Genomic DNA, 56,800 nt, shown 5'->3' with positions numbered 1-56,800 from the left:
CTTCATTCCGATGACTTACCCGGCGTGTTCTTCGTGATCGAATGGCTTATCTTTGGTGATGCGCACCAGGTCGATACGGTAATCGGTCGCCTCAATCACCTGGAAGTGCAGCGGCGGCAAATCAATCACTTCGCCGGGCAGCGGCAACTGGCCTTTCTGTGCAATCAACAAACCGGCTAGCGAGGCGTGATCTTCATCGGCTTTCACCAACTCGTGATGATCCAGCAGCTGTTGCAGCGAGTGTAAATCGGTCCCGCCCTTCACTAACCAACCGTCGCCATCGGCAATGATGTCTGGCGTTTCGTCTTCATCCGGGAACTCACCGGCAATCGCTTCCAGCACGTCCAGCGGCGTGATTAAGCCCTGCACCACACCAAATTCGTTGGTGACAATTACGAAGCTACCTTTAGCACGCCGCAGCACGCCCAGCAGATTGATTGGGTCTAGGGTTTCCGGAACCACTATCGCCGGCGTGTTAGCCGCAAAGGTCGCCACATCCATGCCGTGTTCCAGCGCCACCAGCAGCTCTTTGGCACGCACCACGCCGATGATTTCATCCAGCTCACCGCGACATACCGGGAACAAGCTGTGTGGCGTATCCAGGAGCTGAATACGAATTTCATCCAGCGGACGCGAAACATCCACCCACGAAATGTTACCGCGCGGCGTCATGATGCTACGGATTGAACGCTGCGATAACGTCAATACGCCGTTGATCATGTAGCGCTCTTCGTCCTTAAACGCTTCCTGCGGCATCGCTTCGGTCAATGAGGTTTCTTCAGTTGTCGTCGCTTGCTTACGCTGGCGTCCACCCATCAAACGCAGAATCGCTTCTGCGGTGCGTTCACGCATCGGGCGGTGTTCCTGATGCTTAATAAAGTTACGGCGCGCAATCTGGTTAAACAGCTCGATGATGATCGAGAAGCCGATCGCAGCGTACAGGTAACCTTTGGGAATGTGGAAACCAAAACCTTCGGCCACCAGCGACAAACCAATCATCAGCAGGAAGCTCAGACACAGCACCACCACAGTTGGGTGTTCATTCACAAAACGCGTCAGCGGTTTCGAGGCCAGCAGCATGACGCCCATGGCGATCACCACGGCGGTCATCATCACCGGCAGATGGTTCACCATACCGACCGCGGTAATCACCGCGTCGAGTGAGAACACCGCATCCAGCACCACAATCTGAATCACCACCGCCCAGAAACTGGCGTAGCTCTTATTGCCCTGATGTTCGAGCCCGCGGTTCTCGAGCCGCTCATGCAGTTCCATGGTTCCCTTGAATAACAGGAACAAACCACCGAACAACAGAATTAAATCTCGTCCGGAAAAGCTGAAATCGCCTACGCTGAATAAGGGCCGCGTCAGCGTCACGATCCAGGAGATCAGCGACAGCAAGCCAAGACGCATGACCAGAGCGAGCGACAATCCGATTAGACGGGCTTTATCGCGCTGCTTCGGCGGCAATTTGTCCGCGAGGATGGCGATAAACACCAGGTTATCAATGCCGAGAACAATTTCCAGCACGATCAGCGTGAGCAAACCCGCCCAAATTGAGGGGTCGAAGAGAAATTCCATCAATGACTCCTTACCGGACGTGAAGGCGCACGAAGTTGAGTCTGCACCAGAGGGCGAGACGAGAGATCGTTACAGGCGGTGATAACGCTGAAGAGCGTGGAAGCGGGCGCGGAAAAGCGCTGAGAACATGTTGAGCGACGTCGGTGACGGTCCATAAAGGTGAGCTGAAGCCCGGTACTCCTGAATAAAAAACAGAACGCTAATGTATCAGTTACATCAACGACGTCAAAAAAATTTATTACATTTACAAATATCTACGTTAACGCAGGAATATCGAACAAAAGTGCACATTAGCGCCGTTACGCGCGAAATAGCTGACAAACATCACATAATTTATTTTTTCGATCACTAAAATAAATCGCGACCTTATCGCTGTGCAGCGGATTGTTGCGTTTTATTTATTGATGCTTTTTCTCTATCACATCATTAACGATCCACCTGAAACACTAACGGTAATTTTCAATGATTCCCGGCAATGCCAGAGAATCTCTCACGCGAACGGAGGTAGCAAGTGACCATTGCTATTGTAATTGGTACACATGGCTGGGCGGCAGAACAGTTGCTTAAAACAGCAGAGATGCTGTTGGGTGAGCAGGAAAATGTCGGATGGATTGATTTCGTTCCCGGCGAAAATGCAGAAACGCTAATCGAAAAGTATCAGGCACGGCTGGCCGATCTCGACACGTCAAAGGGCGTGTTGTTCCTGGTCGATACCTGGGGTGGCAGTCCATTTAATGCGGCCAGCCGCATTGTGGTGGATAAGGATGACTATGATGTCATCGCTGGCGTCAACATTCCGATGCTGGTTGAAACCTTGATGGGACGTGATGACAACCCATCGCTGGAAGAACTGATTCACATCGCGGTAGAGGCCGGTCGTGAAGGCGTTAAAGCCCTCAAAACTGAAACGCCAGCGCAAGCCGCAGCTGCGCCTGCTCCGGTTGCAGCGAAAGCGCCTGCTCAGCCGCAAAAACCAATGGCTGCAGGCGATCACATGAAAATCGGCCTGGCGCGTATTGATGACCGCTTGATTCACGGGCAAGTGGCCACGCGCTGGACCAAAGAGACCAACGTTACCCGCATCATCGTGGTATCTGATGAAGTGGCGAACGACCATGTGCGCAAAACGCTGCTGACGCAGGTGGCCCCGCCAGGCGTTACCGCGCACGTGGTGGATATCGATAAGATGGTTCGCGTGTGGAACAACCCGAAATATGGCAATGACAAGGTGATGCTGCTGTTCACCAATCCCACCGATGTGGTGAGGATTGTCGAGCAAGGCGTGGACATTAAGTCGGTCAATATTGGCGGCATGGCGTTCCGTCAGGGCAAAACGCAGGTGAACAACGCGGTATCGGTGGATGAAAAAGATATCACGGCGTTCCGCAAACTTAATGAGCGCGGTATCGAACTGGAAGTACGTAAAGTGTCCAGCGATCAGCGACTGAAAATGATGGACCTGATCGCCAAGGTCAATCCGTAGTTCGCCCTTTGCCTGCATACGTGGGCGAATTTTAGAGACCTTGCAGAGGAGAAATGCAATGGAGATAACCACGCTACAAATCATTTTGATATTTATTGTGGCCTGTATTGCCGGGATGGGATCGATTCTTGATGAGTTCCAGTTCCACCGTCCGCTGGTGGCTTGTACCTTAATTGGTGCGGTCCTCGGTGATATGAAAACCGGTATCATCATCGGCGGTACGCTGGAGATGATTGCACTGGGCTGGATGAACATCGGTGCGGCCGTTGCACCGGATGCGGCGCTGGCTTCGATTATCTCAACCATTCTGGTTATTGCCGGTGGTCAAAGCGTGGGCGCCGGTATCGCGCTGGCGATTCCGCTGGCTGCGGCCGGTCAGGTTCTGACCATCATCGTGCGTACCATCACCGTGGCCTTCCAGCATGCCGCCGATAAGGCAGCCGAGAAAGGCAACCTGACGGCGATCAGCTGGATCCACGTATCCGCGCTGGTATTGCAGGCGATGCGTATTGCCATCCCAGCACTGATCGTGGCGATTTCTGTCGGTACTCACGTGGTTCAGGAACTGCTGAACTCAATTCCAGACGTGGTCACCAACGGCCTGAACATCGCCGGCGGCATGATCGTGGTGGTGGGTTACGCGATGGTCATCAACATGATGCGCGCGGGCTACCTGATGCCGTTCTTCTACCTTGGCTTCGTTACTGCAGCCTTCACCAACTTTAACCTGGTTGCGCTTGGCGTGATTGGCGTGGTGATGGCGGTGCTGTATATCCAGCTGGCACCGAAATATAACCGCGTTGCAGGTGCTGCAACCAGCGGTCCTGCAAACAATGACCTCGATAACGAACTCGACTAGGAACAGGTGAAATCATGGTTGATACAACTAACACTCCAAAGAAACTCACCCCCGGCGATGTCCGCGGTGTGTTCCTGCGTTCTAACCTGTTTCAGGGTTCGTGGAACTTTGAACGTATGCAGGCGCTGGGTTTTTGCTACTCAATGGTGCCGGTGATTCGTCGCCTCTATCCAGAAAATAACGACGAACGTAAACAGGCGATTAAACGTCACCTCGAGTTCTTCAACACCCATCCTTATGTAGCGGCGCCGGTGCTGGGCGTTACCATGGCGATGGAAGAGCAGCGTGCCAACGGTGCGCCCATTGATGATGCAGCGATTAACGGCATCAAAGTGGGTCTGATGGGTCCGCTGGCGGGTGTGGGCGACCCGATCTTCTGGGGTACCGTGCGTCCGGTGTTTGCTGCTCTGGGTGCCGGTATCGCGATGAGCGGTAGCCTGCTGGGTCCACTGCTGTTCTTCATCCTGTTTAACGCCGTGCGTCTGTTGACGCGTTATTACGGTGTGGCGTATGGCTACCGTAAAGGCGTGGATATCGTCAGCGATATGGGCGGCGGTTTCCTGCAGAAACTGACGGAGGGCGCGTCGATTCTCGGCCTCTTTGTCATGGGGGCCTTGGTTAACAAGTGGACGCATGTGAATGTGCCGCTGGTGGTGTCACGCATCACCGACCAGACCGGTAAAACCACGGTTACTACGGTGCAATCTATCCTCGATCAGCTGATGCCAGGCCTGATTCCACTGCTGCTAACCTTTGGCTGTATGTGGCTGCTGCGTCGTAAGGTGAATGCGTTGTGGATTATCGTCGGCTTCTTCGCCCTCGGTATCTTCGGTTACTGGATCGGCCTGCTCGGTCTGTAATCACCCCGCCGGGAGCCCTGCTCCCGGCTATTATTGAGCGGCATTATCTGAGCGCCCACGTTGAGATAATTTCGCTTGAGGAAGAACATCTTATGTCACTGACTGACGCCCTGATCGCCCTGCTGATTGCAGGCTTCATTCTGTTCGCCATTTATGATGAAGCGATCCTGCCGCGCCGCAATGGCCCTACAAAACTGCGCGTCGCACTGCGCCGTCGCCATAAAATCGATAGCGCCATTTTCGTGGTGCTGCTGCTGATTCTGCTGTGGAACAACATTGATAAACATGGCACACAACTCACCACCAATTTGCTGATGGTGCTGTGCTTTATGGCGATTTGGCTATTCTGGGTGCGCAGCCCGAAGCTGTTGATGAAGGAAAATGGACTGTTTTTTGGCAGCGTGTGGATCGACTACGGTCGCATTCAGAGTATGAATCTGTCAGAGGATGGCATTCTGGTGATGCAACTGGAGCAGCGCCGCCTGCTGATTGCTGTCAAACAGCTTGATGACCTTGAACGGATCTACAATACGCTGGTGGAAGCGCGTTAATCGCGCTGCCATAACGTCAGCATAAAGTCGGCGTCACAGTTAAACTCGCTGGATGCCGCCAGGTTCTGCCACACTTCTTCGCGTGCACGCCAGGCAAATGGCGTCATCTGCAATAAGCTCACCGCCTCACTTCCGCTCAACGTCATGCTGTAATGCAGATTTTGTTGATCGACCTGCCTGAAGCCGGCATACACTTTCTCTTCCGCCGCGTGCAACTGCACTTCGCGATAAATCAGCGCCTTGAATTGCTGCAAGTGATGCGGTCCCGGCGTCACCGTTAGCAGGTAGCCACCTGCTTTAATTACGCGGCTCAGCTCATCTTCATTGCAGGGCGCATAGATGCGCACCACGCCATCCAGAGAAGCATCGGCAAAAGGTAAACGCTGGCTGGACGCCACGCAGAATTTCACCGCACGATAACGTTTTGCTGCCATGCGAATCGCCGCTTTCGCTACATCCAGCCCAAAGAGTTGCGCCTGCGGTAACGCATCGGCCATCGCCGCAGTGTAATAACCTTCCCCACATCCGATATCTAACAGCTGCGCACCTTGCTCACTCAGATGCTGCGCGAGGATCCTGGCGACAGCCGCGCGCAACGGCTGATAGTGTCCGGCATCGAGGAAGGCGCGTCGTGCCTGCAGCATCTCGGCGCTATCGCCCGGTTCGCGCGAACCTTTGTGCTGCACCGGCAGTAAATTGACGTACCCTTCTTTCGCCTGATCAAACTGATGACCTGCATGACAGCGGAAGCTATTCACCTGCTGCAATAAAGGCTGATGACAAAGTGGGCAAATCAAAGACATAGATAACTCCGGGTTAGCAATTCGCGGCGCAGTTTACCCTGATCATCTGGCTACAGAAAGAATAAAAGAAAAAGCCCCGTTCAGTGAACGGGGCTTTAGGATTCGTTTCAGTGGTGCATGGCACCGAGCCTGAGGGCGAAATCAGATTGGGGTAACGTTGACCGCAGCAGGACCTTTCTGGCCATCCTGGATTTCGAACTCAACGCTTTGGCCTTCAGCCAGAGTTTTAAAACCATTGCCCTGGATTGCAGAGAAGTGTACGAACACATCTTTGCTACCATCAGCAGGAGTAATAAAACCAAAACCTTTAGACTCGTTGAACCACTTAACCTGACCTTTAATCTTTGCCATTTCGCAAATTTCCTTTCAATGATTATATTGCCCGCAGGCAGACTTACAGATAAACCAGAGACATTACTGAATGAGGCACTAATTTAAGGTTCGGCAAGGAAGCGGTATTCAACGTCAACGTCTTTACTCGTAACTTCTTTACTGAAGATGCCATACATAAACAGAACTGTACCTCGTTTGACCTACGATTTGTTATCACATATCCGTAAATTAATGGCAAGCCATTTTTAAACGGTGATCGACGTGACGCACATAATTAGTTAATTGGCGCGGCACTTCATCAATCAACATATTGACACCCAACGCGGAAGGTGCGCAAAAAAGGGTTATCAGTCAGTATAGTTAGCGCCAAATTGCCGCTTAGTCAAGCGCAGCGGTAATGTCTATATTGGTACAATTGTAGGGGTTAACAGTACGACAAAAATATTGCACTAATATGGCATCAATAAAATATTCCACTGAAAACTTCGCTCGCTACACAACAACTGCGCGCCGTTCAAATCTTGTACAAATAATTTTCTCAGGTATAAGTTATTAATTGCTTTGCACCAAAATCAGGAGAAACCAATAATATGCGCCCCATATAAACGCATTAACCTTAGGTGGCATTTATCTCAATTTTAACTATCTACCCAACAATTAAATGTTAAAAAGAACATTGAAGAGCTTGATTTAACAAAAACTCCTTAGGATAAATCTTAGTTGAAATTCTTTCTGGCAGGTATGGTTGCTATTCACACCGGGCTTAGAAGGGAAATTATTAGAAGCCATTATCCCGCCACGCACCATTTCAGTGCGCAGCGGTAGCCATAATGGCGATTATTTCACCCCTTTTAACGGCTTAACGTTCCGGGATCATCCGAATAAAATCGCGTTTTTCATCCGCGTCTTCATCCGCTGTTGGTTTTGCTGTGGATGGCTGTGCGTCAACCAGACGGCGCAGGAGCGCATTCTGTTTCTTTTGCTCTTCGATAACGGCTTCCAGCAAACGAATCTGCTCACTGGCGCGCACGCTAGCCCGGTTGACAAAGAACCAGACAATAAAGGCCACAAGAATGATGATGGCCAGAACGCCATAGTTAAACAGCGGGCTGGTGTTTGCGGCTAATTCGTTCATAACTGCCTCTATAGTCAAAAATCAAACATCTACTCCGCCGCTGATTCTACTCGCTGCCGACGCAAAAGATAATGGGTAGCGACGGAAAGCAGATTATCCCGCCTGCCCTCTCTTTCAGTTATCTCTGATCGATTAGATGGCTAAAGCGCGGCATGCTGCTACAGTAGATTCGCAGCAACGTTGGATGCGCTGCGTTGTGTATCACAAGGAGATAAGATGAAACTACTTATTCGGACGATTATGCTGGTGGCATTAATTTGGTTAGCGATGCTGCTGACCGGCTATGGCGTACTCACCGGCAGCAATAAGAATGCGGCGGGACTTGGGCTGCAATGCAGCTATCTGACCGCACGCGGTATGATTACGGCACAGTATCTGCACACAGACAGCGGTATCGTTGGCGTAACGGATTGTCCACTGCTGAAGAAAAGTGGCGAAGTGGTCGACAATTAAGCGTTGAAACGGGCTGGCAACAGCCCGTTTTTCATTTCAGAAAGGATAGTTGTGGTAGCCCATTTGTTCAGACAGATTGCGCGCCGCACGATGCAGCATCGCCACATACTCATTTTTGGCTTCTTCGGAAAAACGAATGGTGGGGAATGAGATGCTTAGCCCCGCAATCACCACGCCAAAACGGTCAAATACCGGCACCGCGATGCAACGTAAGCCCTCTTCCTGCTCTTCATTATCTTCGCCAAATCCCTGTACTTTGACCTGATCCAACACCGCCAGCAACGCTTCTGCAGTGACAATGGTTTTCGCAGTACTGCGGCGGAATTCCACTTCGCTGAGGATCTCCTGCACTTCAGCGCGATCGCGCCATGCCAGCAGCACTTTACCAATCGCGGTGGTGTGCAATGGATTGCGGCGGCCGATGCGCGAATACATACGCAGGTTATAAAGAGAATCGATTTTATGGATGTAGACGATGCTGTCTTCTTCCAGCGCGCCGAGGTGAATGGTTTCTTTAGTCAGACGCGACAGCTCACGCATCTCAATATCGGCGCTACGAATCAGATCAACGTTCTGCAACGCTTTGGCGCCGAGTTCGAACAGCTTGAGCGTCAGCGAGTATTTCTCACTTTCTCCTTCCTGCGCCACATAGCCAAGCGATTTCATGGTCTGTAAAAAGCGATAAACGGTACTTTTTGACATCATCACGCGTTGAGACAATTCGGTGATGCCGTGATCGCGCTCTTCGCCCAGCGCCTGCAGAATGCCAAACACTTTCATCACTGATGAAACCGAGTCTGGCTGTTTATCATTATCACTGCTCGCCATGGCGCGTATCCTTTTTGACAGTGTTTCAAAAAAAACGGAACAGAAGCGCCAGTATATGCGTTTCAGCCTGATGGCGGCAACGACTGACGCTAAGTGACACATCCACACGTAATTTTATGTCAATGAATGCGGTGCTTTTCGGCAGCGAATTGATTAGCATGATGATATTCACTCTCTTTACTTACTTTACTTATGCCTTCTACTGTTGCCCAGGATGGATTACCCCTTCCACAGCGCTATGGCGCGATCATCACCATTGCGCTCGGTATCATGATGGCGGTGCTGGATGGAGCTATCGCCAACGTGGCCTTACCAACCATTGCGCGTGAGTTGAATGCCAGCCCAGCCGAATCGATCTGGATTGTTAACGCCTACCAAATCGCCATCGTTATTTCGCTGCTGTCGCTGTCGTTTCTCGGCGATATGCTCGGCTACCGCCGTGTCTATCAAGTTGGACTCGCGCTGTTTATCGCTACCTCACTGTTTTGCGCCCTCTCCTCAACGTTGAATACGCTGACCGTGGCGCGTGTGCTGCAAGGCTTTGGTGGTGCCGCATTGATGAGCGTGAACACGGCGCTGATCCGCATCATCTATCCGCAGCGCTTCCTCGGGCGCGGTATGGCGATCAATTCGCTGATTGTTGCGGTCTCCAGCGCGGCCGGTCCAACCGTAGCGGCGGCGATCCTGTCTGTTGCCAGCTGGAAATGGCTGTTCCTGATCAACATTCCACTCGGCATCGTTGCGCTGTGGCTGGCGTTGCGTTTCCTGCCGGATAACACCCAGAAAGCCAAACAACAGAAATTCGACGTGCCAAGCGCCGTAATGAATGCGCTGTTCTTTGGCCTGCTCATATCTGCACTGAGCGGTTTCTCGCAGGGACAAAACGGCTGGCTGATTGTGGCCGAATTGGTGGCATTGGTGTTGGTGGGCATTGTTTTCGTTCGTCGCCAGTTAGCGATGCCGGTGCCATTGCTGCCGGTGGACTTGCTGCGCATTCCGATCTTTTCGCTGTCGATAGGCACCTCAATTTGCTCGTTCTGCGCGCAGATGCTGGCGATGGTGGCGTTGCCGTTCTTCCTGCAAAATGTGCTGGGCCGGGATGAAGTGGCAACCGGCTTGCTGCTCACGCCGTGGCCGCTGGCAACCATGGTGATGGCACCCATTGCAGGTCGCCTGATCGAGAAGTTCCATGCCGGATTATTAGGCGGATTGGGATTAGCGATGTTCGCTGCCGGGCTATTCCTGCTGGCGCTTTTACCGACGCAGCCAACTGACGTGGATATCATCTGGCGCATGATGCTGTGCGGTGCCGGTTTCGGCCTGTTCCAGTCGCCTAACAATCACACCATCATCACCGCAGCACCGCGTAACCGCAGCGGTGGTGCCAGCGGAATGCTGGGTACCGCGCGTCTGGTGGGACAAAGCAGCGGCGCGGCGCTAGTGGCGCTAATGTTTAATCTGTTCAACGACAGCGGTACACACGCCTCACTGCTGCTAGCGGGTAGCTTTGCCAGCGTCGCTGCCGTAGTGAGCCTGGCGCGCATGACGCAGTCACGGCAGGCTGCCGAATCCTAGAAACAGCAAGAGCGCCATCTGGCGCCCTTTTTTCTGTCTATCCGACTACTTCAGGTATTCACCGCTACGCAGCGCTTCGATACGTTTATCGAGCGGCGGATGCGACATGAACAGCTCGCTCAACGATTTATTTTTACCGTTGATGCAGAATGCCATCATGCTGCTTGGCTCCTGCGGCTCGTAGCTGGTTTTCAGACGCTGCAGTGCGGCAATCATCTTCTCGCGGCCAACCAGTTTGGCAGAACCCGCATCGGCGTGGAATTCACGGTGACGTGAGAACCACATGGTGATAATGCTAGCGAGGAAGCCGAACAGCAGTTCTAACACCATCGAGACCGCGAAATACACCATCGGATTTCCGTTGCTGCTCTCTTCACCGTCGCGGTTACCCGACAGGAAGCCGGAAGCGATCTGCGCCAAAATGCGCGAGATGAAGATGACAAAGGTGTTCACCACACCCTGAATCAGCGTCATGGTGATCATGTCACCATTGGCGATATGGGCGATTTCGTGCGCCAGCACCGCTTCCGCTTCATCACGGCTCATGTTTTGCAACAGGCCGGTGGAAACAGCGACCAGCGACGCGTCTCGGCGTGCGCCTGTCGCAAAGGCGTTAATGTCGGGCGCGTGATAAATCGCCACCTGCGGCATCGCAATGCCAGCCTGTTGTGCCTGGCGGCCGACGGTATCCATCAGCCAGCGTTCCGTCTCATTACGCGGTTGTTCAATGACTTCACCGCCAACGGATCGTAACGCCATCCATTTAGACATCAGCAGTGAAACAAACGCACCGCCAAAGCCAAACAGACCTGCCATAATCATCAGACCCATAACACTGCTTGACTGGATTCCTGTCAGACTCAAAATCAGTCCGAATACCAACATCACCGCCAGGTTGGTGAGCAGGAAAAGAGCAATACGCATCATAAACGTTAATCTTCCTCAGTTGTGCACGCGCATATGCGCGGATATCTATCCTATGGTCATCGCCGCGCATTTCAAGCAACCTTAATCTTTAAGTGCCTAAAAAGACATAACTTTACATTAGGTAGTGAAGTGCGAAGTTCACTGCGTTAGTAAGGCTTAACAACAATTTTAGCGTAAAAAAAAGCACCGCCGAAGCGGTGCTATTTCACAAGCCAGACGGTTACTTCGCGGTTGCGGCAGCAGGCTGAGATTTCTCCAGCTGCGCCATATCGTTAGCGATTTTCACCGTTTCATCCAGATACGGATCCGGCTCTTTATAGTCTTTCGGCAGATCTTCGATGCTCTTCAGCGGCGCTTTACCTTCCGCCTGATAGCGCGCGTTAATGCGCTCCAGACGCAGTGCATCATCTTCGCGGTTCTCTTTCTCACGCTGGGCAAGATTGAGCGACACGATATTACGCTTGTCTTTCATCGCATCGAAACGCGCAATATCTTTCATGATGTACTGGAACTCGCGATCTTTAGCGATGCGATCGGCGTGCTCTTTGGTCAGCTGCGGTACCAGCGGCGCGATATCGCCGGTTTTGGTGTAGCTTGCCGCATTCACACTGTCCCAAGGCAGCGCGTTGTCCTCGAACTTCTCGCCGGTTTCTGCCGCTTCAACGCCGGTTGGCATCAGCAGATCTGGCGTTACGCCTTTACGCTGCGTGCTGCCACCGTTAATGCGGTAGAACTTCTGAATGGTGTACTGTACAGAACCCAGCGCTGGCCACTCTGGACGCAGCATCTGATCGTAGATACGGTTCAGCGAACGATACTGTTGCACGGTGCCTTTACCGAAGGTCGGCTCACCGACAATCAGCGCACGGCCGTAATCCTGCATCGCCGCAGCGAAGATCTCAGAAGCCGAAGCACTGAAGCGATCGACCAGCACCACCAGCGGACCTTTGTAATACACTATGCCGTCGTTATCGCTGTCTTCACGCACGCGGCCATTGTTATCACGCACCTGCACCACCGGACCGCTTGGAATAAACAGGCCCGAAAGTGAAACGGCTTCGGTCAAAGCGCCACCGCCGTTGGTACGCAGATCGATCACTACGCTGTCGACGTTTTGCTTCTGCAGTTTCTGCAGCTGCACCTTCACATCGTCAGTCAGGCCAACGTAGAAGCCAGGAATGTCGAGCACGCCAACTTTCTGTTTGCCGACGTTATGCACGGTGCCTTTTACCGCGCGATCTTCCAGACGGATTTTTTCACGCGTCAGCGTCACGGTACGGGTTTTGGTGCCCTTGCCAGCAGGCAGGATTTCCAGGCGTACTTTGCTGCCTTTCGGTCCTTTGATTTTTGAAACCACATCATCCAGACGCCAGCCAATCACATCTTCCATCGGTTTGCCCGGCTGAGCGACACCGACAATGCGGTCGCCCACGCTGATCGCTTTGCTCTTCGCCGCCGGACCACCTGCGACCATCGAGTTGATCACCGTGTAATCGTCATCCATCTGCAGCACTGCGCCGATACCTTCCAGCGACAGGCTCATTTCGGTGTTGAATTGCTCGGTGTTGCGCGGCGAAAGATAGTTAGTGTGCGGGTCGATTTCATGCGCGAACGCAGTCATCGCCAGCTGGAACACATCTTCACTGTTGCTTTGCGCCAGACGACGGATGGCAAAGTTGTAACGCTTGGTCAGCGTTTCGCGGATCTCTTTCTCATCTTTACCGGCCAGTTTCAGGCTCAGTTCGTCATATTTAACTTTGGCATCCCACAGCGCGTTGAGCTCATCAACGCTCTTTGGCCATGGCGATTTTGCCCGGTCAATGTCAATGGTGTCATTGCCGGTGAAATTCATTGGGCGATTCAGCACGCTCAGCGCATATTGATAGCGCTCAAAGCGGCGTTTCTGCGCCAGATTGTAGAGATCGTAAAACACATCCAGCTTACCGCTGCGGAACTCATCACCCACGGTGGTTTTCTTATCGGCGAATTGCGCGATATCCGATGCCAGCAGCACGTTATGGCTGTAGTCGAGCAGATTCAGGTAGCGATCAAAAATTTTCGCGGAAAAGTCCTGATTCAAATCGAACTGACGATAGTGAGAGCGCGTGAAACGCGAGGTAACGCGTTCGCTGACGGTGGGATGCTGTGGCTCTTCGTGTAGCTGGGGAATCTGGTCGGCGCGGGTAATATTATCTGCACCAAAGGTGGGGCCTGCTAAAAGCAGGCCCGCGATCATACCGATCTTTAAAATGTTGTTCATGCCAGGGTCAGCCTCCGTTTCAGAACTGCAAATGTTCTGCGCGCACAATCATAGCCATGCCGGAAGCGAGCTGAACCCGAACGCCATCTTTAGTAATTTCAAGAATGGTAGCGTCCATTGCACCTTTGCCTGCAGTCACTTTGATGTTCTGGCCGGGCTGCAACGTTGAGGTATCAGTGACAGGTTTGGCCCGCGGTGGCTGCGGTGCGGCTGCACGCTCAGTCGCGGCCGCACGCGGCGCCTGAGGACGTGGCTTACGCGCGGCATCACCTTCGGCAGCTTTACGCGGAGCAGGCTTGCGCGGACGACGTTCAGCGGTCTCTTCACCGGCTTCACGCTTCTTCGCTTTCTGCTGATCGCGCTGCGCCTGAACGCGGGCTTTCGCTTCTTCCAGTTGCTTGCGCGCATGTTCTACGTGTTGCTCATCCAGCACGCCACAGGCGTTGCCATCGAGATCGACACGAATGGCACCCGCTTTGATGCCATAAAGATAACGCCAGCTAGAGGTATAAAGACGTAAGGCAGAACGCAGTTGCGTCTTGCTCAGGCTCAGTTCGCCTTGAACACGCTCGACCAGATCTTGAAAAATGCCGATTTTGAGCGGACGCGCCTCGCCTTCGGCGCTAAAGCATTGCGGAAAACGTTCCGCCAAAAAGGCGATGACTTCTTTACTGCTATTCAACTTAGGTTGATTTTCCATGAAATTTCCTGATTACAACGGATTTGCCGACCAGAGCAGGCATGAACAGGCGACATTATAATGACAACATCGCCAAATGCTATGTGATCCAGTCGATTAGCTGTGCGTCAGCTGAATAAATTTTACGATGTCGCTGCCCGCCAGCACTTCACAAAGCCCGTCGGTAAGGGCCATCAGCCCCGCTTCGTCCTCGCTATCGAAGCGAGAATAAACCGTACTATCAATGTCTAAAACACCCACGAGGGTGCCATTTACTTTCAGAGGAATCACGATTTCGGCATTACTGGCGGCGTCACACGCGATATGGCCAGGGAACGCGTGCACGTCTTCCACCAATTGCACTTTGTCCTCGGCTACCGCGGTTCCACACACGCCTTTGCCAACCGGAATACGTACGCAGGCGATTTTGCCCTGGAACGGGCCCAGCACCAGCGTGTTCGGTTCCGTCAGTAAATAGAATCCAGCCCAGTTCACGCCTTCCAGGCGTTCGAAAAGCAGTGCACTGCAATTGCCGAGCGCGGCCAGGAACGAGGTTTCACCCGCCAACAGGGCGCGGACATCGCGATTCAAATCCTCGTAAAAAGCTTTTTTGTTCATTGTTCAACCATAACTCGTCACTGGGGTGACCTTGTTGTCACTCAGTTGTTAAAATAAGCACTAATAATCCAGGCGCAGAAGGTGAATCATTCTGTTAGTTACTATACCCTTAGCAGTCGGTGGATAAGCGTATTCTGGTACCACCGAATATTGCAGGCAACTTTGCGCTACTCAGCATGCCGGTAACCGTAACGAACGATGGGCACTTGCGTCACCTATGAAAATTCACGCTATCAGCCAGACGTTGCCCCACGCACGTTATCAGCGTTGTCCGCAATGCGATACCCTTTTTTCCTTACCGGATGTGAAATCGCATCAGACAGCCTATTGCCCGCGCTGCCATGCACAAATTCAGAGCGGTCGTGACTGGTCGATGACGCGACTCACCGCCATGGCGGTGGTCATGATCGTGTTGATGCCGTTCGCCTTTAGCTTGCCGTTAGTTGATATTCGCCTGCTGGGCATGCGTATTAACGCTAGCCTGCTGGAGGGCGTAATCCAAATGACGCAGCAAGGCAACATCCTTACCGCTTCAATGGTGGCGTTTTGCACCATTGGCGCGCCGGTTACGCTGGTCATCGGCATTCTCTATTTGTGGGTGGGCAACGCGCTCGGAATGAACCTGCGCCCGGTCCTGCTGATGATGGACAAGCTCAAAGAGTGGGTGATGCTGGATATCTATCTGGTCGGCGTGGCGGTGGCATCGATCAAAGTGCAGGATTACGCCTCACTGGAAGTGGGCTACGGTTTAGTGGCCTATATTGCGCTGACGGTGCTGAGCCTGCTGACGCTGATCCACCTGAACGTCGAGCAACTGTGGGAACACTATTATCCGCAAGCGATGCCCACCTCCCCGCCTGAAGAGTGGCAAGTGTGCCTGAATTGCCATCAAACCGGTGTAGCCGATGAGCGTGGGCGCTGCACGCGTTGCCACACGCCGCTTGACTACCGCCGACGCCACAGTTTGCAGAAATCCTGGGCGGCGCTCATCGCCTCGATTGTGCTGCTGATCCCCGCCAATTTGCTGCCGATTTCGGTGGTCTATGTTAATGGCGCACGCCGTGAAGACACCATCTTCTCCGGCATTCTGGGACTGGCATCGGGCAATATACCGGTGGCCGCGGTGGTGTTTATCGCCAGCATTCTGGTGCCCTTTACCAAAGTGTTAGTGATGTTGACTCTGTTACTCAGCATTCACTTTAAATGCGAACAGGGCTTAAAAACCCGCATTCGCCTGCTGCGCGCCGTCACCTGGGTGGGCCGCTGGTCGATGCTGGATCTGTTCGTCATTGCTGTAACCATGTCGCTGGTCAATCGTGATCAGCTGCTGGCTTTCACCATGGGACCGGCCGCCTTCTATTTTGGTGCCGCCGTTGTCCTGACCATTATGGCTGTAGAGTGGCTTGATAGCCGCCTGATCTGGGATGCACATGCAACAGGAAACGCCGACTACACCGACTAGCGCTAATCTGCGCAACAAGCGCAAGATTTCGCCGTTCTGGTTATTGCCCATTATCGCCCTGCTGATTGCCGGCTGGCTGCTGTGGACCAACTATCAGGAACGCGGTACGACGATCACCATAAACTTCCAGACTGCCGACGGGATTGTGCCAGGCCGCACGCCGATTCGTTATCAGGGCGTGGAAGTGGGTACGGTGCAAGGCATTGTGCTGAGTGATGACTATCGCAGCATCCAGATTAAAGCCAGCATCAAAAGCGACATGCGCGATGCACTGCGTGAAGACACTCAGTTCTGGCTGGTGACGCCGAAAGCCTCATTAGCGGGCGTCTCCGGGCTTGATGCGCTGGTCGGCGGTAACTACATCGGCATGATGCCGGGTAAAGGTAAAGAGAGCGATCACTTCACCGCACTCGATACCCAACCAAAGTATCGCGTTAATACCGGCGAACTGTTGATCCACCTGCGCGCGCCCGACCTCGGCTCGCTCAACACCGGTTCGCTGGTTTATTACCGCAAAATTCCGGTGGGTCGCGTTTACGATTACAGCCTCAACAACAGCACCGACGGCGTTACCATTGATGTGCTAATTGAGCGCCGCTTTATCAATCTGGTGAAAAAGCAGAGCCGCTTCTGGAATGTTTCCGGCGTTGATGCGGATGTTAGCCTGAGCGGTGCCAAAGTGAAGCTGGAAAGCCTGGCCGCGTTAGTGAATGGCGCGATTGCCTTCGATTCACCCAATGACGGCGAGCAAGCTCAGGTGGATGCCAACTACCAGCTCTATCCGGATTTGGCGCGCAGTCAGCGCGGCGTGCAAGTGAAACTGAACCTGCCGAGTGGCGATAACCTAAAAGCCGATAGCACACCGCTGATGTACCAGGGACTGGAAGTCGGCACCTTAACCAAACTCAACCTGCTGGATGGCGGCAAAGTCACCGGCGAGCTGACGGTCGACCCTTCAGTAACCGGTTTGATGCGCAGCGGGACGCGCATTGAAATGCGCACGCCGAAGATCAGCCTGACCGACACCAATCTCAGCAGCCTGTTAACCGGTAATACTTTTGAACTGGTGCCAGGCGAAGGCGAACCGCAGGATCACTTTACCGTGTTGCCAGCCAGCGAAACATTGCTGCAGAAACCTGACGTGCTGACGGTAAAACTCAGCGCGCCGGAAACCTACGGTATCGATGCCGGCCAGCCGGTGATGTTGTATGGCATGAAAATCGGTCAGGTGATTTCACGCACGCTGGATGAAAATGGCATCAGCTTTGTGGCGGCCATCGATCCGGAGCACCGTAATCTGGTGCACGCTGACAGCAAGTTTGTGGTGAATAGCCGCCTTGATGTGAAGTTTGGACTTGACGGGATGAAAGTGCTGGGCGCCAGCGCGCGCGAGTGGGTAGATGGCGGCATTCGCCTGATTCCTGGCGAGAAAGGCAATCCTTCCAGTCGTTATCCTTTATATGCGGATGCGGAACGTGCCGAAGAAGGCATCGTGGGTGAACAGCCGCCAACTACGCTGAAACTTACCGCCAAAAGCTTGCCGGATGTACAGGCCGGTTCAGTGCTGCTGTACCGCAAATTCCAGGTCGGTGAAGTGGTGGATGTAGTGCCGCGCGCGGATGCGTTTGAAATCTCGATTCATATCCGGCCGCAGTATCGCAAGTTGCTGACCAGCGAGAGTGTGTTCTGGGCCGAAGGCGGCGCCAAAGTGCAACTCAACGGCAGCGGTTTGACGGTGCAAGCGTCCCCGCTCAACCGCGCGCTCAAAGGCGCGATCAGTTTCGATAATCTCACCGGCGCGCAGGCGGCGAAAGGCGTGAAACGCGTGCTCTACTCGTCTGAAACCGCGGCGCGTGCAGTTGGCAGCCAGATTACGCTGCACACCTTCGATGCCAGCAAACTGGCGGCGGGCATGCCGATTCGCTATCTCGGCATCAATATTGGTCAGGTTGAATCACTGGCGCTGAGTTCTGATAACAATCAGGTTGTCGCCAAAGCGGTGCTTTATCCGGAATACGTGCAGGACTTCGCGCGCATCGGCAGCCGCTTCTCGGTGGTGTCGCCGGAGATTTCTGCGGCGGGCGTTAACCATATCGAAACGCTGCTGCAGCCTTATCTCAACGTCGATCCGGGCAAAGGTTCGCCGGCGCGCACCTTTGAACTGCAGGAAAGCACCATCACCGATTCACGCTACCTGAACGGCTTGACGATATATGTCGATGCCGCTGACGCGGGATCGCTGTCGGTGGGCACGCCAGTGCTGTTCCGGGGCGTTGAAGTGGGCACCGTCACCGGAACGTCGCTGGGCAATATGGCGGATCGCGTGCAGATCGCGCTGCGTATCAGCAAAAAGTACCAGCATCTGGTGCGCAACAATTCGGTGTTCTGGCTGGCTTCCGGCTATAACTTCGATTTCGGTCTGATAGGCGGCGTGTTGAAAACCGGCACCTTCCAGCAGTTCATTCGCGGCGGCGTACAGTTTGCCACACCGCCGACGGTGCCATTAGCACCGCAGGCCGGCGCCAACAAACACTTCCTGCTACAGGATGAAGCGCCGAAAGCGTGGCGCGACTGGGGCACGGCGATTCCGGACCCTCATTAACCTTAAGCAAATCGGGCAGCCTGGCTGCCCGATTCTTTTTCGCGTGTTACACTTCGCGCTCATTTCGTTTCCCGGTAGATGCCCGTGTCCGATCGCTTTCCCGAAGATTTCCTCGCGCTGATGCGCGCCAGCCTTGCTGACGACGCCGAACTGCAGCGCTTTCTCGCCATTAGCCAGCAACCGCTGCGTCGCAGCTTACGCGTCAACACCTTAAAAATTAGCGTGGATGATTTCCTCGCCCGCACCGCCGACTATGGCTGGCGCTTATCGCCCATTCCGTGGTGCGCCGAAGGGTTTTGGATCGAGCGTGACGACGAATCGCTGCCGCTGGGTAGCGTGGCGGAGCATCTGAGCGGACTGTTTTACATTCAGGAAGCCAGCTCGATGCTGCCGGTTACCGCGCTGTTTGACGCCGCACCTGATGCGCGTCAGGTGATGGATGTGGCTGCTGCGCCCGGTTCTAAAACCACCCAGATGGCCGCGCTGATGCGCAATGAAGGCGCCATTCTGGCGAATGAATACTCGGCCAGCCGCGTCAAAGTACTGCACGCTAACATCAGCCGCTGTGGCGTCAGCAATGTTGCGCTGACCCATTTTGATGGCCGTGTGTTTGGCGCCGCACTGCCGGAGCTTTTCGATGCCATTCTGCTCGATGCGCCCTGCTCTGGCGAAGGCGTGGTGCGCAAAGATGCTGATGCGTTGCGTAACTGGACGCTGGCCAGCACCGAAGCGATTGCGGAAACCCAACGCGATCTGCTCGACAGCGCTTTCCATGCCTTACAGCCAGGCGGCACGCTGATTTACTCTACCTGCACACTGAATCAAATCGAGAATCAGCAGGTGATTCATTGGTTGCAGCAGCGTTATCCCGACGCGGTTGAAATCGTGCCGCTGAACGGTTTATTCGACGGAGCCGATCAGGCGTTAACCGCCGAAGGTTTCCTGCACGTATTCCCGCAGATTTTCGATAGTGAAGGTTTCTTCGTTGCGCGTCTGCGTAAAACCGCCAGCATTCCCGCGCTGCCAACGCCAACCTACAAAGTCGGCAAACTGCCCTTCTCTCCGGCCAGCCGCAAGCTGAGCGCCGAAGTGCAACAGGCCGCGGCCAAAGTCGGCTTGCAGTGGGATGGCAACCACACGCTGTGGCAGCGCGATAAAGAGCTGTGGCTGTTCCCGGCGGCGTTGGAGGGTTGGCTGGGTAAAGTGCGCTTCTCGCGCATCGGCCTCAAGTTGGCCGAAACCTTTCCGAAAGGCTATCGCTGGCAGCATGAAGCGGTCGTGGCGTTGACGCAGCCGGGCAGCGCGCTGGATTTCGAACTCACCGATGCAGAAGCGGAAACCTGGTATCGCGGTCAGGATATTCATCCGGACACGTTGCCCAGCCGGGATGAGGTGATCGTCACTTACCAGCAGCAGCCGCTGGGATTGGCGAAGAAAGTGGGCAATCGGATTAAAAACAGTTATCCGCGTGAACTGGTGCGCGACGGACGTCTGTTCCGCTAAGCGTTACTGCAACTGCACCAGAGTAAGACGATTGCCGAAGACCGCGCCGGTATCGATATAATGCTGATTCGCCACATTAAGCGGTTGTTCTAACGGCGTGTGGCCGAAGTAGAAATCACTGGCGCCATCGATGTGGGCTGAACTGCCGCGTTGATGGCGTCCCAGTCGATCGCGACTCCACACCACTTGCTGCCAGTCAACCTCTTGCCCTAACGCATAATGACTGGCGGGATAATCGGCGTGGGCAATCACCACCACGCGATCGCCGAAATCCAGATGCAGAATCAACGGTAACTCAGCACAGCGCTTTAACGCATGGCGCGCAGCGATCAACGCTGCGCCTTTGAGTTGCCAGAACCACTCGCCGCCGTTCATCATCCACAAGGTTTGGTCGCGCCCATCCAGCGCAGCGAGCGCCATCTGCTCATGATTGCCGCGCACGCAGCGAAACCAGGGCTCCTGCATCAGCGCTAAACAGCCGGGGCTGTCCGGGCCACGATCGATTAAATCGCCCACCGACAGCAGTAGATCCTGCTGCTTATCAAAATCCCGCTTGAGCAGTTGCGCATCGAGTTGGGCGCGGCAACCGTGCAGATCGCCAACCACCCAAATATTTCGCCACATTTGCGCGTTCACCTTTTGGTAAAGCATGTAATCTTCCCCGGTTGACTGGAAGTTTAGTGAGCCCGGCTTAAAGTATAGTCCGGCAACGTTAGCCAGCGGAGGGAACAGCATGAGCGGACGGAAGCAATTCATTGGTGTATTAATCGTTATTTTCATCGGTAGCTTGCTGCTGCTGGAATCACTCGCTCGTCTGGTACATCTGTTATTTGTGGGATAATTACGCGACTTTACATTCCACGCTAAACGCCTAAACTCCTTTGCGCATCATATAAAGGAGCCTGTATGAGCCAGAGTATTTACGACAACCCCACTTTTTTTGCCGGTTACGCCACCTTGCCACGTTCCGTTAAGGGATTAGACGGCGCGCCAGAGTGGCCCGCACTGCGTGCGCTACTACCCGACCTGCATGATAAACGTATTCTCGATCTCGGCTGCGGTTACGGCTGGTTTTGCCGCTACGCGCAGCAGCAAGGCGCGCGTGAGGTGCTGGGTCTGGACGTTTCCGAGAAGATGTTAGCGCAAGCCGCCACCATGACGCAGGGAACCGGGATTCGCTATCAGCGCGCCGATTTTGAATCGCTGCAACTGAACGAATCCTATGATCTCGCCTACAGTTCGCTGGCGCTGCACTACCTCAGCAATATTGACGCACTCTTCGCAACCGTGTTTGAGGCGCTAACGCCGGGCGGCGCGCTGGTGTTTTCCTGTGAGCATCCGATTTACACTGCACCTACTCAACAGCAGTGGATTGTGGATGAACAGCAGCAGCGCAGCTGGCCAGTTAATCATTACCAGCAGGAAGGGGAACGCATCAGCAACTGGTTTGCCGATGGCGTGAAGAAGCAACATCACAAGCTGGCAACCTGGATCAATGCGTTAATTGGCGCAGGATTTGAGATCGTGCATCTTGATGAATGGGGCCCGAGCGAAGAGATGGTTGCACTCAATCCCGCGCTGGCGGAAGAACGCGATCGCCCGATGATGTTCTTGCTGGCCGCGCGTAAACCGCTCTGAATATTCTCGTGGCGGCAGAATGCTGCCACGTCGTTATTCCATCTATCGCCATTCTTAATTATCAGCCAGATTGGTCGCCTGTCTTGGGCGAATTCCTTCTCTGAGCCGCTGACCGTGACTGATTGCATTTTTAATTTTCGTCCTCATCTCGATATACACTATCGCTATAAACCGGCTTCAGTAGACAATCAGCATTTATTGATTGTGATGTCAGGGTTTAACCTTCCTGATCCCACCATCTACGATTTCACCCTTTTGGAGCATACTCAATCGGCGGTGTTGTGGATCAAGGATGATTTCAACGGCTTGCCCGCTTACTATCTGTGCAACAATATGAATTTTGAAATTGAGCATGGGGTAAGCCAGCTTATTCGCTCGGTAATTGAGCTGACAACACCCTCAAACGTTTCCATAGTTGGCGCCTCAAAAGGTGGCAGCGCGGCGCTCTATTTCGGTGTTAGGCATAATATTAAAAATATCATTACTGCCGTACCACAGTTTTATCTCGGGGATTATGCAGCCACAATGTGGCCGAATGTGGGTGACGCAATGATGGGATCGACAACCCCCGCAGCCATCTCGCTATTAAATAAGCTTTTGCCGAACGCTATTCGACGCGATCGCCAAACGGACAAGAATATTTACCTATTTACTGCTCTCGCTGATTATCAGCGTGAACAGGAGATTCTGCCTCACCTGGAGTTGCTTGAAAAATATCAAAACTTCAATTTGATCGAATCAGCATCGCCTTGCATCACTCACCATAATGAAGTCACGCGATATAATCTTAATCTCATCCTCGCTCTAATTTATCAGTTAGAACAGGAGATTATCCCACGCTGGGGGCACATCCGTAACGGTAGTCGCTGGGACACTGTACAGAAATGATCCCAGCAAATATTGCTCGTTACAGCGTTCAATGCTTTAGCGAGTAATTAAAAATATCGCCACTAAGAAGAAGGCTAATAAACCCGCGAAAGTCATTGTTCCAATACGCGGCGTTTTTGCCCGCCCAACGACCACACCAATAAAGATACAAAGCAGAGTTAACGTGCCAATCATTACCCAAAGAAGATATTGTGTGTTTGCCATGAAGGATCCTTATTAACCGGCAATAAAACAGATGCGCCAAGTTTATACCATTTTTCATGCATGCTGGCTGCAGCTATTTGACCGCAAAATTGTCGGGGTAGATGCTCAGAAGGCTAATTATTAAGTTGCACCGTGCGCGCAACGCACTGATTGCAGTTTCTGTAACTGCTCCAGGCGCGCCTTCACTTTGCTGTTAGCGCTGGCCTTTGCAAGGCCGTTACCGATACCAAAATCCCCGACGAATCCCAATACCGTTAGCGCATCAAACTCGCCGGTTTTATCAATCTGCTGCTTAACGCTTTGGCTTTTAGCGATCTCCTGATTCAGTGCTGCACAGTCATAGGTTTGCGCTTCGGCATCGCTCACTTTGGCGGACTGCGGATACTGTTTCAATGCGCAACCACTCAGCAGCAAGGCGATCAGGATAACGGGCTTGTGCATCTGGCAATATTCTCTCTATGACGGTAATTTATTTCGTAATAAGAGAAAAAGTAGCATGTGGGTAAGATGGTAAACGTGGGAATAAGTGAAGATATGCGGGGGTATTTAAAATAAAAAAGCACTGCCTGAGCAGTGCTAATGATTCTGATATCAGGCAATTGCCTGATAAGCCCTGATAATTATCAGGGCAGAATATCCGCTATTACGCAGTTTTCAACACAATCATTGATGATTTGCAGAAAATACATTTAGCGCCATGTGGGTTCATTTTTGTAATATCGAACGCGGAGGTGCGATATTGTGAACTCTGGCAATGCGGACATCTTAAACGATGATAAATGCGAATAATTACAGACCTAATACATTTGTTGCAGACGGACCTTTTGGACCATCTTCAACTGAAAACTCAACACGCTGACCTTCATCAAGTGAGCGATAATCAGTGCCCTGAATGGCTGAGAAGTGGACGAAAACGTCCTTGCTGCCATTTTCAGGAGAAATAAAGCCGAAGCCTTTTTCTGAGTTGAACCATTTTACCGTTCCAAGAATTTTATTAGACATAATTTTTACCTTTTAAATGAGCCTATTGGCGTAAGGGCCGAGTTGCAGATACGAATCAGAACTTAGGATAAGACTCAAAGAGAAAGGGCTTGAAGCGGCACTAACCGGGATGAGAAATACAATGGGAACTAACCTTCTAACTGTCTGCTATTCAGACCGACGACGCATTAACGCATTTATCTTACCAGGTAGCAAGGTAAAAAAATTTTTATTTCATATAAAAAAGAAAAACAGAAAATAGAAAAACCCACCGAAGTGGGTTTAATCATCAATCAGGCTGCTTGTCGCCCGACTCCGGTGCCAGACTCTCATCGTCTTTTTCATGCTCATCCGGCTTCACCTTAGTATCTTCTTCAAGCTCATCCGCTTCGATCGGTCTATCAGACATAAATCCTCCTGAGTTGCTTAGAGAATTAAGTGTAGATGCCAGCATAAAGGTAAGCCTAACGCGTGCAGACAATTCATTATTATGCAGATAAAAAAAGACCCAATACGATTCCTGTATCGGGTCCAGGGAAATGGCTCTTTGGGAGCCGTGCGCTAAAAGTTGGCATTTTTGCAGGCGAGGACGCCTTGCCATTTAAAGGTAGACCAGGATTGCTGGTTTTCCAGCCAATCATGCGGTTTGGTTGCGAAAGGTGACAACTCTGTGATCGTGGTGACAGAACGAGGAAGCAAGCGTAGCGGCAGAATTGTGCGCTACGCCTGAGAATATAGGGATTACTTACCGCACAGTTGCTGCGCGCGGTCGATGATCGGTTGCAGACTCATTTTCTGGCCTGGATGGGCTTTATCAACAGCGACAATGGTGTCGATCGATTGCAGCGTGCCCTGCCCGGCCGTTTTGCGCGCAAAGGCTTTATCGTTGAGCGGATACTGCAACAAAGTGCCCGGGTTAATCGCAAACAGCGCGCCGTCTTTCTCGCAGGTCAACATCACCTCTTCGCGGGTGAAGGGCCATTTGTCTTTTCCAATCTCAAAACGGCTAACGGTGATAATCTGTGCCGCCATCGCCTGGCTGCACAGCGCCATCAATACACAAGCTGGAATCAGTTTCTTCAGCAAAATATCGACCTCATTTCATCTTCTTGAATGTCACATTCAGGCCGGTGACAGCGTGGCAAACACGCTCACCAACCCAATTACAATAATGGCCAGCAGCAGCTCAAGCTGCGTCAGGCGAATAAACAGATGCGCTGCGTTACTGGCCGCCAGGCGAAAGCGCGGCACCAGCAGATAGCGATTGGTCAGCGCAATAGCGATCATCAGCATGACTAGCAGCACTTTCACCACCAGCAGTTCGCTCCACAGCGTGGCTTGCCAATGCAACGGCGAACCGGCAATCAGCACGCTATTAATGATGCCCGTCAGCAGCGCGAGCGCCACCGCCAGGTGACCGTAACGCGAGAAGCGCATCATGCAGCGAATCGCATCGGTGCGATAAGCGATCTGCCGCGCTTCACGCATCAGTAATAACAGCGGCAGTAATCCGCCCGCCCAGAATGCAGCCGCAATCAAATGCAGCGCGTGATTGCCTTGTTGCAGCAATCCGGGCCAGCCATCACGCATCGCGGCATGCCCAACACCGGCTAACGCCACCAACTGTAACAGGCCGCTGCACAGCAGCAGATTTTGCCGCAGTGTGCCACGCAGCAGTGGCGCTAACGTGCTCAGCAGTGCGAACGCGATTTCCCAACGCCAAACCCGGCCGAAGCGCGTGCTGAGCACCGCCTGCCAGGTTGCGCTGTCACTGACATTACGCCAGTCGCCGCTCATCAAGCCGGTTTGCGTTGCCAGCATCAACAGGGCGCTGAATAAACTCAGCAGCGCGCTGGTACGGAGAAGTAAAGCTAAACGCTGTGATAGCAGCGGACGATAGCGGCGCGGCGCCAGTAGCGCGGTATAAAAGGCGCTACCGGCGAGCAGCAGCACCGACATAAAATGCAGCGCTCGCAGTCCAATCCACAGCGTGCTCAAACTCATCAATCATTTCACGCTGAAGGTGTAGCTGCCTTTAGTTTTATGTCCATCAACGGACAGCACATGCCAGTTCACCTGGTAGTTGCCCGACGGCAGCGGCTGGCTGATCGGTACAATCAGCTGATCGTGTTGTTTATCGTTGAGTTTGGCTTTTCCAACCGCCACCGGTTGATGTTGTGCATTGAGCACATCCACGCCACTGAATGCCGCTTCAACATCCTCGGTAAAGGTCAACGTTAAATTCTGCGGGGAGGTTTCCACCACCGCTTTGTCGGCTGGGACCGGGGTTTTCAGGTGAGCGTGTGCCATAGCAACCTGGCTGAAGGCCAGCGTTGATGACGCCAGAAGTAGCGCGACGACAGCGTTGAACGCAGTTTTCTTCATGACTTCTTCCCTATTAACTGCGGCAAACCACCGCAAACGTGGCAGCAGGATACGCCGCCGATCCGCAGGTGTCGAGACTTGCGGTGCGATCCAATCCGCTTGATCCCGGGGTCCGAAACCATTACTTTTGCCCCTGTTTATCAGGAGAAAAGCATGAGCCAAAACCTTGCCCTGCTCTCGCAGGAAGAGAAAGACAAAGTCAATGTCGATCTGGCCGCCGCGGGCGTTGCATTCAAAGAGCGCTACAATATGCCGGTGATTGCCGAAATGGTGGAGCGCGAGCAGCCTGAAGCGCTGCGTGACTGGTTTCGTCAGCGCTTAATGAACTATCGCCAGGCTTCGCTTAGCCTGGCGCGCCTGCCCTACGAACCGAAGCAGAAGTAATTTATGTTACGTGTAATTGATACCGAAACCTGCGGCCTGCAGGGTGGCGTGGTGGAAGTGGCGTCGGTGGATGTCATTGATGGTCAGATCGTCAATCCGATGAGCGACTTAATCTGCCCGGATCGCCCCATCAGTCGTCAGGCGATGGCGGTACATCGCATTACGGAAGCGATGGTGATGGGAAAACCCACTATCGAAGAAGCGATTGGCCGCTATCACGGCAGTCCGCATTACGTGGCGCACAACGCCAGTTTTGATCGCCGCATGTTGCCCACTATGCCGGGCGAATGGATCTGCACCATGACGCTGGCGCGGCAGCTGTGGCCAGGGATCAAATATGGCAATCAGGCGCTGCGCCACAGCCTGAAGCTGGATGTCACGCCACCGGCCGAACTGCATGCGCACCGCGCGTTGTATGACTGCTACGTCACCGCTGCGCTGCTGATCCGCATTATGGAAACCTCCGGCTGGAACGCCGAGCAGATGGCGAATTTGTGCCAGCCCGCGCCCGTAAGCGGCGATGTGTTCCCGTTCGGCAAATATCGCGGTCAGAGTATTGGCAGTATCGCGCGTAAAGATCCCGGCTATCTGCGTTGGGTGCTGGAAAATGTGCGTGATTTGCGCCCACCGTTACGGCAGGCGCTGCGCAAGTATGTGAAGAGCGATCAGTAATCGACGCGGTCTGGCAAGCTGCCCTGCGCCAGGCCAATCAGGAAAGTGAACTCCTGCGCCACCCCTTCATACGCTTTGAAGCGGCCCGATTTACCGCCGTGGCCAGAATCCATCTCGGTGCAAAGTAACAGCAGCGAATCATTGGTTTTCAGCTCACGCAGTTTCGCCACCCACTTAGCCGGTTCCCAATACTGCACCTGCGAATCGTGCAAACCGGTGGTAACCAGCAAATGCGGATAGGCTTTGGCCTCGATGTTGTCATACGGACTGTATTGGCGAATGGTGTGATAGAACTCCGCCTGTTCGGGATTGCCCCACTCATCGTACTCGCCGGTGGTCAGCGGAATTGTCGGATCGAGCATCGTCGTCACCACATCGACAAATGGCACCTGCGCCACCACGCCATGGAACAGCTCCGGCGCCATGTTCACCACGCCGCCCATCAGTAATCCGCCGGCGCTGCCGCCCATCGCGTAGAGCTGCTGGCGATGACCATAACCCTTCGCCACCAGCGCTTCGGTGACATCAATAAAGTCGGTGAAGCTGTTGATTTTATTCTTCAGGCGGCCACCGTCATACCATTGCTGGCCGAGCTCGCCGCCGCCGCGCACGTGAATTATCGCGTAGACGAAGCCGCGCTCCAGCAAGCTGATGCGGCTGGTGCCAAAGCTGGCATCCATGCTGCTGCCGTAAGCGCCGTAACCGTACACCAGCAACGGATTGTTGCCGCGCTGGAAATGCTTGCGGTGATAGACCAGCGAAACCGGAACCTCTGTGCCATCACGCACCGTGATCCACAGATGCTCACTTTTGTAATCCTCCGATTTGAAGCCCGGCACCGGCGTGCGCTTCAGTACGCGACGATCGCCGGTTTCCATGTTCAGTTCAAACAAGGTGGTCGGCGTGGTCATGGAAGAGTAGCCGTAGCGCAAGGTGTCGCTTTCTGGCGAAGGATTGTAGGCAAGCCAGGTGACATAGGCGGGATCGTCGAAGGCGATACCAAAGCTTTCGCCGCTCTCCCAGTTTATCTGCCGCAAGGTGTTTACGCCGTGCTGACGCTCTTCGACTACCAGCCAATGACGAAACAGCTGAAAATCTTCCAGCACCACATTGTCACGCGCCGGGATCAGCGGTTGCCAGCGTGCTTCCGCCAGCCACGCGCTGCGATAAAGCCCGAAATTTTTGCCATCGCGATTTGAGCGGATATAGAACTGATGATTGTAGTGATCGATGCTGTATTCGTGGTCGCGGCGACGTGGACAAAAGGCTTGCGGCTGCGCATCCGGATATTCGGCGTCGATCAGCAAAATCTCGCTGGTGTTGGTGCTGTACAACGCAATCAGAATGAAGTGCTCGGAGGTGGTTTTATGCACGCTGAGGTGAAAAGAGTCATCCTTCTCTTCATACACCAGCTGATCGTCAGATTGCGGATGGCCCAGCTCATGGCGCCACACCTGATACGCCAGCAGCGTTTTCGGATGCTTACGCACGTAATAGAGCGTGCGGGAATCGTTGGCCCAGGCAACGCTGGATGACGCATTGGTCAGCACTTCCGGATACCAGCTACCGCTCTGCAAATTACGGAAGCGAATGCCGTATTGGCGGCGCGACAGGAAGTCTTCCGCTAAGGCCATCACCTGATTGTCCGGTGTAATCGCCAGCGCGCCCATGGTATAAAAATCACTGTGCGCAGCCCGCTGGTTTCCATCCAGCAATAGCTGCCAGGGCTCATCAGCTGGCGCGTCAACGGGCTGCCGGAAATAAGCCGGATACTCGTTGCCCACTTCATAGCGGCTTTGATAGCGATAACCGTTTTTAACATAGGGCACCGAGTGATCCTGCGGTGGAATGCGGTCAACGATCTCTTTCAGCACCCGTTCCTGCAGCGGATTCTGCGACGCCATCATCGCACGGCCGTAATCATTTTCGGCGTGCAGATGGGCCAGCACCTCTGGATTCTCGCGGTCGTCATCACGTAACCAGTGATAATTATCGATGCGCGTTTCACCGTGCAGCTTCATGACATGGGGAATTTTTTTCGCGTGTGGCTGATTCATTAGGCTCTTCTCCCTGAAGGACAACATTCAGCAAGCGTGGCACTAATCACGCACGATGCCAAGCTACACGCAGCATCACTTTACGCAGGGTAAGCAAAAGATGAAAAGCGAAGGCTGCAGATGCAACCTTCGCACGGAATTAAGCAGCTTTTTCCGCGTCGATATCGCGCTGGATACCGTCGCGCACATCCTGGGGGATTTTCAGCGCATCGCCAAGCGCGGAGAGATAGCTACGCTCCATAAAGTGGTCGACATCAATGGCTGCACAGCTGAGGAAATAGAGTTCCAGCGCCTCTTCTTCGTTTTTAACGTCAGCGGCCAGCCAGTTAGGATCGAGCGGGCGATTCATCGCCTGCTGAATCAGCGCTTCGGCTTGTGCGCCGTAGCCGGCCTGCTGGATATTTTGCTCAATGGCGGCACGCTCTTGATCGTCAATGTGACCATCACTTTTCGCCGCGAACACCAGCGCCGTGACTAAACGCTCTGCGCGTTGATCCATCGGCGTTTGCAGCTGGCCAAAGCCCGCATCGTCCTGATGGGTTTCACGTATGCGCTGTTTGTATTTGTTCCACAATAGCGCGCCCGCCGCCGCGCCGCCGCCCAATAGCAAGGCTTTGCCGCCATATTTGGTCAGCAGCTTACGCGTGGATTTACTGCCTACCAGCAATCCCGCCAGCCCGCCCAATGCGCCCGGGGCCAGCATGTCACTTAAACCGCCCGATTTTCCGTCTCCACCCTTTTTCGCCAGCACCGATTGAATTTGCTGCAGCCAATTGCTCATCGTTTAACTCCTGTTTACTTTTCCGTTCTCCATGCTGCCGCAGGCTGTGTCAGTTAACGTCAGAGCGGGAAAAGTATGGCAAACCTCATCGCGGCGAAAGCGTGAGTACGCAAACGTTTTCGTTTATACTGCGCGCGCATTTTGACTGCTAAGGTGAAATTATGACGACTCTCGGAACCGCGCTGCGCCCTGCCGCTACGCGTGTCATGCTGTTAGGTTCAGGCGAATTAGGCAAAGAAGTGGCACTTGAGTGCCAGCGTCTTGGTGTGGAAGTGATCGCGGTGGATCGTTACGCCGATGCTCCGGCGATGCACGTGGCGCATCGCAGCTATGTGATCAACATGCTGGACGGCGACGCGCTGGCCGCGCTGATTGCCGAGGAAAAGCCGCACTTCGTGGTACCAGAAATTGAAGCCATTGCCACCGAAAAACTGCTGGAGCTGGAAGCGCAAGGTCAGAAAGTGGTGCCGACCGCACGCGCCGCACGTCTGACCATGAACCGCGAAGGCATTCGCCGTCTGGCGGCGGAAGAGTTGTCCTTACCAACCTCGACTTACCAGTTTGCTGACAGCAAAGAGAATTTTGTGGCTGCGGCTGAGGCGATTGGATTCCCGTGCATCGTTAAGCCGGTGATGAGCTCATCCGGTAAAGGCCAGAGCTTTATTCGCGAAGCCAGCCAGCTGGAAAAAGCCTGGGATTATGCGCAGCAAGGCGGACGTGCCGGTGCGGGCCGCGTGATCGTTGAAGGCGTGGTGAAGTTTGATTTCGAAATCACCCTGCTGACCATCAGCGCAGTAGATGGCATTCACTTCTGCGCGCCGATTGGTCATCGTCAGGAAGATGGCGATTATCGTGAATCATGGCAGCCGCAGCAGATGAGTGAACTGGCGCTGCAACGCGCGCAGGATATCGCCGCTAACGTGGTAAAAGCGCTCGGTGGATACGGCCTGTTTGGCGTGGAGCTGTTCGTGTGCGGTGATGAAGTGGTGTTCAGCGAAGTGTCACCGCGTCCGCATGATACCGGCATGGTCACGCTGATTTCGCAGGATCTGTCCGAGTTCGCGCTGCATGTGCGCGCTTTCCTCGGCCTGCCGATTGGCGGCATTCGTCAATACGGTCCCGCTGCGTCGGCAGTGATTTTGCCTGAGCTGAACAGCCAGAACGTCGTGTTCGGGAATATCGAAGCCGCGCTGGGCGCCGGATTGCAGCTGCGCCTGTTTGGTAAGCCGGAAATCGCCGGTCAGCGCCGTTTAGGCGTGGCTTTGGCAACCGGTGAAAACACCGATGACGCTATCGCGCGCGCCGTGGCGAGTGCGGCCGCGGTACAAGTCGAAGGTTAAGTAAGATTAAGTGGTCGCCATCAATGGCGACCAATTCATAAACTTATGCGCGTGCCCCTTCAACCGCTTCACGCGCCAGACGCGTAATACGATCCCAGTCACCGCTTTCCAACGCATCATTCGGTACTAGCCACGAACCGCCAATGCACAGCACGCTTTTCAGCGCCAGATAGTCTCGATAGTTGGCTGGCGAGATGCCGCCAGTTGGACAGAAACGCACCTGCGGGAACGGACCGCCAATCGCGGATAATGCTTTCACGCCACCATTGGCTTCCGCCGGGAAGAATTTGAACTCCCGCAAGCCGTAATCCATGCCGGTCATCAGTTCTGAAACCGTGCTGATACCTGGAATCAATGGCACCGGACCTTCAACCGCGGCTTTCAGCAGCGATTCCGTCAACCCTGGGCTGATGACAAACTGCGCACCGGCGTCAGTGACTTCTTTCAGTTGCTGGGTGTTGATCACCGTGCCCGCACCGACAATCGCTTCCGGTACTTCTTTAATCATTGCACGCAGTGCGTCCATCGCCACCGGGGTACGCAGCGTCACTTCCAGCACGCGCAAACCGCCAGCCACCAGCGCTTTCGCCATCGGCACCGCGTGTTCCAGCTTGTTCACCACGATGACCGGCACGACCGGGCCAGTTTTCAGGATCTGTTCAGCACTTGTTTTCCAGTTCTTCATCACGTTTCCTTGGTTGCATCAGCCCGGCGTTTGGCCACGCTGTCAATTATTGGGCTCTACCATACAAGATCGGCTGGAGCGGCGTCCATTGGATATCAGAATTTTTTGAAACTCTGGTTCACTTTTCAGAAAAATGAATTCTGGACGTAAAAAAGCCCGCACATTTGGCGGGCTCAATATTAGGTTTCTATTCGAACTCGTTCCAGGAACGGCCATCGCGAGTAATCATCGCGACAGAGGCAACCGGTCCCCATGTTCCCGCCTGATACGGCTTCGGCGCTTCGGCATCGGCGCTCCAGGCATCAATGATCGAATCCACCCAGCCCCACGCTGCTTCAACTTCATCACGACGCACAAACAGCGCCTGAATACCGCGCATGGTTTCCAGCAGCAGACGCTCGTAAGCATCGGCCAGATGCGACTGGTTGAAGGTTTCGGAGTAGCTCAAATCCAGCTTGGTGGTCTGCAGTTTATGCTTGTGGTCAAGTCCCGGCACTTTGTTCAGTATTTCGATATCCACGCCTTCGTCCGGCTGCAGACGAATGGTCAGCTTGTTCTGCGGCAGTTCAGCGTACGAATCCTTAAACAGGTTCATCTCAGGATTCTTGAAATACACCACCACTTCAGAGCATTTGGTTGGCAAGCGCTTGCCGGTACGCAGATAGAACGGCACACCAGCCCAACGCCAGTTATCGATATCCACGCGAATAGCAACAAAGCTTTCCGTGGCGCTCTGCTTGTTAGCGCCCTCTTCTTCCAGATAACCAGGCACTTTCTTGCCCTGCACAAAGCCGGCGGTGTACTGACCGCGTACGGTTTTCTCGCGCACGTTGGTTTGATCGATACGACGCAGTGAGCGCAGCACTTTCACTTTCTCATCACGAATCGCATCCGCGCTCAGATCGGACGGCGGCGACATGGCAATCATGGTGAGGATCTGCAACAGGTGGTTCTGAATCATGTCACGCATCTGGCCGGCTTTGTCGAAGTAACCCCAACGGCCTTCGATGCCCACCTCTTCTGCCACGGTGATCTGCACGTGATCGATAGTGCGATTATCCCAGTTGTTGACGAAGATGGAGTTGGCAAAACGCAGCGCCAGCAGGTTGAGCACCGTCTCTTTACCGAGATAGTGGTCAATACGGAAAACCTGGCCTTCTTCGAAGTATTTGCCGACGCTGTCATTGATCTCTTGTGAGGTTTCCAATGAGGTGCCGAGCGGCTTTTCCATTACTACGCGTGCCGGTTTGGCGTTCAGCTTGGCGGCGCCCAGACCGTCGCAAATCGCGCCAAAGGTGCTTGGCGGCATGGCGAAGTAGTTAATGGTGACGCGGTTTTTCTGGTCAAGCATTTTGCCCAGTTTGGTGAAATGCGAGGTGTCATTTACGTCGAGGTTACAGAAGTCGAGACGGCTGCTAAGGGTATCCCACAGCGCTTCATCGATCTTCTCTTTCATGAAGGTTTCCAGCGCTTCACGTACCACTTTGGTATACGCGGCTTTATCCCAATCCGCGCGACCCACGCCAATAATGCGAGTGGTTTCATGAATCTGACCGGCTTTTTCCAGCTGATACAGTGATGGCAACAGTTTACGGCGCGCGAGATCGCCTTTGGCACCGAAAATCACCAGATCGCATGCCTGGGCTGTTTGTGTAACCGCCATTTTCCTCTCCTCGTTGCAGGATATACCCGGCTTGAGCGTTCTCATCACGCCAGGTCCTTATTGTAATTTTCTTACAGCACAATGTACGTTTTTAGCGGGTTTAGGACAACCCGAACGCAGTGTTTTGCTGGCGTTAACTGTGAACGTAATAAAGGTGTTAAGTGTGTTGTAGCGTGCCATTTGAGCACATTTTCTGTTTCGATATTTGTCGTGGCAAAACACGTCAGCGATCAAAGTATCGCAAAAAAATCGCGTTTACATTTGTCCTCCGCTGCGTGCGAGGGGCTATTACACGGTATATTCTTGTGAATTGGCAGCGATTTCATTGATTGATGAACGCGAAAAAGTGATTGACGCTCATTAGGTTAAACCATGCTGGAACAGATTCAGGCGCAACTCGATGCGTTAAGCAAATCAGAACGTAAAGTCGCAGAGCAGATTCTTGCCGCGCCGCAACAGGCGATGCACTCCAGCATCGCCACGCTGGCACGCGCCGCTGACGTCAGCGAACCGACGGTGAATCGCTTCTGCCATCGTATGGGCACGCGCGGCTTCCCTGACTTCAAATTGCAGCTCGCGCAGAGCCTGGTCAAAAGCCCGAACTGGGTGAGTCGCGATGTGGAAGAAAATGACAGTGTGGAAAGCTACAGCCACAAAATCTTTGATTCCGCGTTAGCGGGCCTCAGCCGCGTCCGCCAGCAACTCGATTCTCAGGTGATTCGTCAGGCGGTTCAGGCGCTGTCAAAGGCGCATAAAATTGCCTTTTTTGGCCTTGGTGCCTCCGCCGTGGTGGCACATGACGCCACCAATAAATTTTTGCGATTTAATCTGCCGGTCATCTGGTCAGAGGATATTGTGATCCAGCGCATGAGTTGCATAAATAGTGGTCCAAACGATGTGTTTGTTCTCATCTCACATACTGGTCGCACCAAAAATATGGTAGAACTGGCTCGCCTGGCGCGTGTAAACGCTTCCACTGTGCTGGCTATCACTTCTTCGGGTTCCCCGCTGGCGGCGGAAGCCACGCTGGCTTTGACGCTCGACGTACCCGAAGATACCGATATCTACCTGCCAATGGTTTCCCGCCTCGCACAATTGACCGTGATTGATGTTCTGGCGACAGGGTTTACCCTTGAGCGCGGCGCTGCTTTCCGTGAAAATTTGAAACGGGTGAAAGAAGCGCTGAAAGATTCACGCCTGGAGAAACAGGCGCAGGAAAATAATTAACATCACATTCACAATGTGAGTCGAATCACAGCCCATCGATCATATAGAATAGATGAACACTACGTGTCACTTGAGAGCGACACGATACTTTGCTAACGGAGTCCTTCATGTCCAGACGTCTCAGAAGAACCAAGATCGTTACAACCCTCGGTCCAGCCACCGATCGCGACAACAACCTCGAAAAAATCATCGCGGCGGGTGCTAACGTTGTACGACTCAACTTCTCCCACGGCACACCGGAAGATCATCAGCAGCGCGCCAATAAAGTCCGTGAAATCGCGGCGAAACTGGGTCGTCACGTAGCGATCCTTGGCGACCTGCAAGGCCCAAAAATTCGCGTATCGACCTTCAAAGAAGGCAAAGTGTTCCTCAACGTCGGCGATCGTTTCCTGCTGGATGCTGATTTAACCAAAGGCGAAGGCGATAAAGAAAAAGTCGGTATCGACTATAAAGGCCTGCCAGAAGATGTAGTGCCCGGCGATATCCTGCTGCTGGACGACGGTCGCGTGCAGCTGAAAGTGTTGGAAGTTCAGGGCGTAAAAGTGTTCACCGAAGTCACCGTCGGCGGCCCGCTCTCTAACAATAAAGGCATCAACAAACTCGGCGGCGGTCTCTCTGCCGATGCGCTGACCGAAAAAGACAAAGTTGATATCGTTACCGCCGCGAAAATCGGCGTGGATTATCTGGCGGTCTCCTTCCCGCGTAACGGCGAAGATATGAATTATGCCCGCCGTCTGGCGCGCGACGCTGGCTGCGACGCCAAACTGGTGGCGAAAGTGGAACGTGCTGAAGCCGTTGCCTCACAGGAAGCGATGGATGACATCATCCTTGCCTCTGATGTAGTGATGGTTGCGCGTGGCGATTTGGGTGTGGAGATTGGCGATCCTGAGCTAGTGGGTATTCAGAAAGCGTTGATCCGTCGTGCGCGCCAGCTGAACCGCACCATCATCACCGCCACGCAGATGATGGAGTCGATGATTACCAATCCAATGCCAACGCGTGCCGAAGTCATGGACGTGGCGAACGCCGTGCTGGATGGTACCGATGCGGTGATGCTGTCGGCGGAAACCGCTGCTGGCCAGTATCCGGCTGAAACCGTCTCAGCGATGGCGAAAGTGTGCCTCGGCGCAGAGAAAATCCCGAGCGTTAACGTTTCTAAGCACCGCCTGGAAGTGCAGTTCGATAACGTCGAAGAAGCGATTGCCATGTCGGCGATGTATGCTGCCAACCATCTGCAAGGGGTTTCAGCGATCATCACCATGACCGAATCGGGCCGTACCGCGCTGATGACCTCACGTATCACGTCCGGTTTGCCGATCTTCGCCATGTCACGTCACGAACGTACGCTGAACCTGACGGCGCTGTACCGTGGTGTTACGCCAGTGTTCTTCGACAGCAACAACGATGGTGTTGCTGCCGCGCACGATGCAGTGAATTTGCTGCGCGAAAAAGGTTTCCTGGTTTCAGGCGACCTGGTGATTGTCACCCAGGGCGACGTGATGTCGACCACCGGCACCACCAATACCAGCCGTGTTTTGCGCGTAGACTAATACGCACCACCCACAGCGGCTGTAACAACATGGACAAACGCGACTGCCTGGCAGTCGCGTTTTTATTTTTTGACAAGGAGGCCAGATGGCCCGCTATCAACCTATCACTCAACTCACCGGGCGCGTGCTGCTGTTCCCGCTCGCGCTGGTACTCTTCGAGTTCGCCACCTATATCGCGCATGACATGATTCAGCCCGGCATGCTGCTGGTGACGTCTGAATTCAGCGTCGGCCCGGAATGGGTTTCGACCTCGCTGACCGCGTATCTGATGGGCGGCGTGGTGCTGCAATGGCTGCTCGGTCCGCTCTCTGACAAATATGGCCGCCGGCCGGTGCTGCTGTTTGGCATCCTGTTCTTTGCCGCCGCCTGTATTCTGACAACGTGGGTGAGCAGCATTGAGGAGTTTGTCGCGCTGCGCTTTGTGCAGGGTATTAGCCTGTGCTTTATTGGCGCCGTCAGCTACGCAGCGGTGCAGGAAGCCTTTGACGAAGCACTGGCAGTACGCATGATGGCGCTGATGGCCAACGTCGCGCTGCTGGCACCGCTCGCTGGTCCGCTGGCCGGAGCCGCGTGGCTCACCGTTGGCGAGTGGCGCAGCATGTTCTGGCTGTTTGCCATCTGCAGCGTGATTGCGTTTGCCCTGCTGTGGCGCGTCATGCCGGAAACCGCTGGCGATCGCAGTCACTCTATCGCCCTGCCAACGCTGGCGCGCGGCTATGCGCGATTGGCGCGCGATCGTCAGGTGATGTACGGATCTTTTGCCATTGGTTTAGTGTTTATTCCGATCCTGACGTGGGTAGCGCTGTCGCCAGTGATTCTGATGCACGATGAAGGATTGTCACGCATGCAGTATGCGCTGCTGCAGCTACCGGTGTTTCTGGCGATGATTGCCGGCAACATCACGCTCGGCAAACTGGCTGGACGCGTGCCGATTGAGCAGCCGGTGAAGTTTGCCGCCTGGCCGATTCTGATTGGTTTGAGTATTTCGCTGCTGGCTAATTTGCTCGATAGTCACACCTATCTGCTGCTGACCGCCGGGTTAAGCTTGTACGCTTTCGGCGCAGGCATGGTGAATGCCGGTCTGTACCGTTTGACGCTTTACTCCAGCAACGAAGGCAAAGGCAGCGTGGCGGCGATGCTCGGTATGATCAGTATTCTGACCTTAGCGGTAGGCATTGAGCTGGCGAAAAGTGGCTACTTCAGCGGCGGCACACCGTGGTTTAGCGGAATTAACTTCGCCGCTGGCGTGCTGTGGTTTGGTCTGGTGACACTGTTCCTGCGCGAACGTAAACGTCGCAGTCATGTGGCGGCAATAGAATGATAAAGGGGCCAGACGGCCCCATGTTTATTTCCTACGAGGATAAAGATCTTTGCGCGCATAAGGTTCGATATCCCCTTCCTTACGCGTTTTCAGCAGCTTCAGAATCCAGGTGTACTGTTCCGGATGCGGGCGCACGAACACTTCAACTTCTTCATTCATGCGACGCGCAAGCGTATTGTCATCGGCATCCAGCAAGTCATCCATTGGCGGACGCACATAGATTTCCAGACGATGGGTTTCACTGTTATACACCGGGAACAGCGGCACAACGCGTGCGCGGCATACTTTCATCAGGCGGCCCACTGCAGGCAATGTGGCTTTGTAAGTAGCAAAGAAATCCACAAACTCGCTGTGTTCCGGGCCGTGATCCTGGTCCGGCAGATAATAGCCGTAATAACCCTGACGCACCGACGCGATAAACGGCTTAATGCCGTCATTTCGCGCATGCATACGGCCACCAAAACGGCGTCGCACGGTATTCCACAGATAATCCATTAACGGATCGCTTTGATTGTGGAACATCGCCGCCATCATCTGGCCTTCAGACGCCATCAGCATCGCTGGAATATCCACGCCCCAGCCATGCGGCACCAGGAAAATGACGTTTTCTTTGTTGGCCTGCAGTTGCTCAATGATTTCCCGGCCGTGCCAGTCAACACGCTTGCGCACATGCTCGGGATTACGCATGCCCAATTCGGCCATCATCGCCATCGCCTGCGGTGCGGTGGCAAACATACGATCAGCAATCTCTTCGCGCTGCGCTTCACTCAATTCCGGCAGGCAATAATAGAGATTGATCAGCGCACGGCGGCGCGCACTTTTCGCCAGCTTACCGGCGAACTTGCCCAATCCGCCCAGAATCGGATCGCGCACTTTAGCGGGAAGCAATGCCATGCCGGCCAGCGCGCCAACCGCCAACCAACTTCCCCAGTATTTCGGCTTTAAAAAAGAACGTTGAAAAACGGGAATAAACTCGCTGTTATTTTTCTTTCGGGTTTCCATGCACTCGCCTCTGACAATGACCGGTCAATAATAGTGACGGTGGTTAATTTTGCAATCTTCATGCGCCAGATAGCAAAAAACCGACGAAGAATCCGTCGGTTTTTAAGTGTTATGCGCAATTATGCGCTATTTCAGCGTCAACTGCGGCAACCAGGTTTTGACTTGCGCCATGTAAGTGCTGCGATCTTTACCCGTCAGACCCTCCATGCGAGGCAGTTTTGCCGTCAATGGATTCACCGCCTGATTGTTGATCCATACTTCATAATGCAGATGCGGACCGGTTGAACGTCCGGTGTTACCCGACAACGCAATACGATCGCCGCGTTTCACTTTTTGCCCCGGTTTCACCAACGCTTTACTCAGGTGCATATAACGCGTCATATACTGACGACCGTGACGAATTGCTACGTAATTCCCGGCAGCACCGCCGTTTTTCGCCATCACCACTTCACCATCGCCCACGGCTAACACAGGCGTACCAATAGGCAGCGCGAAATCGACACCTTTATGCGGTGCAATGCGGCCGGTTACCGGATTAAGGCGACGCGGATTGAAGTTGGAAGAGACACGATACTGCTTAACCGTAGGGAAACGCATAAAGCCACGCGCTAAACCAGACGCGTTGCGATCGTAGAACTTGCCGTCTTCCGCACGGAACGCGTAATAGTCTTTACCGCCGGTGCGTAAACGCACGCCAAGCAATTGGCTTTGGGCACTTTTGCCATCGAGCATTTCACGAGACATCAGCACACTGAAGTCATCACCGGCGCGTAATTTGCGGAAATCCATCTGCCACTGCATCGCTTTGATGACGTTGCTGGTTTCTGCGCTGGTTAAACCCGCACGCTGGGCACTGGCAGCAAAACTGCCGCGCACTTCACCTTTCAGTACGTTGTTTTGCCACTCACCCTTTTGCAGCTCCTGCTGCATCTTAAAGCTGCCGTTGTCGGCGCGCTGATAAGTACGGGTTTCACGACGATCAATTTCCCAGCTGAAGGTTTGCAGTTGTCCATCAGCATCCAGCGTCCAGCTCAGTTGCTGACCAACGCGCATGTTGCGCAGATCTTTATCGCTACTGACTAATGCGTTGATATCGCCCATCTCAATACCGTACTGATTTAACGCGCTGCTCAGCGTATCACCTGAAGAGACGGTGTACTCATGTACGTTGGGATTGTCCGGAACGTCATTATCAATGTCGTCAGCAGGAATATCGTCGGACGGTTCTTCCGTTGTCTGGTCAATCGGCTCGCTGGCTTCGGGCAACAGCGTGCGCAGTTCGTCTTTATCCAACGTAATGGTTTTCACGATGGGGGCAACATCACGCGGATGGTAAACGTAAGGCCGCCATACTGCGACGGCCAACGTGACAACGGTTAATGAACCCAGCATAACGCGGTGGGGGCGCGGCAAATTGTTAAATGCGAGGGCGACAGAGCGGGCTATCTGCTGCACTTTTACCTATTCCTCATGCTCCATTCAGGCAGCTCGCATACTGGCTTGACAGCTGTGAAAGAAATTTCACGTAGCTGTCTTTGGATAAGCTGATGTCCATACCCAACGGATCTAACGTGCCTTTACGTACGGAAGTTCCACGGGACACGGCATCGATGACGGCCGGTCTGAATTGTGGTTCAGCGAAAACGCAAACGGCTTTCTGCTCAACCAACTGTGTTCGTATTTGATGTAAACGCTGGGCGCCCGGCTGGATTTCAGGATTGACGGTAAAATGACCTAAAGGTGACAAACCGTAATGTTTTTCAAAGTAGCTGTAAGCATCGTGAAAAACGAAATAACCCTTGTTCCGCACAGGCGCGAGTTGCGCGCCGATGTGTTTGTCTGCATCGGCTAATTCTGCCTTAAATTCCTGCAGATTAGCGTCAAGTTTGGCTTTGCTTTGCGGCATAAGTTCCAATAATTTTCCATGGATTGCAACCGCAGATTGTAAGGCCATGTCAGGGGACATCCACAGGTGCATATTAAACTGTCCATGGTGGTGGTGCGCATGAGACCCGTCCTGGTCTTCGGAATTTTCTGAGTCGTGATCGTGAGCGTGACCATGCTCATGTTCCTCATCTTCATCATCGCCGCTAATCAATAGCGGTTTTATGCCCGGCAATGCGGCAATTTCGAGGTTTTTACTGGCGGGTAATTCGGCCGCTGACTTAGTAAGAAAGGCTTCCATCTCTGGGCCTGTCCACACTACTAAGTCTGCGTTTTTAATACGTTTTACATCAGAGGGACGCAAGGCATAATCATGCTCTGAGGCGCCATCAGGCAGCAATACTTCAACCGGCGTAATACCCTCTGCGATAGCCGCTGCGATAAATCCGATAGGTTTGATTGAAGCGACAACTGCGGAGTGCGCGGGTAATGCGCTTGCCGCGCCAATTGCCGCAGCAGTAAGGGTGAAAATCAGGCGCTTTTTATTGTGTAACATAATACGTCATTCCATCGTGAACCGTTGATGGAATGTGATATTATAACATTCGAAATTCTATGCAACCCGTAAATAACATGTCGCCACTTGTTACCCTTGAAAACATTTCTGTGAAGTTCTCCCAGCGTCCGGTGCTTGCAGGTATTAGCCTCGCACTTGAGCCGGGGAAAATTCTCACCCTGCTCGGCCCAAACGGCGCCGGTAAATCCACGCTGGTTCGCGCGGTGTTGGGGCTACTGAAACCCACCAGCGGCAGCGTCAAGCGCGCCGCTGATTTGCGTATCGGCTACGTGCCCCAAAAACTGCACATCGACCCAACGTTGCCGATCACCGTGGAACGCTTTATGCGCCTGTCGCGCGGCACCAAACGCGATGCCATTTTGCCGGCGCTCAAGCGCGTGCAGGCCGGGCACCTGCTGCATGCAACGCTGCAAAAACTCTCTGGCGGTGAGACACAACGTGTTTTGCTGGCGCGTGCATTACTCAATGAACCGCAGCTTTTGGTACTGGATGAGCCGACACAAGGCGTTGATGTCAACGGCCAGGTCGCGCTGTACGATTTGATCGATCAGCTGCGCCGCGAACTGAACTGCGGTGTGCTGATGGTTTCACACGACCTGCATCTGGTGATGGCGAAAACCGACGAAGTGCTGTGTCTCAACCATCACATCTGCTGTTCCGGCACGCCGGAAGCGGTGTCACAACATCCCGAGTTTATTGCGATGTTTGGCCCACGCGGCGCGCAGCAGCTGGCGATTTATCGTCATCATCATAATCACCGTCACGATTTACAGGGACGCATTGTTCTGCGCAAGGGAAATGGCCCGTCATGATTGAACTGTTATTACCTGGCTGGCTGGGCGGCGTGTTGCTGGCGCTGGCGGCCGGTCCACTTGGCTCGTTTGTGGTTTGGCGCCGCATGTCTTACTTCGGCGATACACTCGCGCATGCGTCCTTACTGGGCGTGGCGTTTGGTTTGCTGCTCAACGTGAATCCTTACTATGCGGTGATTTTGGTGACCGTGTGTCTGGCGTTGGGATTGGTGTGGCTGGAGCGACGCCCGCATCTGGCTATTGATACGCTGCTCGGCATTATGGCGCACAGTGCGCTGTCGCTGGGTTTAGTGGTCGTCAGTCTGATGCAAGGCGTGCGTGTCGATCTGATGGCTTACCTGTTTGGCGATCTGCTGGCGGTGACGCCCGATGATTTGTGGATGATGGGCGGCGGCGTGGCGATTGTATTGGCGGTGATGGCGTGGCAGTGGAATTCGTTGTTGTCGATGACCATCAGCCCTGAGCTGGCGCAGGTGGATGGCGTTAACATTCAGCGCACGCGTTTGATGTTGATGCTGGTCACCGCATTAACCATCGGCGTAGCGATGAAGTTTGTCGGTGCTTTGATTATTACGTCGTTGCTGATTATCCCGGCGGCGACGGCACGTCGCTTCTCGCGCTCGCCGGAACAGATGGCCGGTTTTGCGGTAATTGCCGGTATTATCGCAGTGACCGGTGGACTGACCTTCTCCGCCAGCTACGATACGCCAGCCGGTCCTTCAGTGGTGTTATGCGCGGCAGTATTGTTCATCATTAGCATGGCAAAAAAACCGGCGGCATAACGCCGGTTTACTCTTCGCGACTGATACCAAAGTGTTTGTAAGCATGCTGCGTGGCCATCCGGCCACGCGGCGTGCGTTGAATGAATCCTTGCTGGATCAGGAAGGGTTCAATCACATCCTCAATAGTTTCCCGCTCTTCGCCAATCGCCGCTGCCAGGTTATCTAAGCCAACCGGACCACCCGAGAACTTATCGATAATCGCCAGCAGCAGTTTGCGGTCCATGTAATCGAAACCTTGGCTGTCGACGTTAAGCATATCCAGCGCGCTGGCTGATACTTCGCCGCTCAGATTGCCGTTGGCGCGCACTTCCGCAAAGTCACGCACGCGGCGCAGCAGGCGGTTAGCGATACGCGGCGTTCCGCGTGCACGACGCGCTATCTCCAGCGCGCCCTCTTCGCTCAGCGCCAGGCCAAGACAGGCCGCGCTACGACCCACGATATGTTGCAGATCGGGTACGTTATAGAACTCAAGGCGCTGCACGATGCCGAAACGGTCGCGCAGCGGCGAAGTTAAAGAACCGGCACGCGTCGTGGCACCAATCAGGGTAAACGGCGGCAGATCGAGCTTAATCGAACGCGCTGCCGGACCTTCACCAATCATGATATCCAGCTGATAATCTTCCATCGCTGGATACAGCACTTCTTCCACCACTGGCGACAGTCGATGGATCTCATCAATAAACAGCACATCATGCGGTTCGAGGTTAGTGAGCATCGCCGCCAGATCGCCGGCTTTTTCCAGCACCGGGCCGGACGTGGTGCGCAGATTGACGCCCATTTCGTTAGCGACGATGTTAGCCAGCGTAGTTTTACCCAGTCCCGGCGGGCCGAAAATCAGCAGATGATCGAGTGCATCGCCACGCAGTTTCGCAGCCTGGATGAAAATCTCCATTTGCTCGCGCACCTGCGGCTGGCCAACATATTCCGTGAGCAGCTTGGGACGAATGGCACGGTCGAGCGTTTCTTCTTCATTAAAGGGACTGCCCGAGACCAGACGATCGGCTTCAATCATGCTTTACCTCAAATAGCTGCGCGCAGGGCTTCACGAATCAGGGTTTCGCAATCCGCATCCGGTTTACCGACTTTGCTGATCATACGGCTGGCTTCCTGCGGTTTATAGCCCAGAGCCACCAGCGCTGATACCGCTTCGGCTTCAGCATCGTTATTGTCTTGTGCAGCAGATGGCGTGGTCAACGTAAAGGTTGAATCACCACCAAACAGATCGCCGTGCATGCCGATAAAGCGGTCTTTCATCTCCACAATCAAACGCTCGGCGGTTTTTTTACCGACGCCCGGCAGTTTGATCAGCGAGGCAATTTCTTGTCGCTCAACGGCGGTCACGAACTGCTGGGCCGACATGCCAGACAGAATTGCCAGCGCCAGTTTTGGTCCAACGCCATTCACCTTCACCAGCTCGCGGAACAGCGTGCGCTCCTGCTTGTTATTGAAACCGAACAGCAGCTGCGCATCTTCGCGTACCACAAACTGCGTAAAGATAATCGCTTCCTGATTGATCTCCGGCAGCTCGTAAAAGCAGGTCATTGGCATGTGCACTTCATAACCGACACCGTGCGCCTCAATCAACACCAGCGGCGGCTGTTTTTCCAGAATGTTGCCTCGTAAACGACCAATCACCTGAGCAATTCCTTAATCTGATAAGTAAGCCTGTTTATATACCATAAAAAAGGCTGGATGAATATCCAGCCTCATACCGCGTTTCGTTTCCGCTAACCCGATCGCATACGTCCGCGCGTCATCACCAGTTTCGTATCGCTGATACGCGCCGCGTTTTGGCTCATATGGCAATGCGTAATGGCGATGGCCAGCGCATCGGCGGCATCCGCCTGCGGGTTGGCTGGCAGTTTCAGCAAGGTTCGTACCATATGCTGCACCTGACTTTTCTCAGCGCCGCCGGTGCCGGTAACGGTTTGCTTCACCTGGCGCGCCGCGTATTCAAACACTGGCAAATCATGATTCACCGCCGCGACAATCGCCGCACCACGCGCCTGGCCCAGCTTCAGCGCTGAGTCCGCATTCTTGGCCATAAACACCTGCTCGATGGCGAAATAGTCGGGTGAGAACTGGGTGATAATTTCGCTGACGCCCGCGTAGATCAGTTTGAGGCGCGTCGGCAGATCGGTGACGCTGGTGCGGATACAGCCGCTGCCCAGATAGGTAAGCTGGCGGCCGGTTTGGCGAATAACACCGTAACCGGTGACGCGCGAGCCGGGATCGATCCCGAGAATTATCGCCACGGCGCGTCTCCGGTGAGTGGGGTTTTAAGCAACGCCATTACAGCGTTTCTGCGATCTCATCAGAGATTTCACCGTTATGGTAAACTTCCTGCACGTCGTCACAGTCTTCCAGCATGTCGATCAGGCGCAGCAGTTTCGGCGCGGTTTCGGCATCCATTTCGGCTTTAGTGGAAGGGATCATCGAGACTTCAGCCGAGTCGGCTTTCAGACCGCCCGCTTCCAGCGCATCACGCACCGCACCCATCTCTTCCCACGCGGTAAAGACATCAATCGCGCCGTCGTCATAGGCCACAACGTCTTCTGCACCGGCTTCCAGCGCCGCTTCCATCACCGCATCTTCGTCCTGACCTGGCGCGAAGGAGATTACACCCTTCTTACTGAACAGGTAAGAAACCGAACCGTCGGTACCGAGGTTGCCGCCGGTTTTGGTGAAGGCATGACGCACTTCGCCCACGGTACGGTTGCGGTTGTCGCTCAGGCACTCAATCATCACTGCTGAGCCGCCCGGACCGTAACCTTCATAAATGATGGTTTCCATGTTGGAATCATCTTCACCGCCCACGCCGCGTGCGATGGCACGGTTCATGGTGTCGCGCGTCATGTTGTTAGACAGCGCTTTATCCATCGCTGCGCGCAGACGTGGGTTGGAACCCGCATCGCCACCGCCCAGTTTCGCGGCGGTGACCAGCTCACGAATGATTTTGGTGAAGATTTTACCGCGCTTAGCGTCCTGAGCAGCTTTACGATGCTTAGTATTCGCCCATTTACTGTGTCCAGCCATCTTACTTTATCTCCGATCTTTTACTGGGTGCAGGCTATCTTACTTGCGATCTTGTCCCCCGGCAGTGCTCGCAATCCTCACGTACATAAGTACGCTCCGGTTGCTGTGCGCTGGCGGTGAACAACCTCGCGGCGCCGATTACGCCTGACTGTTCGATATTGTTCGGTGCGTTCGTTGAAAACTCACCAGATTCATAAAACTTAATGCATTCGCCACCGGAAAAACGCGCGGCGGCGAGCATTCAGATAAATTCTTCAATCGCCTGGCGGTTACTCCAGGACTTGGTGAGGGCAGCAGCAGCGGCGGGTTCGAGCCAGCGCGCGGCGAGATGCTCGGTGAGCAGCAGGTCGCGTTCTGCGGGTATAGCCAACCTGAACCAGTGTTCGCGATTGTGCGTGGTGCCCGGTGCGTAACGATGGCGATAGTGCGGGAAGATCTCAAACTCGATTTGCTTGTGGCAATCGTCCAGCACTAGCTTTTCGTGCGCAATATCAATGGCAAGTTCTTCTAACACTTCGCGCTGAGCTGCCTGGCGCGGGGTTTCGCCCGCTTCCAGGCTGCCAGTGACCGATTGCCAGAAGCTGTCGTCATCACGTCGCTGCAGCATTAACACCCGGCCGGTATCGCGGGCAAAAATCACCACCAGCACCGAAACCGGATGTTTAAAGCCCATTATTTGTTCTCTGTTTTTTCTTTTTTCGGCGCCACCAGAATGCCGAGGTCCAGCAACGCAGCGGGATTGGCTTCGCTTGGGGCTTCGGTCATCATGCACGCGGCGGCAGTCGTTTTCGGGAACGCGATCACATCACGGATGTTATCGGTGCCGGTCAACAGCATGGTCAGACGATCCAGGCCGAACGCCAGGCCGGCGTGCGGCGGCGTACCGTATTTCAGTGCGTCGAGCAGGAAGCCAAACTTCTCACGCTGCTCTTCTTCAGTAATGCCGAGGATGCTGAATACCGTCTGCTGCATTTTACCATTATGAATACGTACGGAACCGCCACCCACTTCGTAGCCGTTAATCACCATATCGTAGGCATTCGCTACCGCTTGTACCGGATCGGTTGCCAGCTGTTCTGCGCTCAGGTCTTTCGGCGACGTGAACGGATGGTGCATCGCTGCCAGGCCGCCCTCATCATCTTCCTCAAACATTGGGAAGTCGATCACCCACAGCGGCGCCCAGGCTTTGTCATCAGTAATCTGCAGATCGCGGCCCACTTTCAGACGCAGCGCACCCAGCGCATCCGCCACCACTTTGGCGCGGTCCGCACCGAAGAAGATCAGGTCGCCATCTTGGGCGCCAGTACGGTTGAGAATGTCTTCAACGATTTCTGCGCTGAGGAACTTGGCAACCGGGCTCTGTACGCCTTCGAAGCCTTTCGCGCGTTCGTTGATCTTCATCCACGCCAAACCTTTGGCGCCATAAATTTTGACAAATTCACCGTACTCATCGATTTGCTTACGCGTCAGCGCTGCACCGCCCGGTACGCGCAGAGCCGCCACGCGGCCTTTGGCATCATTGGCTGGGCCAGCAAACACCTGGAATTCTACGTTTTTCAGCAGATCGGCAACGTCGACCAGCTCCATTGGGTTACGCAGGTCTGGCTTATCTGAGCCGTAACGGTTCATCGCTTCCGCAAAAGTCATCTGCGGGAAGTCACCGAGATCCACGCCTTTGATATCGATCCACAATTCACGAATCAGACGTTCCATCTTTTCACGCACCTGCTCTGCGGTCATGAAAGAGGTCTCCACGTCGATCTGGGTAAATTCTGGCTGACGATCTGCACGCAGATCTTCGTCACGGAAACACTTAACGATCTGATAGTAGCGGTCAAAACCCGACATCATCAGCAGCTGTTTGAACAGCTGTGGCGACTGCGGCAGCGCGTAGAACTTGCCTTTATGCACGCGGCTTGGCACCAGATAGTCACGCGCGCCTTCAGGCGTGGCTTTGGTCAGCATCGGCGTTTCGATATCGAGGAAACCCTGGTCGTCCATAAAGCGACGCACGAAGCTGGTAATTTTAGCGCGGGTTTTCAAACGCTGCGCCATTTCCGGACGACGCAGGTCCAGGTAACGATAGGTCAGGCGCGCTTCTTCGCTGTTGACCTGGTTAGAGTCCAGCGGCAGCGGTTCAGCGCGGTTGATGATATTCAGCTCGTGGGCAAACACTTCCACTTCGCCGGTCGCCATATCGCTGTTTTTGTTCTTTTCGTCACGTGCACGCACGGTGCCGGTGATCTGGATACAGAATTCGTTACGCAGCTCAGATGCCAGCTGGAAAGCGTCCTGACGATCGGCATCAAAGAACACCTGCGCGATACCTTCACGGTCACGCATATCGATAAAAATCAGGCTACCCAGATCGCGACGGCGATTTACCCAGCCGCAGAGAGTGACTTGCTGACCCACGTGAGACAGATTGAGCTGTCCGCAATATTCTGTACGCATAACGTATCCTTTTAACTTCGCCGCTGCTGCCAGACAGCATCAGGCCGCGTAACCTTCTGAGATGCTGTCGCAAAAAAGGCGGCTATTATAATGGAAAAACCCAGGCAGGATAAGTGGAGCCCGATCAAAGCGGACAAAACATTATGCTTTATCGCGCTGTTTTTCCTGCCGACATCAAAACAGGTTACATTAAGCCGCCCTTTCCCGCCCTAAAGGATTCAGGAGTTCGCGTTGACACTTCGTATTGGATTACCGCAATGGCAGCACGCGCAATGGAAACAGTTCGGTATTGAGACCTTAGCCGATTACGCGCAGCTGTTTGGTTGTGTGGAAGGTAATACCACGTTGTATGCGCTGCCAAAGCCGGAAGTGGTGCTGCGCTGGCGCGACATGACGCACGACGATTTCCGTTTCTGCTTCAAGTTTCCCGAAAGCATCAGCCATAAAGCGGCTCTACGCGACTGTGATGAGTTGCTGAATGAGTTTTTCCGTCTGCTCGATCCGCTCAGCACGCGCATCGGTCAATACTGGCTGCAGCTGCCGGCGGCGTTTTCACCGGCTCAGCTCGGCGATTTGTGGTCTTTTCTCGATAGTTTGCCGCGCAATTTCCGCTATGGCGTCGAGGTGCGGCATCAGGCATTTTTCGCCAAAGGAGATGCTGAACGCGCGCTGAATCGCGGTTTGCTGGAGCGTCAAATTAATCGGGTGATGCTTAAGTTTACTTCCTTATGATACACTTTCATATGTGTAACTCTTGAGGTGCGGCAACCATGCCAAAGGCTATTTCTTACATCCGATTTTCAACCAGAAGCCAGATTACTGGAGACTCAACCAAGCGACAAAGTAAGCTGATTCAGAAATGGCTTGAGGACAATCCACATTATCACCTTGATGAAAGCATGCGTTTTCAGGATCTCGGTATAAGTGGTTACTCTGGAGCCAATGCAAAATCTGGTGCCTTTGGTGAGTTCCTTGCCGCTGTGGAATCTGGCTACATCGAGCGTGGATCGGTGTTGCTCGTCGAAAGTCTGGACAGGGTTTCAAGACAGGATATTGATAAAGCTGGTGAACAACTGAGAAAGATACTCAGAGCAGGCGTAGAAGTGGTCACGCTGGTTGATGGTAGTTGGTATAAGGAAGAAAGCCTCAGAGACAGCCTTTCGATGATTAAGGCCATGCTTGTTATGGAACGGGCACACGAGGAATCATTAACCAAGTCAAAACGTCTAAGATCTGCATGGGCAAACAAGCGCAAAGAAGCAGAATCAACCGGCAAGATAATGTCTCGTCGCTGTGTAGCGTGGCTGAGAGTCTCTGAAGACGGGCAAGAATTCGAACAGATACCCGAAAACGTAAAAGCTGTACAGCGTGTTTTCCAGCTTCGGCTTGATGGTCTCTCACATGTGAAGATCGCCAAAGCAATGAACGAAGAAGGCTTCGCTACCCTTAATCAGTACAAGTCGCAAGCTGGTGTCTGGTCACAGTCTACGGTTACCGAACTTCTGAGCAATCGCGCGGTTATTGGCTTCAAAGTTCCATCAAAGTCAATGGTTGTTAAAGGTGTGCAGGAGATTCCAGATTACTACCCCGCCATTGTCACACAAGAACAGTTTTATGCGGTACAGCAACTTAAAACAGGTACTGGACGCAGACCCTCATCTGACAAGCCATTGCTGACGAATCTCTTTAAAGGGGTTATGCGCTGTTCTAAGTGTGGTTTCATCATGATCGTTACTGGAGTCACTTCAAAGAGGTCGGGCAATTATAGATGCTCAATGAAGTATGAAGGGCGCTGTGACGCAATGGGTATATCCAGGTTAAAGACTGATAAATCACTGGTTCAGGGTCTGCTGTACAACGCTCACAGATTGAATCTGAACAGCGATAACGGAAAAGTAATAGGTGAGCTTCAATCTTCGCTGGAAACTCTTCAGAAGCAGCGTGAGAGGCTTGTTAAGCTGGCTATGCTAACTGACGACACTGAAGCGATTGCTGATGAATTACGTACGCTGAACAAGCAGATTAAAGAGGCTGAAAAGGCAGTTGCTGAAGCCCATCAGCGCAATCAGTCAAGTAAACTGGATACTATCAATCATCTTGATTTAACTGTTAAAAAGAACAGGGTTGAAGCGCAAATCATTATTAAACGCATGATCCGTAGTATATCAGTCGATACAGCTAAGAAGGTTTGCAAGATTGAGTTCCATAACGGTCTTATGTTCCATGATTACCCACTGGACAGGGTTATTGATGGTGCCAGAGATCTGGAACTACTACCTGTCATGGGTTACTCAGAAATCAGATTTGGTAAAGGTAACCACCACATACCGAATCACGTGTTGATATCTACTGCGCCTGATTGGGTTAAAGAGTCAGAATAAAAAATGATATTTTCGGACTCTGTATTTATGTTCAACCAGAGTCCACTTAATTACACATTCTTGATTGTTGTAGCGTAAATCATCAATTTGAGCTTCAAATATATAACCTCAATGCTCTCTGATGGTTTGAAATCATAATGATTATGGCTATATTCATTGAAGTTTCTAATAAACATGGGCAATAAGGGGTCATATCTGCTATTAGATATTGACGATAAGACCTTTGAAATGTCGTACTGCAAATGGTATTTTGGCAGGGAGTTTGGCAAAAGGTAATCATATTTCAATTCAATCATATTCATTGATTGTATGTTTTTCCTTAATTCATTTATCAACTGCAAAAGTTCCGCTTTGTAATCCTGTTCTTCTACCTTGAGATGTGGTTCAGTCAATTCAGTTCTGAATAATAATGCCAACTCCCAAAGCATACCCTGATAATAATCACTACCTGATCTGATTTCATTCTCTTGTGACAAAATATCAATTTCATCAAGTGTATTATCGGTCTCAGGAATAACCTTACTTGCCAATGTTAAACAGTGAGCCTGATATAATGAATCAAGTTTTTGCTCAAGTTGGAACAGATACTCATAGCGCTCTTTTGCATATATCAACAATTCCTTGATGTAGAGACCAACATGAATATCATCTTTACCGGGAATATTGCTGTACAAATTTACTGTAAAATCTTCGCCCTTAAAAGAATGATCATGAGGCCAACTTGCAAACATTCTTTCCCCTTGGTCACCCTTCAAAGATGTTGGGTGTGCTCCAAATATGGCTCTTATTTCTCGAAAGTAGTCATCATCATCACAATGCTCGAGATGTTGAACTTTATTTTTAAATATCTTTGACTGCCCCTTAAAAGGCCAATTCTTCATATTCCCATCAATTATAATACGATGTAATTGAGTTAAGGACTCATGTATTATATCTATAGAAGAAATCAAAGAATATATTTGCATGGCTTTAACATCCATGTCTTTTGAAATCTCTGGATAGTTATTAATATATCTAACTGTTACAGTAATCCAATCCATGCAACTGCAAATAGCATTCCAGAGGTTTTTGCCATTTCTGTTTTTAAAGTAATCACATACAAAATGGTCATTACTATTAACTACATCACGAAATTCGCTTATAATTTCAGGGTTTATTTCAACTTGATAGTCTTGGAGAAGGGTAGACATTTTAACATCCTTGTGACTGTTTATCTAATGACCATTATTGAGCTTTGTGTATTCCTATTTCAAGTGTAAATTGCTGGTGGGTTATGAAAAAACACCTTTTAAAGAATGTTATCCGAAATCAGATAAATGAAAACCCTGTACAGCTTTCACTGAACAGGGTCACATATTGCTAACGCATTAGAAGAGATGGGCTAAATCCAGCGTTATTTCCTGCACCTTGCCACGATCCCTGTAGACCTTGAGCAGACATCATCTGAACCTCATGCTGCTGCTGTACTGCATCCAGAGCGATTCTCTGCACCGTTCCGTCAGGCATGGTCACATCGAGCTTGCCATTATTAGTGACTTCAATTTTCAGAGGCGCAAAACTGAACTGCATCTTCTGAGATGGTAGCGCCATAGCAGGGTTGTTTGTCAGTAACGGAGGATATACAACAGCAGACATATTTGAAGTAGCAGCCAGTGCATTGCTTTGGAAGAAGGACAACACTTTATCGAGTGGGGAATCCTTGATCACATTGCCACCGTGTGTGGTCTCCGTACCATCTGCACCACCCCATCCCCATTGCTTATGTGCAAACTTTTGGAACTGTGGGATCCATTCATCAAACATCATGTCGCCCAACTCTTTACCAAGGACTACCGCTGCTGCAATGCCAAATGTACGGCCTGCTGCCCCGGCAATCTCACCTGCTGATCCTAATCCAGCCAATTTACCAACTTTGGAGATACCCGCTAAGGCAAGCTTACCAGCGACAACTGCAATCAATACGTCAAACCACTGATTGAACACTCCTGAGAGCTTCTGGAGATTATCTTGGGTAGATTTGTCGAGACCACTGTAAAACTTATCCCAATCCTCTGAATATTTACCTGCATAACCTGAGACGTTCATCGCTGCTTGGTTGGCATTCTCAGCCACATCTGAGAGACGGTCTGCGAAATAGCCTACCGCTTTAGATACAGGTGTGAGGGTTGAACCAAGCTGATCAGCTGAATTTGTCAGAGTAGCGAACAGACGAATCATGGGCTTTTCCATGCTGTCGAAGAAGTCACGCTTGGCAAACTGTAATGAGCCTGCGAGACGACCTTGAGCGGCAATGATGTTGTTATGTGCCATAGCCTTTTGTTGCTCTGTAGGCTTCATCACTTTCATTGCATCTTCGACGAATGCAGAACCCGGTACAGTTTTGTAGTATTCCTTAAGTTCGGAGCTGTTCTTCAGACCGTGCAGCTTCTGCAAACCTTTCACCAATGCTGGTGAGGCGTTGACAATCTGCATGAAATCTTGCCCCATAAGGTGTGCTGAGACAGCGACCTGCTGGAGTGCATAGTTAAGACGTCCCACAGCCTGTGCATCCATACCTGTTGTATGTGCGAAGACGGATTCATTCTCGAACAATTCAGCAATCTTGTCGTTCGTAAAACCGTCAGGCATGGTCATTCGCATCTGCGCCATATGCTCGCGTGTCTGAAGTGGGTCGAGACCGTAACTGTGAGAGACATCATCTGCTTTCTGGGTCATGCGTGTATTTTCTGCTTCATCACCATAGGCAACAACTCCCATTGTATGCGCTTGCTGGAACTTACCTCCGATAGTGATGCTTTCCTGAAGGAAATTAAGAGCTTTGTTAAGCGCGAAGAAGCCAGCCAGAAGCCCTGTAGCACCATCTGTAAGACGGGATAACCCAGCGCCAGCGTTAGACGCTTCAAGGGCCTGTAAACGGGCTGCTGCACGCTGCTGCGATGCTAAACGCTGACCTTGAGCAAACTCATAATTTAGACTTCTAAGATTTTGACGGAAGCCTCTCATATCCTGCGATGCCGTGTGCTCCATTCTTAAACGCTCAAGGCGAGATCTGTACTGCGCTGCCCTGTCAGCATCACGTAGCTGTAAATTGCCATAGAACGGACTTGTGATCTGTCTCTGATGAAGATCTTGGATTGCCTGTCGAGGGTTTCTCTGATGGCGGGACTGCCCAGGTCTTGGAAGTGGTGGTAAAGGCGGGTTCGATTGCCCACGGATACGGTAGCTTTCACGGATTGCTCTTCCAACATCACGAGCGGCTGCATTACCTTCCCTACGGTAACGGTCAAACATCCCAGAGTTACCGTTGCCAACGTTAAATGCCCCCTGGAGAGAACGGTTAATGTTTCTGCTGGCTTGTTCCGCTCTGCGTTCAATATTTTTAAAAGTCTTTTCCATGCCACGTGAATAATCTTTGGAGAAAGTTCGGTTGAGAGACTTTTCCATTCTCGTTGCGATTGGCATGATTTGTTTCTCGAGTTTCTGAAGCCCCTTGAGAACCTTCTCAGAGAAACCCAACTCGATGATAAATTCATCAACTGTCTGTGCCATTGTTTGGGCCTTATTAATAAAAAGGCCCACGGCAGTTAAGCGTGAGCCTTATGGGTCTTGATTGTGTTTATTTGCGTGTCGCACGTTTCACACTGTCCGAAATGAGGTCATCAAAGGAAGGGATTGCTGCAAGTGCATCACGCGCTGATTGCTTAGCTTCAGTCAGCTTTCTGGCTGCTGCTTTGCGCTTTTCAATAAGGCGCTGGAGCTGGTGGTGATACTCCTGACGTGAGGCTGCAAGAGCTTCTGAAGATTGCGCATAGCTCTGAACATTTGGGACATCTACAGGGATATATACCAGAGTAAAGGAGCCTTGTGCTGGAGCGAGTGCACCGTTAACTAACTGGATTCCACCACCATTAGAGCGACGCTCAACAAGTCTGTATCCTTCGATGTCAATGTGACCACCCGACAGTAAAGTGTTGAAATGGTAGTCACCGGCAACCTGTAGAGTCTTTATATGAGGGTGCTTCAGACGGTATGCATATTCAGCCTGAACCTTTGCACGAAATGTTGACTCAGACTCTTCAAACTCGGTCACCGCGTCACAGTGTGATTCATGCTGAGAAGCCAGTTTCTGGATAATCGGTGTCCAGTAGCGTTCCAGAGCAAGACGTTTTTCTGAAGGAAGAAGATCATCGTAGGCTGACTGCAGGTCAACTTTTGCCTGTTCTCTGAGCACCTTCTCAGAGGCAATCTGTTGGTCTGCCTTTTGGCTGATCCTTTTTTCTGCATCTGCATCAACATCTGGTACATACTGTTGGTCATACTTGATATGTGCAGCACCATTCAGTGTATGGATATCAACGTTAAAGTCTTTAACGGGGCCAATATGTTGAACAGGGTTACCGCTGTGTGTTGTAATTTTCATTATGTGATTCTCAATGCTGTGTAGCGTTTGCGGGGAATAGATTTGTTTTAGGCACTGGAATAGATCGGTATTTGTCGATCATGTTTTCCATAGCATCACGTGCCTGGTGATAGAGCTTGATAGCCATTTCTTCTGATTCCTGTGGGTTAAAACCCATCAGTAGAAACATGTCAGCAAAACCTGCGATTAATTTCTCAGGGTGTTTATAGATACCCGTTAGTGCTTCTGCTGCACTGGCGTTTTCAAGATCGATTACGAAGCCTTTTGAAAGGTCGAGCTGATCTTTCCACTGGATAATATTGTTCATTTACAAACCAGCCTTCGCAGCATTCGCAGCGGCATTTAAAAGTTCGCGTTGGAAGTCCGGGCTATTAATCACAGACATCAATGCAGCGTGACGTTGTTCTTTAGTAGGGCGCGGAGTTGGCATGAAAAGTTCAGGTGGGATAACCGTTTTTGATGGATTTTGAATCTCATTCAGGATCAGAGGCTGGATCTCATCTGCAATCACTTTCCTGCGTGCTTTTACCCTTTCAGCTTGTTCATCGTATTCATTGTTCATTTACAAACCTCTTTTTGGATTTCTTCAGCACGTTGCTGAAGCTGCTGGAGTTCATTAAACAGTTCAGGTTTATCGCGCATCACACGTGCGGTGACGATATTGTTTAACAGTGTCACAACATCGGGGCCAAATGACTCAGGGTTGCTTTGTAGTTGCTGAGCAGCGAACTGTGTGTAGTGGGCGATGTTCTTGCTACAGATATTGATCTTGCGGTTGACGCTCACCAGTTCGGATTCCATTTCGGCCTTCTGTTCGATTTGTTCGCGTTGCTGGTCAAGAGTGGTCACGCTGCTGGACTCGTGCTGTGATTCCATGAGTTGGAGTAGTTCAGAGACTGACATCATTCTGTGCCTCCAAATACGTTTCCAGACGACACACTGCGACTACAACAAGGGTTGTTAAAAGTGCTGGGATCATTTGCGGGGATACCTTTTGATAATGGATAAAAAATTGTCGCCAGCCCGATTATCAGGATGACGACTAAATGTATAAATTCAGGAATGAATACAACCAAGTATTCGCAAAGACTGCTGCAACCGTGAAGAACCCCGCAAAGGCACGGGAACAGTTTTGCACCTGCGCTTGACCCGCTGGAGTAACGG

Annotated in this window: 56 protein-coding genes and 2 pseudogenes; 21 read left to right on the top strand and 37 right to left on the bottom strand. The window is 52.7% G+C overall.

The annotated features are described in order from the left end of the window. Positions 1-15: 15 nt before the first annotated feature. Positions 16-1,581 carry a TerC family protein gene (locus KVT28_RS01365; RefSeq protein WP_192234063.1) on the bottom strand — a complete coding sequence of 522 codons (1,566 nt, stop codon included), beginning with the start codon at positions 1,579-1,581 and terminating at the stop codon, positions 16-18. Between the two features lie 511 nt (positions 1,582-2,092). Here KVT28_RS01365 and manX point away from each other — a divergent pair. The 4 genes from manX (at position 2,093) to KVT28_RS01345 (ending at position 5,334) form a co-directional block, all read left to right on the top strand. Next, positions 2,093-3,064, top strand: a complete 972-nt coding sequence (gene manX, locus KVT28_RS01360; protein WP_192234065.1) for a PTS mannose transporter subunit IIAB — start codon at positions 2,093-2,095, stop codon at positions 3,062-3,064. Positions 3,065-3,122: 58 nt separating this feature from the next. Next, complete coding sequence (locus tag KVT28_RS01355) at positions 3,123-3,923, top strand: PTS mannose/fructose/sorbose transporter subunit IIC (RefSeq protein WP_064738889.1); 801 nt, start codon at positions 3,123-3,125, stop codon at positions 3,921-3,923. Positions 3,924-3,937: 14 nt separating this feature from the next. Continuing rightward, the gene (locus KVT28_RS01350; RefSeq protein WP_008110411.1) at positions 3,938-4,783 is read left to right on the top strand and encodes a PTS mannose transporter subunit IID; all 846 of its coding nucleotides are present in this window, start codon (positions 3,938-3,940) and stop codon (positions 4,781-4,783) included. Between the two features lie 92 nt (positions 4,784-4,875). After that, positions 4,876-5,334, top strand: a complete 459-nt coding sequence (locus KVT28_RS01345) for a DUF986 family protein (RefSeq protein ID WP_110866290.1) — start codon at positions 4,876-4,878, stop codon at positions 5,332-5,334. Here the strand turns inward: KVT28_RS01345 and rlmA are convergent. The 4 genes and pseudogenes from rlmA to KVT28_RS01325 all read right to left on the bottom strand — a co-directional run bounded on the left by rlmA (position 5,331) and on the right by KVT28_RS01325 (position 7,605). Next, a complete protein-coding gene (gene rlmA, locus KVT28_RS01340) occupies positions 5,331-6,137 on the bottom strand; it encodes a 23S rRNA (guanine(745)-N(1))-methyltransferase (RefSeq protein WP_217546461.1) in 807 nt (268 codons plus the stop codon). The genes KVT28_RS01345 and rlmA overlap by 4 nt on opposite strands. A gap of 141 nt (positions 6,138-6,278) precedes the next feature. Then, a complete protein-coding gene (cspE, locus tag KVT28_RS01335) occupies positions 6,279-6,488 on the bottom strand; it encodes a transcription antiterminator/RNA stability regulator CspE (protein ID WP_008110414.1) in 210 nt (69 codons plus the stop codon). Between the two features lie 86 nt (positions 6,489-6,574). Beyond that, positions 6,575-6,646: pseudogene (locus KVT28_RS01330) on the bottom strand (DUF2627 domain-containing protein); the annotation flags it as partial. A 683-nt stretch (positions 6,647-7,329) separates the two neighbouring features. Next, positions 7,330-7,605, bottom strand: coding sequence for a YebO family protein (locus tag KVT28_RS01325; protein ID WP_137385919.1), 276 nt, complete (start codon positions 7,603-7,605; stop codon positions 7,330-7,332). Between the two features lie 216 nt (positions 7,606-7,821). Between KVT28_RS01325 and KVT28_RS01320 the strand changes: the two genes are divergently transcribed. Continuing rightward, positions 7,822-8,058, top strand: coding sequence for a YobH family protein (locus KVT28_RS01320; RefSeq protein ID WP_008110416.1), 237 nt, complete (start codon positions 7,822-7,824; stop codon positions 8,056-8,058). A 36-nt stretch (positions 8,059-8,094) separates the two neighbouring features. Here KVT28_RS01320 and kdgR read toward each other — a convergent pair whose 3' ends face one another. After that, a complete protein-coding gene (gene kdgR, locus KVT28_RS01315; RefSeq protein ID WP_101764185.1) occupies positions 8,095-8,886 on the bottom strand; it encodes a DNA-binding transcriptional regulator KdgR in 792 nt (263 codons plus the stop codon). Between the two features lie 192 nt (positions 8,887-9,078). On the opposite strand from kdgR, the gene KVT28_RS01310 reads away from it, so the two are divergent. Beyond that, positions 9,079-10,461, top strand: coding sequence for an MFS transporter (locus KVT28_RS01310; protein ID WP_217546459.1), 1,383 nt, complete (start codon positions 9,079-9,081; stop codon positions 10,459-10,461). 45 nt (positions 10,462-10,506) lie between these two features. Here the strand turns inward: KVT28_RS01310 and htpX are convergent, their stop codons facing one another. The 4 genes from htpX to KVT28_RS01290 form a co-directional block, all read right to left on the bottom strand. Then, the gene (gene htpX / locus KVT28_RS01305; RefSeq protein ID WP_101764183.1) at positions 10,507-11,388 is read right to left on the bottom strand and encodes a protease HtpX; all 882 of its coding nucleotides are present in this window, start codon (positions 11,386-11,388) and stop codon (positions 10,507-10,509) included. Between the two features lie 220 nt (positions 11,389-11,608). Then, a complete protein-coding gene (gene prc / locus KVT28_RS01300; RefSeq protein ID WP_101764182.1) occupies positions 11,609-13,648 on the bottom strand; it encodes a carboxy terminal-processing peptidase in 2,040 nt (679 codons plus the stop codon). A 19-nt stretch (positions 13,649-13,667) separates the two neighbouring features. Beyond that, positions 13,668-14,348, bottom strand: a complete 681-nt coding sequence (gene proQ, locus KVT28_RS01295; RefSeq protein ID WP_110866294.1) for an RNA chaperone ProQ — start codon at positions 14,346-14,348, stop codon at positions 13,668-13,670. A gap of 96 nt (positions 14,349-14,444) precedes the next feature. After that, positions 14,445-14,945, bottom strand: a complete 501-nt coding sequence (locus tag KVT28_RS01290; protein WP_101764180.1) for a GAF domain-containing protein — start codon at positions 14,943-14,945, stop codon at positions 14,445-14,447. Positions 14,946-15,162: 217 nt separating this feature from the next. Between KVT28_RS01290 and yebS the strand changes: the two genes are divergently transcribed. The 3 genes from yebS to rsmF all read left to right on the top strand — a co-directional run bounded on the left by yebS (position 15,163) and on the right by rsmF (position 20,512). Further along, positions 15,163-16,407: a membrane integrity lipid transport subunit YebS gene (gene yebS, locus KVT28_RS01285; protein ID WP_137385925.1), complete on the top strand. Its 1,245-nt coding sequence runs from the start codon at positions 15,163-15,165 to the stop codon at positions 16,405-16,407. Next, complete coding sequence (locus KVT28_RS01280; protein WP_217546456.1) at positions 16,376-19,009, top strand: PqiB family protein; 2,634 nt, start codon at positions 16,376-16,378, stop codon at positions 19,007-19,009. Before yebS ends, KVT28_RS01280 begins: the two co-directional genes overlap by 32 nt. 78 nt (positions 19,010-19,087) lie before the next feature. Further along, a complete protein-coding gene (rsmF, locus tag KVT28_RS01275; protein ID WP_217546454.1) occupies positions 19,088-20,512 on the top strand; it encodes a 16S rRNA (cytosine(1407)-C(5))-methyltransferase RsmF in 1,425 nt (474 codons plus the stop codon). A gap of 3 nt (positions 20,513-20,515) precedes the next feature. Here rsmF and KVT28_RS01270 read toward each other — a convergent pair whose 3' ends face one another. Then, positions 20,516-21,163 (bottom strand): metallophosphoesterase, encoded by a 648-nt coding sequence (locus tag KVT28_RS01270; protein WP_217546451.1) that lies wholly within the window; start codon positions 21,161-21,163, stop codon positions 20,516-20,518. 255 nt (positions 21,164-21,418) lie between these two features. Here KVT28_RS01270 and KVT28_RS01265 point away from each other — a divergent pair, with 255 nt between their 5' ends. Together KVT28_RS01265 and KVT28_RS01260 are read left to right on the top strand one after the other, a co-directional pair. Beyond that, positions 21,419-22,150, top strand: coding sequence for a trans-aconitate 2-methyltransferase (locus KVT28_RS01265; protein WP_217546449.1), 732 nt, complete (start codon positions 21,419-21,421; stop codon positions 22,148-22,150). A gap of 114 nt (positions 22,151-22,264) precedes the next feature. Then, complete coding sequence (locus tag KVT28_RS01260) at positions 22,265-23,038, top strand: hypothetical protein (RefSeq protein ID WP_101764175.1); 774 nt, start codon at positions 22,265-22,267, stop codon at positions 23,036-23,038. Positions 23,039-23,074: 36 nt separating this feature from the next. Here the strand turns inward: KVT28_RS01260 and KVT28_RS01255 are convergent, their stop codons facing one another. From KVT28_RS01255 to copC, 7 genes are all read right to left on the bottom strand, one after another. Next, entirely contained in the window at positions 23,075-23,242 is a 168-nt protein-coding gene (locus KVT28_RS01255) for a hypothetical protein (RefSeq protein ID WP_167391209.1), read from the bottom strand. A 120-nt stretch (positions 23,243-23,362) separates the two neighbouring features. After that, the gene (locus KVT28_RS01250) at positions 23,363-23,683 is read right to left on the bottom strand and encodes a hypothetical protein (protein WP_110866299.1); all 321 of its coding nucleotides are present in this window, start codon (positions 23,681-23,683) and stop codon (positions 23,363-23,365) included. A 202-nt stretch (positions 23,684-23,885) separates the two neighbouring features. Further along, entirely contained in the window at positions 23,886-24,029 is a 144-nt protein-coding gene (locus KVT28_RS27725; RefSeq protein WP_110866453.1) for a cold-shock protein, read from the bottom strand. A gap of 2 nt (positions 24,030-24,031) precedes the next feature. Next, the gene (locus KVT28_RS01245; RefSeq protein ID WP_007889586.1) at positions 24,032-24,244 is read right to left on the bottom strand and encodes a cold-shock protein; all 213 of its coding nucleotides are present in this window, start codon (positions 24,242-24,244) and stop codon (positions 24,032-24,034) included. A gap of 720 nt (positions 24,245-24,964) precedes the next feature. After that, complete coding sequence (locus KVT28_RS01240; protein ID WP_061718597.1) at positions 24,965-25,312, bottom strand: YebY family protein; 348 nt, start codon at positions 25,310-25,312, stop codon at positions 24,965-24,967. 33 nt (positions 25,313-25,345) lie between these two features. Next, positions 25,346-26,227 (bottom strand): copper homeostasis membrane protein CopD, encoded by an 882-nt coding sequence (copD, locus tag KVT28_RS01235; protein WP_217546446.1) that lies wholly within the window; start codon positions 26,225-26,227, stop codon positions 25,346-25,348. A gap of 3 nt (positions 26,228-26,230) precedes the next feature. Then, positions 26,231-26,608, bottom strand: coding sequence for a copper homeostasis periplasmic binding protein CopC (gene copC / locus KVT28_RS01230; protein WP_101764170.1), 378 nt, complete (start codon positions 26,606-26,608; stop codon positions 26,231-26,233). 153 nt (positions 26,609-26,761) lie between these two features. On the opposite strand from copC, the gene KVT28_RS01225 reads away from it, so the two are divergent. Further along, a complete protein-coding gene (locus tag KVT28_RS01225) occupies positions 26,762-26,992 on the top strand; it encodes a DNA polymerase III subunit theta (RefSeq protein ID WP_217546444.1) in 231 nt (76 codons plus the stop codon). A 3-nt stretch (positions 26,993-26,995) separates the two neighbouring features. Beyond that, positions 26,996-27,664 (top strand): exodeoxyribonuclease X, encoded by a 669-nt coding sequence (gene exoX / locus KVT28_RS01220; protein ID WP_101764169.1) that lies wholly within the window; start codon positions 26,996-26,998, stop codon positions 27,662-27,664. On the opposite strand, the gene KVT28_RS01215 is transcribed toward exoX, so the two are convergent. Beyond that, a complete protein-coding gene (locus tag KVT28_RS01215; RefSeq protein WP_217546442.1) occupies positions 27,658-29,721 on the bottom strand; it encodes a S9 family peptidase in 2,064 nt (687 codons plus the stop codon). The genes exoX and KVT28_RS01215 overlap by 7 nt on opposite strands. A gap of 139 nt (positions 29,722-29,860) precedes the next feature. Further along, positions 29,861-30,502 carry a tellurite resistance TerB family protein gene (locus tag KVT28_RS01210; protein ID WP_137385935.1) on the bottom strand — a complete coding sequence of 214 codons (642 nt, stop codon included), beginning with the start codon at positions 30,500-30,502 and terminating at the stop codon, positions 29,861-29,863. Between the two features lie 161 nt (positions 30,503-30,663). Between KVT28_RS01210 and purT the strand changes: the two genes are divergently transcribed. Then, a complete protein-coding gene (purT, locus tag KVT28_RS01205; RefSeq protein ID WP_110866306.1) occupies positions 30,664-31,842 on the top strand; it encodes a formate-dependent phosphoribosylglycinamide formyltransferase in 1,179 nt (392 codons plus the stop codon). Between the two features lie 43 nt (positions 31,843-31,885). Here the strand turns inward: purT and KVT28_RS01200 are convergent, their stop codons facing one another. Beyond that, complete coding sequence (locus tag KVT28_RS01200; protein WP_217546440.1) at positions 31,886-32,527, bottom strand: bifunctional 4-hydroxy-2-oxoglutarate aldolase/2-dehydro-3-deoxy-phosphogluconate aldolase; 642 nt, start codon at positions 32,525-32,527, stop codon at positions 31,886-31,888. Between the two features lie 187 nt (positions 32,528-32,714). Next, entirely contained in the window at positions 32,715-34,190 is a 1,476-nt protein-coding gene (gene zwf / locus KVT28_RS01195) for a glucose-6-phosphate dehydrogenase (RefSeq protein WP_064738913.1), read from the bottom strand. A 372-nt stretch (positions 34,191-34,562) separates the two neighbouring features. Here zwf and KVT28_RS01190 point away from each other — a divergent pair, with 372 nt between their 5' ends. The 3 genes from KVT28_RS01190 to KVT28_RS01180 all read left to right on the top strand — a co-directional run bounded on the left by KVT28_RS01190 (position 34,563) and on the right by KVT28_RS01180 (position 38,288). Beyond that, positions 34,563-35,417, top strand: a complete 855-nt coding sequence (locus KVT28_RS01190) for a MurR/RpiR family transcriptional regulator (protein WP_217546437.1) — start codon at positions 34,563-34,565, stop codon at positions 35,415-35,417. 107 nt (positions 35,418-35,524) lie between these two features. Continuing rightward, positions 35,525-36,967, top strand: a complete 1,443-nt coding sequence (gene pyk / locus KVT28_RS01185) for a pyruvate kinase (protein ID WP_101764163.1) — start codon at positions 35,525-35,527, stop codon at positions 36,965-36,967. A gap of 85 nt (positions 36,968-37,052) precedes the next feature. After that, positions 37,053-38,288, top strand: a complete 1,236-nt coding sequence (locus KVT28_RS01180) for an MFS transporter (protein ID WP_101764162.1) — start codon at positions 37,053-37,055, stop codon at positions 38,286-38,288. Positions 38,289-38,312: 24 nt separating this feature from the next. On the opposite strand, the gene lpxM is transcribed toward KVT28_RS01180, so the two are convergent. From lpxM to znuA, 3 genes are all read right to left on the bottom strand, one after another. After that, complete coding sequence (gene lpxM / locus KVT28_RS01175; protein WP_217546434.1) at positions 38,313-39,290, bottom strand: lauroyl-Kdo(2)-lipid IV(A) myristoyltransferase; 978 nt, start codon at positions 39,288-39,290, stop codon at positions 38,313-38,315. A 126-nt stretch (positions 39,291-39,416) separates the two neighbouring features. Further along, entirely contained in the window at positions 39,417-40,745 is a 1,329-nt protein-coding gene (gene mepM / locus KVT28_RS01170; protein WP_110866308.1) for a murein DD-endopeptidase MepM, read from the bottom strand. Between the two features lie 13 nt (positions 40,746-40,758). Further along, on the bottom strand, positions 40,759-41,730 hold the full coding sequence (gene znuA, locus KVT28_RS01165) for a zinc ABC transporter substrate-binding protein ZnuA (protein ID WP_110866309.1): 972 nt from the start codon (positions 41,728-41,730) through the stop codon (positions 40,759-40,761). Positions 41,731-41,807: 77 nt separating this feature from the next. Between znuA and znuC the strand changes: the two genes are divergently transcribed. Then, positions 41,808-42,563 carry a zinc ABC transporter ATP-binding protein ZnuC gene (znuC, locus tag KVT28_RS01160; RefSeq protein ID WP_101764609.1) on the top strand — a complete coding sequence of 252 codons (756 nt, stop codon included), beginning with the start codon at positions 41,808-41,810 and terminating at the stop codon, positions 42,561-42,563. Further along, positions 42,560-43,345, top strand: coding sequence for a zinc ABC transporter permease subunit ZnuB (gene znuB, locus KVT28_RS01155; RefSeq protein WP_101764158.1), 786 nt, complete (start codon positions 42,560-42,562; stop codon positions 43,343-43,345). The genes znuC and znuB overlap by 4 nt, the downstream gene beginning before the upstream one ends. A 7-nt stretch (positions 43,346-43,352) precedes the next feature. On the opposite strand, the gene ruvB is transcribed toward znuB, so the two are convergent. The 6 genes from ruvB to aspS form a co-directional block, all read right to left on the bottom strand. Then, entirely contained in the window at positions 43,353-44,357 is a 1,005-nt protein-coding gene (ruvB, locus tag KVT28_RS01150) for a Holliday junction branch migration DNA helicase RuvB (protein WP_217546432.1), read from the bottom strand. An 8-nt stretch (positions 44,358-44,365) separates the two neighbouring features. Continuing rightward, positions 44,366-44,980: a Holliday junction branch migration protein RuvA gene (ruvA, locus tag KVT28_RS01145; protein ID WP_007889559.1), complete on the bottom strand. Its 615-nt coding sequence runs from the start codon at positions 44,978-44,980 to the stop codon at positions 44,366-44,368. Positions 44,981-45,072: 92 nt separating this feature from the next. Next, complete coding sequence (gene ruvC / locus KVT28_RS01140; RefSeq protein WP_008110486.1) at positions 45,073-45,600, bottom strand: crossover junction endodeoxyribonuclease RuvC; 528 nt, start codon at positions 45,598-45,600, stop codon at positions 45,073-45,075. Between the two features lie 37 nt (positions 45,601-45,637). Further along, on the bottom strand, positions 45,638-46,381 hold the full coding sequence (locus KVT28_RS01135) for a YebC/PmpR family DNA-binding transcriptional regulator (protein ID WP_007889557.1): 744 nt from the start codon (positions 46,379-46,381) through the stop codon (positions 45,638-45,640). Positions 46,382-46,622: 241 nt separating this feature from the next. Continuing rightward, positions 46,623-47,054, bottom strand: a complete 432-nt coding sequence (gene nudB / locus KVT28_RS01130; protein ID WP_008110490.1) for a dihydroneopterin triphosphate diphosphatase — start codon at positions 47,052-47,054, stop codon at positions 46,623-46,625. After that, entirely contained in the window at positions 47,054-48,835 is a 1,782-nt protein-coding gene (gene aspS / locus KVT28_RS01125) for an aspartate--tRNA ligase (protein WP_101764156.1), read from the bottom strand. Before aspS ends, nudB begins: the two co-directional genes overlap by 1 nt. A gap of 231 nt (positions 48,836-49,066) precedes the next feature. Here aspS and KVT28_RS01120 point away from each other — a divergent pair. Both KVT28_RS01120 and KVT28_RS01115 read left to right on the top strand, forming a co-directional pair. Further along, positions 49,067-49,549 (top strand): annotated as a pseudogene (locus tag KVT28_RS01120) (DUF72 domain-containing protein); the annotation flags it as partial. Positions 49,550-49,605: 56 nt separating this feature from the next. Continuing rightward, positions 49,606-51,216, top strand: a complete 1,611-nt coding sequence (locus KVT28_RS01115) for a recombinase family protein (protein WP_217546430.1) — start codon at positions 49,606-49,608, stop codon at positions 51,214-51,216. A gap of 50 nt (positions 51,217-51,266) precedes the next feature. Here KVT28_RS01115 and KVT28_RS01110 read toward each other — a convergent pair whose 3' ends face one another. From KVT28_RS01110 to KVT28_RS01085, 6 genes are all read right to left on the bottom strand, one after another. Further along, positions 51,267-52,406: a hypothetical protein gene (locus KVT28_RS01110; RefSeq protein WP_217546428.1), complete on the bottom strand. Its 1,140-nt coding sequence runs from the start codon at positions 52,404-52,406 to the stop codon at positions 51,267-51,269. A 169-nt stretch (positions 52,407-52,575) separates the two neighbouring features. Next, positions 52,576-54,765 carry a hypothetical protein gene (locus tag KVT28_RS01105; protein ID WP_217546425.1) on the bottom strand — a complete coding sequence of 730 codons (2,190 nt, stop codon included), beginning with the start codon at positions 54,763-54,765 and terminating at the stop codon, positions 52,576-52,578. Between the two features lie 67 nt (positions 54,766-54,832). Continuing rightward, positions 54,833-55,636 carry a hypothetical protein gene (locus tag KVT28_RS01100; RefSeq protein WP_217546423.1) on the bottom strand — a complete coding sequence of 268 codons (804 nt, stop codon included), beginning with the start codon at positions 55,634-55,636 and terminating at the stop codon, positions 54,833-54,835. Between the two features lie 10 nt (positions 55,637-55,646). After that, positions 55,647-55,943, bottom strand: coding sequence for a hypothetical protein (locus tag KVT28_RS01095; RefSeq protein ID WP_217546420.1), 297 nt, complete (start codon positions 55,941-55,943; stop codon positions 55,647-55,649). Beyond that, positions 55,944-56,198 (bottom strand): hypothetical protein, encoded by a 255-nt coding sequence (locus KVT28_RS01090; RefSeq protein WP_217546418.1) that lies wholly within the window; start codon positions 56,196-56,198, stop codon positions 55,944-55,946. Further along, the gene (locus KVT28_RS01085) at positions 56,195-56,542 is read right to left on the bottom strand and encodes a hypothetical protein (protein WP_217546416.1); all 348 of its coding nucleotides are present in this window, start codon (positions 56,540-56,542) and stop codon (positions 56,195-56,197) included. Before KVT28_RS01085 ends, KVT28_RS01090 begins: the two co-directional genes overlap by 4 nt. Between the last annotated feature and the right edge of the window lie 258 nt (positions 56,543-56,800).

The sequence above is a fragment of the Pantoea sp. GbtcB22 genome, from assembly GCF_019091025.1.
GTDB lineage: Bacteria > Pseudomonadota > Gammaproteobacteria > Enterobacterales > Enterobacteriaceae > Pantoea > Pantoea leporis.
The sequence above is the reverse complement of the archived record's forward strand: the minus strand, read 5'-3'. Positions and strand labels throughout refer to the sequence as shown.

Bases quoted from the DNA above. Each gene is read 5' to 3' on its own strand.
- KVT28_RS01365 (WP_192234063.1), bottom strand. From the start codon at position 1,581: ATGGAATTTCTCTTCGACCCCTCAATTTGGGCGGGTTTGCTCACGCTG.
- KVT28_RS01355 (WP_064738889.1), top strand. From the start codon at position 3,123: ATGGAGATAACCACGCTACAAATCATTTTGATATTTATTGTGGCCTGT.
- KVT28_RS01350 (WP_008110411.1), top strand. From the start codon at position 3,938: ATGGTTGATACAACTAACACTCCAAAGAAACTCACCCCCGGCGATGTC.
- KVT28_RS01345 (WP_110866290.1), top strand. From the start codon at position 4,876: ATGTCACTGACTGACGCCCTGATCGCCCTGCTGATTGCAGGCTTCATT.
- rlmA (WP_217546461.1), bottom strand. From the start codon at position 6,137: ATGTCTTTGATTTGCCCACTTTGTCATCAGCCTTTATTGCAGCAGGTG.
- cspE (WP_008110414.1), bottom strand. From the start codon at position 6,488: ATGGCAAAGATTAAAGGTCAGGTTAAGTGGTTCAACGAGTCTAAAGGT.
- KVT28_RS01325 (WP_137385919.1), bottom strand. From the start codon at position 7,605: ATGAACGAATTAGCCGCAAACACCAGCCCGCTGTTTAACTATGGCGTT.
- KVT28_RS01320 (WP_008110416.1), top strand. From the start codon at position 7,822: ATGAAACTACTTATTCGGACGATTATGCTGGTGGCATTAATTTGGTTA.
- kdgR (WP_101764185.1), bottom strand. From the start codon at position 8,886: ATGGCGAGCAGTGATAATGATAAACAGCCAGACTCGGTTTCATCAGTG.
- KVT28_RS01310 (WP_217546459.1), top strand. From the start codon at position 9,079: ATGCCTTCTACTGTTGCCCAGGATGGATTACCCCTTCCACAGCGCTAT.
- htpX (WP_101764183.1), bottom strand. From the start codon at position 11,388: ATGATGCGTATTGCTCTTTTCCTGCTCACCAACCTGGCGGTGATGTTG.
- prc (WP_101764182.1), bottom strand. From the start codon at position 13,648: ATGAACAACATTTTAAAGATCGGTATGATCGCGGGCCTGCTTTTAGCA.
- proQ (WP_110866294.1), bottom strand. From the start codon at position 14,348: ATGGAAAATCAACCTAAGTTGAATAGCAGTAAAGAAGTCATCGCCTTT.
- KVT28_RS01290 (WP_101764180.1), bottom strand. From the start codon at position 14,945: ATGAACAAAAAAGCTTTTTACGAGGATTTGAATCGCGATGTCCGCGCC.
- yebS (WP_137385925.1), top strand. From the start codon at position 15,163: ATGAAAATTCACGCTATCAGCCAGACGTTGCCCCACGCACGTTATCAG.
- KVT28_RS01280 (WP_217546456.1), top strand. From the start codon at position 16,376: ATGCAACAGGAAACGCCGACTACACCGACTAGCGCTAATCTGCGCAAC.
- rsmF (WP_217546454.1), top strand. From the start codon at position 19,088: ATGCCCGTGTCCGATCGCTTTCCCGAAGATTTCCTCGCGCTGATGCGC.
- KVT28_RS01270 (WP_217546451.1), bottom strand. From the start codon at position 21,163: ATGCTTTACCAAAAGGTGAACGCGCAAATGTGGCGAAATATTTGGGTG.
- KVT28_RS01265 (WP_217546449.1), top strand. From the start codon at position 21,419: ATGAGCCAGAGTATTTACGACAACCCCACTTTTTTTGCCGGTTACGCC.
- KVT28_RS01255 (WP_167391209.1), bottom strand. From the start codon at position 23,242: ATGGCAAACACACAATATCTTCTTTGGGTAATGATTGGCACGTTAACT.
- KVT28_RS01250 (WP_110866299.1), bottom strand. From the start codon at position 23,683: ATGCACAAGCCCGTTATCCTGATCGCCTTGCTGCTGAGTGGTTGCGCA.
- KVT28_RS01245 (WP_007889586.1), bottom strand. From the start codon at position 24,244: ATGTCTAATAAAATTCTTGGAACGGTAAAATGGTTCAACTCAGAAAAA.
- copD (WP_217546446.1), bottom strand. From the start codon at position 26,227: ATGAGTTTGAGCACGCTGTGGATTGGACTGCGAGCGCTGCATTTTATG.
- copC (WP_101764170.1), bottom strand. From the start codon at position 26,608: ATGAAGAAAACTGCGTTCAACGCTGTCGTCGCGCTACTTCTGGCGTCA.
- KVT28_RS01225 (WP_217546444.1), top strand. From the start codon at position 26,762: ATGAGCCAAAACCTTGCCCTGCTCTCGCAGGAAGAGAAAGACAAAGTC.
- exoX (WP_101764169.1), top strand. From the start codon at position 26,996: ATGTTACGTGTAATTGATACCGAAACCTGCGGCCTGCAGGGTGGCGTG.
- KVT28_RS01215 (WP_217546442.1), bottom strand. From the start codon at position 29,721: ATGAATCAGCCACACGCGAAAAAAATTCCCCATGTCATGAAGCTGCAC.
- KVT28_RS01210 (WP_137385935.1), bottom strand. From the start codon at position 30,502: ATGAGCAATTGGCTGCAGCAAATTCAATCGGTGCTGGCGAAAAAGGGT.
- purT (WP_110866306.1), top strand. From the start codon at position 30,664: ATGACGACTCTCGGAACCGCGCTGCGCCCTGCCGCTACGCGTGTCATG.
- KVT28_RS01200 (WP_217546440.1), bottom strand. From the start codon at position 32,527: ATGAAGAACTGGAAAACAAGTGCTGAACAGATCCTGAAAACTGGCCCG.
- zwf (WP_064738913.1), bottom strand. From the start codon at position 34,190: ATGGCGGTTACACAAACAGCCCAGGCATGCGATCTGGTGATTTTCGGT.
- KVT28_RS01190 (WP_217546437.1), top strand. From the start codon at position 34,563: ATGCTGGAACAGATTCAGGCGCAACTCGATGCGTTAAGCAAATCAGAA.
- pyk (WP_101764163.1), top strand. From the start codon at position 35,525: ATGTCCAGACGTCTCAGAAGAACCAAGATCGTTACAACCCTCGGTCCA.
- KVT28_RS01180 (WP_101764162.1), top strand. From the start codon at position 37,053: ATGGCCCGCTATCAACCTATCACTCAACTCACCGGGCGCGTGCTGCTG.
- lpxM (WP_217546434.1), bottom strand. From the start codon at position 39,290: ATGGAAACCCGAAAGAAAAATAACAGCGAGTTTATTCCCGTTTTTCAA.
- znuA (WP_110866309.1), bottom strand. From the start codon at position 41,730: ATGTTACACAATAAAAAGCGCCTGATTTTCACCCTTACTGCTGCGGCA.
- znuC (WP_101764609.1), top strand. From the start codon at position 41,808: ATGTCGCCACTTGTTACCCTTGAAAACATTTCTGTGAAGTTCTCCCAG.
- znuB (WP_101764158.1), top strand. From the start codon at position 42,560: ATGATTGAACTGTTATTACCTGGCTGGCTGGGCGGCGTGTTGCTGGCG.
- ruvB (WP_217546432.1), bottom strand. From the start codon at position 44,357: ATGATTGAAGCCGATCGTCTGGTCTCGGGCAGTCCCTTTAATGAAGAA.
- KVT28_RS01135 (WP_007889557.1), bottom strand. From the start codon at position 46,381: ATGGCTGGACACAGTAAATGGGCGAATACTAAGCATCGTAAAGCTGCT.
- nudB (WP_008110490.1), bottom strand. From the start codon at position 47,054: ATGGGCTTTAAACATCCGGTTTCGGTGCTGGTGGTGATTTTTGCCCGC.
- aspS (WP_101764156.1), bottom strand. From the start codon at position 48,835: ATGCGTACAGAATATTGCGGACAGCTCAATCTGTCTCACGTGGGTCAG.
- KVT28_RS01115 (WP_217546430.1), top strand. From the start codon at position 49,606: ATGCCAAAGGCTATTTCTTACATCCGATTTTCAACCAGAAGCCAGATT.
- KVT28_RS01110 (WP_217546428.1), bottom strand. From the start codon at position 52,406: ATGTCTACCCTTCTCCAAGACTATCAAGTTGAAATAAACCCTGAAATT.
- KVT28_RS01105 (WP_217546425.1), bottom strand. From the start codon at position 54,765: ATGGCACAGACAGTTGATGAATTTATCATCGAGTTGGGTTTCTCTGAG.
- KVT28_RS01100 (WP_217546423.1), bottom strand. From the start codon at position 55,636: ATGAAAATTACAACACACAGCGGTAACCCTGTTCAACATATTGGCCCC.
- KVT28_RS01095 (WP_217546420.1), bottom strand. From the start codon at position 55,943: ATGAACAATATTATCCAGTGGAAAGATCAGCTCGACCTTTCAAAAGGC.
- KVT28_RS01090 (WP_217546418.1), bottom strand. From the start codon at position 56,198: ATGAACAATGAATACGATGAACAAGCTGAAAGGGTAAAAGCACGCAGG.
- KVT28_RS01085 (WP_217546416.1), bottom strand. From the start codon at position 56,542: ATGATGTCAGTCTCTGAACTACTCCAACTCATGGAATCACAGCACGAG.